Raw genomic sequence first — 49939 nt, 5'->3', positions numbered from 1 at the left:
TCGTTCTCCCCACCCTTTTTGCCGCCCGCATGTTGTCAGCGGGCTGAAGCCGGAGTGAACGCTGCCGCGTGAGCGGAGGCAAGGGAGAAGTTCGTCGAGCCTCTATCCGGCCGCCCGCCGCGGGGTCAGGGTGGCCGCGTTGTCTGCCGGCGGCGCGATCTGCATCAGGATGGTCTGGGTCGCGGACGCGACCTCGATGCCGTTCTGCTGGAAGCGCTGCTTCATGCGGCGGTTGAACTCGCGCTGGACAGGCCAGCGGCCGGCCTCGGTGCAGCGGATCTGGCCGACGATCGACACCATCGCGCCATCGACCTTGTCGACGCCCCAGAGTTCGAGGTCGCCGCGGATCAGCGCGCGGAAGTCACCCTCGCGGCGCATCTCGTCGACGATGTCCTTGAGGATCTGACCGGCGCGGTCGGTGTCCTCCTTGTAGGCCACGTTGACGCTGACGGAGGCGTTGCCGGCACCGCGACTGGCATTGGTGATGGTCGTGACCGCGCTGAACGGCACGATGTGCACGGCGCCGTCGCCCGCGCGCAGGCGGATGGTGCGGATCGAGACGTTCTCGACGACGCCTGAGAGCCCCGACACGCTGACATTGTCGCCCACCTGCACCGTGTTCTCCAGCAGCAGGAACAGGCCGGTGATGAGATCCTGCACCAGTTTTTGCGAACCGAAACCGATGGCGATGCCGACGATGCCGGCACCTGCGAGCAGCGGGGCGACATTGACGCCGATCTCACTGAGCGCCGTGAGGCCGACGACGGCGGCGATCACGCAGAGCAGCGCGGTGCGCAGCATCGGCTGGAAGGTGCGCAGGCGCGCGGCGCGCGCATAGTGCCCGTCCCTGGACAGCGCATTGATCTGGCGATCCAGCAGCGCATTGCTGATTTCCCAGATCGCCGCGGCGATAAACACGGCAATGCCGATCGTCACCACCGCCGAGATCAGCCGGCTGCCGATCTGGCCGCCATAGAACCAGACGATGGCGTCCACGCCCCAGACTTCGAGCACGGCCACGAAGCCGATGAAGGCGATCACGCCAGATACGATCTTGCGCAGCAGCGGCAGATAGCGGTTGGCTCGGATTTCCAGCCCCGGAAAGCGCTGCAGGATCTCCGGCTTGATGCGGAAGCCGCGGTCGATCAGGCCCAGCGTCAGCATGATGGCAATGCGCGTGATCAGCGCCACCACGATGGTTCCGACGAAATATTGCAGCAGCAGCGCATAGCCGTTGCGGATGTTGAGCGCCCACACGGCCCACAGCGCAAGATCGAGCGCGATCGCGAGATAATGCCAGCCACCGGCGATGCGGTTGCGCAGGCGCGCCGCAATCCCCGGCCGCTCGGCGGGCGCGCGAATGGCTTCGGCGACCTGGCGGCGGCATTGCAGGATGATGACGACGATGAAGAGATGCACCACCAGCATCACCATGCGCAGCAGCGCGGCGTAGCCGGCGCGATGCAGACCGAGCAGCAGCGCCACATTGGCGAAAGCGATGCCGGAGACGCCGACGGCGACGATGCGTCGTGCCCAGATCTCGATATAGGCCGCCGTTTCAGCCCGAACCGGAAGCAGGCCGAACGGCCCCACCAGCGCGCGGACCACGCAGATGAGCCCGCGCGAGAACGCATAGGCGTTGCCGACCGCGAGGATCACGAGGCGGACGGTCGTGGGCTCGCCGATCTCCGTTCCGAGCAGCGCGGTGGCGATGCCCACGAAAACGAACACGGGAAGCAATTCGAGCACAAGGCGCCCCAGCACGAAGGGCAGCCGCAGCAGGACTTGCCAGATCCGCATCAGACTGTGGCGACGCTTGTGCAGTTCGGGCGCCGGGGTGACATCGGCCACCGATGACGGCGGATCGGCGACGAGCGTCGCCTGCGCCGGCAGATGCGCGGTCTGGGGCACGCGTCCTTCCAGGAACGCGACCGGACGGCGGATCAGACGAAAGATCACCCATTCGGCGGAGAGGGCGCAGCCGAGCACCAGCGCGAGCTTCCAGGCGATCTCGATCAGCAGATTGTAGGCCGCGGGATCGTTCGCGGTTCGCACGATCCAGTAGTAGAAGGCCGGGAAGTGCGTGAGCGTCCGCGCCGCGCTGGCGATCTCACCCGAGATCTCGCCGATCTGCTCCGATACCGTGAGCAGGAGCTGCGCACCGAGGCCGTCGGCCGAAAGCGGGATCGGCGATTTCTGTTCGGGTGCGGACGACGCAGGCTGCTGCTGACCTGATACATTCGCGATCGCGCGTAGCGTGTCGATCATCTGCGCGCGCTTCTGGTCGTCCTGCAGCGTCTCCAGCGCGCGCCTGGCCTCGTCCGGCGACAGCGTGGCCGCAGCATTGGTCGCCGGCGCACGCTGCTCGGCGTGGGCGCCGGCGAGAGACGAGATGGCGAGGAAGAGCGCTGCGAGGAGCGCCGAGGCAAGCTTATGCGACACGAGGATTCCTTGAAAAATGAATGCGCCCGCGGCGACGGGGCCGTCACCGCCGAAGCACGTGCGTCATGTCGGATGGTTGTTATTCGCCCCGGCGCTGTGTCGGAAGTTGGCCAAGGAGGCGACATTCTCTTGGCATTTGCCGCGATGCAAGAAACAGGAACCCGCTCCCGACACAACGAAATGCCGGCTCGCGGGCGTGCATCGATACAACAACACTCACGCCAAAACCTCTCCCGTCATTCCGGAACGGCTCCGGAACGACGGCGAGGAGGAGGAGGAGGAGAAATCAAGTGTGATGCTGTTCGCTCCGCGCGGCCTCGACAGAATGAATGCGAGAGCGTGCAAAGCACAGCGCCGGGCAGGTAGGGGCCTTGCCTCACTGATGGAGCCCGCTAAACCTTGACCCGGCGTGCCGTTCGCGGTTTCTGCCGCTATGCGATAGTCCGAACGAGCTCCATCGCACTTAACGCGGCTGGATCTGCGGAGGTGGTGTCATAGACCTCCCCTTGCTCATGATGTGGACGTTGCGCGTCGCGTATTCGCGACCACGATCATGCTCCTCCCGTGACATAGAACTGTCAAGCGGGATCACGGGCTTTGAAATCACATTTGAGGCAGCGTTCCCCGTAGTTCCCGCGACAGATTGGCTGCATGCGGCGGCGGAATAAATCCCTTATAGCAGCGTTTGTGTCGAAGAGAATATCCGCGTCTCCCCTCGTTCTTTTCCAGAAAGCCAGAGATGAAAGCATTCATTTGCATCGCCGTTCTCGCGGCCCTCGCGACCGGATCAGCGTTCGCGCAAACCCCGCCGCAGACCTCCACCAGGAAGGTGGACGGCACCGACAACGTCTACATCTTCCGCTATGGCGGCCATCAGTCGATGTTCGTGGTGACGCCGAAGGGCGTGATCGCGACCGACCCGATCTCCTACTTGCGCCCCGCGAAGCCCTATATCGACGCGATCAAGGCGGTCACCGACAAGCCGATCAAATACGTCGTCTACAGCCATCATCACTACGACCACATCGCCGGCGGCCAGCCATTCAAGGAGCTCGGCGCCACCTTCGTCGCACACCGGCGGACCAAGGAGCGTCTGCTCGAGCTGAAGAAGCAGAATGCGCTGCTCGCCGACGTGGTGATGCCGGATCAGGTGGTGGACGACAAGAAGAGCATCACGCTCGGCGGCACCACGCTGGAGCTGAACTATGTCGGCCGCAACCATTCCGACAATTCGCTGGTGATGCGACTGCCGAAGGAGAAGATCGTGTTCGTGGTCGATTTCGCGCCGATCGAGTCCGTCCAGTTCCGCAACATCCCCGACAATGCCTCGCCGCTGGAATATATCGCCTCGCTGAAGAAGCTGGCGTCGCTCGACTGGGAGCGGATGATCCCCGGCCACCCCAATGCCGGCGGGCGGCTCGGCACCAAGAAGGACGTCGAGGACGACATCGCCTACATGGAAGACCTCTCCGCCGAGGTGAAGAAGGCGGCCGACGCCGGCAAATGCTTCGACACCGCGATGAAGGAAGTGAAGCTGCCGAAATACGAGAAGTGGGCGAATTACGAGACCGCCCTGCCCGCCAATGTCGAGCGCTTCTGCTACTGGTGGGGACGCGGGTACTAAGGGACGGCGTACACAGAGCTTCGCTCGCGCTGGGATCGCAGGGTGGGCAAAGGCGCGTCAGCGCCGTGCCCACCACCTCTATCCAGGCGAAGATCGGCGGGCACGCTTCGCTTCGCTTTGTCCATCCTGCGAGATCAGAGATCGCGGCTACGAACTACGGCAGCCACCTCGCTTTTGCCCACCCGGCTCGGACCACGGCGATGGTGGCATCATCGCCCCTGTCTTGCCCGACGAGTCAAACGTGTTTCGTAAAATCAGCAGCGCGCGGGACCCATCGCCAAGCCATTGATTCCGCTGGCACCGGCTACTGTGCATGGGGTTGTTTTCGCGCTTTTTGTCGATGTCCGGCTCGGTGGCCTAGAGAAACATGCCTGCCAGGTCGACCGTCGAGGACTTTCCGATCTGGCCGAAGTTTCGCGCCAACCAGCTTCGCGCCGCCTCGCGGCCCTCGTCGCGCAGGCGACACAACAGGCTCCATTCGGGGTGGAACTGCGTGGCCGTGCCGAGCTGCGACATCAACTGGTCGTTGCCGATCCAGTGCATGTACATGCGGCTATGCCTGTCGCTGTCGAGCTCGCCGTCGTCGATCAGCCGCGTGGCGAACGCGATCGCGCGCATCTCGCGCATCAGGGACGAATTGAAGCTGATCTCGTTGATGCGGTGGAGGACATCGGCTGCACTGGTCGGCAGCTCGTCGCGCCGGATCGCCGTGACCTGCACGATGATGACGTCGTGACTGCCCTTGCGGTAGATCAGCGGATAGATCGCGGGATTGCCGAGATAGCCGCCATCCCAGTAGTGCTCGCCGTCGATCTCGACGGCCTGGAAATAGGGCGGCAGGCAGGCCGAGGCGAGCACGGTTTCCGCCGTGAGAAGCGGGCTCTGGAACACCTTGATCTTGCCGGTGCGGACGTTGGTGGCGTTGAGAAACAGCTGCGGCGCCTCGGGCGAGGAATTGAGCCGGTCGAAATCGACCACGCGCTCAAGCAGCGCGCGAAGCGGATTGAAATGAAAGGGATTGAGCAGGTTCGGCGGCAGCGTGTGCGTCAGCGTGTGGATGACGGCGTGGACCGGATGATATTCCGGCGGCAGCCGCAAGGCCTGGATCCACTGGTTGAGCGGCGAGAGCAGGTCGTACGTCATGTCCATGCGCGACACTTCGTACCAGAATGCATGCAGGCTCTCCCGCGCCGCCTCCCCGCCTCCGTGCGCCATGCCGGAGGCCATCGCGACCGCATTCATCGCGCCGGCGCTGGTAGCGCTGATCGCCTCGATCGCGAGCCTGCCGTCTTCGAGCACCTGGTCGAGCACGCCCCAGACGAAGGCGCCGTGCGCGCCGCCGCCCTGGAGCGCGAAGTTGACGGTCTTGCGGTCCGCGGTCCGGTTGGCTGTCACTTTGCTTGCTTCTTGCCTCCCGTCCCCTCCTTCTCCAGCGCCTTGCGCACCTCCTTGAACTCTTCCAGCGAGGCCTTGTCGGCACGGGGGAAGCGCAAGTCGAGCTTTTCGAGCGCAGCATTGATCACCGAGCCGATCACGACGCGGGCGAACCATTTGTGATCGGCCGGCACCACATACCACGGCGCATGGGAGGTCGCCGTGTGGCGGACGATGTCCTGATAGACGGCCTGGTAGCGCGGCCACAGCGCGCGCTCCTTGATGTCGTCCATCGAGAATTTCCACTGCTTGGCGGGATCCTCCAGCCGGTCGAGAAAGCGCTGACGCTGCTCGTCCTTGGACAGGTTGAGAAAGAACTTCAGCACCACGGTGCCGTTGCGGGAGAGGTAGCGCTCGAAGGCGGAAATGTCCTCGAACCGCTCCTTCCAGATGTTCTTGGTGACGAGCTTCTGCGGCAGCTTCTCCTTGGCGAGGATCTCCGGATGCACGCGCGTCACCAGGCACTCCTCGTAGTGCGAGCGGTTGAAGATGCCGATATGGCCGCGCTCGGGCAGCGCGGTGACATGGCGCCAGAGGAAATCGTGGTCGAGCTCCTTGCTGCTCGGCGCCTTGAAGGCGTGGACATCGCAGCCCTGCGGATTGATGCCCTCGAAGATCGCCTTGATCGCGGAATCCTTGCCGGCCGCGTCCATGGCCTGGAACACGATCAACAGGGACCAGCGGTCCTGGGCGTAGAGTTTCTCCTGGAACTCGACCAGCCGTTTCTTGTTGGCGTCGAGAATTTCCTGCGCCTTCTCCTTGTCGAGATCGCCCTTCTCGTTGGTCTTGTGCGCCTTGAGGTGAAACTTGCCCGAGCCATCGTAGCGGAATGGCGTGATGTAGCGGTCAAGCTCCTGGGCGAGCGATCTGGACGGCTTCTTGTTCATGAGCGCGGGGCCCCTTGCGTTGCGGCTTCAGTCGGTCGAGCACGCTACCAAGGATGCCCTTGGGAAGGAATATGATGAAGAGCACCAGCAGCACGCCGTAGACGAGATTGTCCCAGCCGACCGCCTTGGTGCCGAAGCCGATGCGCAAGGTTTCCGCCAGCAGGATCGTGATGACGGCACCAAAGGTCGGACCGAGCGAGACGAACAGGCCGCCGACGATGGCGGCAAACACCATCTGCAGCGACACCGCGATGCCGCTGACCGTGTCGGGCGTGATGAACATCTGGTACTGGCAGTAGATGGCGCCCGCGAGCGCCGTCATCAGCGCGCTGAGCAGGGTGATCTTCAGCTTCTCGGCGGTGACGTCGACGCCGGCGGCGGCCGCGGCGTCCTCGTCCTCCGAGATCGCCTCCAGCGCGTAGCGGCTCATGCTGCGGTCGACCCAGTGCCAGACCACGATGCCGAAAAGCCAGACCCCGAGCGCGATCAGGTACCAGGTCGTCTTGTCGTCGAATTGCAGCGCCAGCAGCTTGTTGCCCGAGGCCCGGTTCGGCGTGTAGCCGAGCGAGCCGCCGGTATAGTCACGTGTCGCGGTGATGACCTGGAGCACGATGCCTGACAGCGCCAGCGTCACCAGCACGAAATAGTGGCCGGTGATGCGGAAGCGGAAGCAGGGATAGCCGACGATCAGCGCCAAAGCACCCGCCGCAACCATGCTGATGGGAATGCCGATCCAGGGCGACCAGCCCAGATGATTCCAGAGCAGCGCGGTGACATAGGCGCCGATGCCCATGAAGCCGCCATGGCCGAGCGAGACCAGGCCGAACCGCCCCATCATCGACCAGGACGTGTAGGCGAACGACCAGATCAGGATCAGCACCAGGATGTGCAGATGATAGGGATCGCGATAGACGAAGGGCAGCGCGACCAGCGCCGCCAGTCCGACCGCCCACGCCGCAAGCCGCCCCTGCCGCGTCATCGGCGCCTCGCAAGCAGGCCCGCGGGCCGGATGAACATCATGACGATGAAGAAGGCGAAGGCGAGCACATAGCCCCATTCAAGGTCGGAGAACAGCCCGCCGAGCGAGATGATCTCGGCGAACACGAAGGCGGCGATGAAGCCTCCGATGAAATTGCCCAGGCCCCCGAGCACGCAGATCAGGAAGGTGATCGGCCCGAAGGACAGGCCGACGAAGGGGTGCACGTCGTATTGCAGCACCAGCAGGCAGGCGGCGAGGCCTGCGAGCGCGCCGCCGAGCGCCGAGGTGATGAGATACATTCTCTTCGTGTCGACGCCCATCAGCGCCATGATCTGCCGGTCTTGCGAGATGGCGCGGATCGCCGTGCCGGTGAAGGTGCGCGTCATGAACAAATAGACGGCGACCATGCCGACCAGCGCGGCCAGAAAGGACAGCAGCCGCGCGTAGCTGAAATTCATGTCGCCGAAGGCGAGCACCGGCAGGCGGATGCCGAGATTGCGGAAGTCGATGCCGAAGGCGACGGTGGCAAAGCTCTGGAGCACGAACAGCACGCCGCCGGTTGCGAGCAGCTGGTTGATCGGCGGCGCGGTGAGCAGCGGCGCGATCACGAGGTAGTGCAGCGCGGCGCCGAGGATCGCGACGAGCAAAATGGTGAACGGCGCCGCGATGAAGTAGCTGAGGCCGTAATACTGCACGATGAAATACATGGCGTACATGCCGATCATCACGAGCTCGGCGTAGCAGATCCAGGTCACGTCGATGACGCCGAAGATCAGGTTCAGCCCAAGCGCAAGCAGCGCCAGCACGCCGCCGAGCAGGATGCCGTTGATCACGGCCTCCAGAAGGTAGATGTCGAAAATGTCCAGGAATGCCTGCATGCCCCTGCCCGCCCCTCACACCCCGAGATACGCTTCCTTGACCGTGTCGCTCGCGAGCATCTCGGCCGAGGTGCCTGACGCCCGGATCGTGCCCGCCTCGATCAGATAGGCACGATCGACCACCCGCAGCACCTGCTGCACGTTCTGCTCGACGATCAGCACCGTCAGCCCGCGGGCGCGGATCCGCTTCACCAGCTCGAACACCTGCTGCACCACGACCGGCGCCAGGCCCGCGGAGGGCTCGTCGAGCAGCAGCAGTTTCGGATTGGACATCAGCGCGCGCCCGATCGCGCACATCTGCTGTTCACCGCCGGACATGGTGCCGGCCATCTGGTTGCGGCGCTCCTTCAGGCGCGGAAACAGGTCGAACACCACCTCCAGCCGCTCGCCATAGTGGCCGCGCGCCTCCTTCATGAAGGCGCCCATCTTCAGATTGTCGTCGACCGTGAGCTGCGGAAACAGCCGCCGGTTCTCCGGCACATGGGCAATGCCGAGGCTGACGATCTTGTGCGGCGGCGTCGCCACGACGTCGACGCCTTCCATCCTGATCGACCCGCGCGAGGGACGGATCAGGCCGGAGATGACGCGCATCAGGGTGGTCTTGCCGGCGCCGTTGGGGCCGATGACGCCGACGGCCTCGCCCGCCTTCACGTCGAGATCGACGTCGAACAGTGCCTGGAACGTGCCGTAACCGGCGTTGACGGACCGCAGCTCCAGCATCGGCTAGCCTCCCGCGCGGCGGCGCGCTTCGGCGGCCGCGGCCTGCGTGGTCTCGGCATCGGTGCCGAGATAGACCTCGATGACGCGGGGATCGCCTGCGACCGCGCTCGGCAGCCCTTCCGAGATCTTCTCGCCGTGATCGAGCACCATGACGCGATCGACCACCCGCATCAGCACGCCCATGATGTGCTCGACCCAGATGATGGTGATGCCGAGCTCGTCGCGGATGTTGCGCAGCATGTCGGCGGCCTGGTCCATCTCGGTCTCGTCAAGGCCGCCGAGGCTTTCGTCGGCGAGCAGCAGTTTCGGCGCGGTGGCGAGCGCTTTCGCCAGTTCGAGCTTCTTCAACCCGGCAGCGCCGAGGCCATCGACGCTGGCATGGCGGTCGGTCGGCAGGCCGACCATGGCCAGCGACCGCTCGGCCGCTTCCTCGGCCTTGATGCGGCTGTGGCGGCCCTGGCCGTAGAAGCCGGCGAGCGCGACGTTCTCGAACATGGACAGGCGGCGGAAGGGGCGCGGAATCTGGAAGGTGCGGCCGATGCCGCGGTTGATGATCCGGTGCGGCGCGAGGCCCGCGATCTCGTGCCCGGCGAACAGAATCGATCCGGAGGTCGGCGCCAGCGTGCCGGAGAGCATGTTGAAGATCGTGCTCTTGCCCGAGCCGTTGGGGCCGATCAGGCCAAGGATCTCGCCCTGATCGACTTTGAACGACACGTTGTTCACGGCGGTGAAGCCGCCAAACCGCTTCACCAGCCCGCTGACTTCCAACACCAAAGTTCTCCGTTTCCTCGAATGTTGCGCTACTGGTAGCTGTAGGTGGTGCCCTTCGGCAGTGGCAGCACGGCCTCGCGCTGCGCCTGGCTCTTCGGCCACACCACAGAGGATTTGTCGTCGATGTACTGGATCACGACGGGGAACGAGCGCTCGTTCTGCCCGGCCATGGGCGTGCCCTCGCCGTAGAACTTGACGCCGAAGCCGAGCATGGTGCCGCCTTCGGGGATGTCAGTGTCGAGCGCCGCCTTGCGCAGCGCGTCGGGATCGACCCCGCCATATTTTTTGATCGCGCGCGGCAGCACATCGCTCATGAACACATAAGTGTTGGACGCGCCGATGCCGACATGGGCGGAGCGGATGGCGACGCCGGGCCTGATCCTGTCAAACTCCTCACCGACCATCTTGATCACGGGCGCAAGCTTCGGATCCATGGTCTTCTGGTTGGCGAGCCAGATCGAGATCGGGTCGGCGTTGAAGATGTAGGTGGCGTCCGCGCCCATGCCCTCCTTCAGCTTCTCATAGACGCCGTAGCCGGCGCCATGCCCCATCAGCGCGCCGAACTTCAGCCCCTGCTCGCGGGCCTGCCGCAGCAACAGCGTGATGTCGGGGTTGTAGCCGGTGTGGAAGATCACGTCGGGCTTGGCGCGCTTCAGCTTGGTCACGAGCGCGGAGAGATCCGGCGCGGTCGCCGAATAGCCTTCCTTCATCACGACGTTGAAGCCGGCTTTCTTCGCGCCCGCCTCGTTGCCCCTGGAAACGTCGACGCCATAGGCGCCGTCCTCGTGGATGATGGCGACGCGCAGATCCTTCGGCTCCTTGTCGAACTTGGCCTTGGCATTCTGGGCGATGAAATCCATCGTCATCATGCCGAACTGGTCGCCGCTCGCCTGCGGACGGAACACGTATTTGTAGCCCTTCTCGTTGAACACGGCCGACGAGATGCAGGTCGTCATCCACATGAACTTCTTGAGCTGCTCGACACGCGCGGCCACGGGCACGCATTGCGCCGATGAGAAGAAGCCGAGCACCATATCGACCTTCTCCTGCTCGAGCAGGCGGACGGATTCGTTGATGGCGATGTCGGGCTTGCTCTGCGCGTCGGCGTAGACCGCTTCGATCTTGTAGCCTTCGACGCCGGTCTTGGCGAAATGGTCGAGGACGATCTTCGCGCCGACATAGTTGAGCTCGGAGCCGCCGCCCGCAAGGGGCCCGGTCAGGTCGAAAACGACGCCGATCTTGATCTTCTTGTCCTGAGCCTGGACGGAGACCGCCAAGCCCGTCGCTGACATCGCGACCAACAGCCCCCGTACCAAGCGGGCAGCCATGCGCAGGCGCATCAAAACCTCCCTGGACTTTTGTGCATTGCATTCTTCTTGCTTTTGCTTTTTTGCCCATCACATGGGCTGCGCGCAGCGATGTCAAGCCTCGCGCGTCAGCGCGAGGCGAACTGCTGCGCGACGAAGGCCGTGACAAATCGCGGCATGGTCGGCGTGAGGTCATTCATCCCGCGCACGAGATGAATGGCCGACAATTCAGGTTCACTCTCGCGCGCGAGATTGGCTTCGATCCGGGCACGGATCGCCTCGCCCGGCACATCCAGGTTGAGGACCTGAATCATTGCAATCGAATGGCCGCTGACCACGCAGTGCCAGTCCGTTTCCGCGGCGTAGTCGGCCGCGGTCAGGCCGGTCTCCTCGGCGAGCTCGCGGACGACGCTGCCGGGAATATCGAGCACACCGTTCCTGACATCGTCGAGATCGGGCGTGCCGGAGGGGAAATAGATGCGGCCGGCATTGGCGGTATGCTGCGCCATCTCGCCCATCACGAAGGCACCGTCGGAGGCGCGCAGCGCGCCCATGCCGAAGCCGTTGAACACGGCGGCGTCAGGGAAGCCCCAGTCGCGCCAGGCGAGGAAGCTCGCGAAATCGGTCTCGAAATAGGTCGCGGCGAGATGGCCGTCCGTGAACACGGCATCGCGCCCGAGCAGGACGCGGCCGTTCCAGATCTTCGGCCGCTCGCGCTGCTTCTCGGCAAAGTGTGCCGCGATCTCGGCGCGCCGTTCCTCGGCGAACGGCCAGATAATCGGCCGCACGGCGAGATCAAGCGTCGTGACGCGATGAATGACCGGGGATGTCATGACGGGTCGGTTACCACGCCTTCGCGTCAGTTATTTGGCGCTCCCCGTGGTCTTCTTGGCCTGCTCGACATACTTGTTGGTAAAGGTCTTGCTGACGTCGATCTTGGCGTTGGCGACCTCCGGCGAGCCGACGCTGAACACGGCGAGCACGGCGTCCGCGCCCTTCGGGTCCATCTTGCCGGTCTCGGAGAACATCGGGATCGTGTTCTTCAGCGCGGCGAGATAGAGGTCCTTGTTCTTGCCGACCGTCTCTTCCGGCATCTTCGCCATGATTTCCTCGGGCGAGTGCGAGTGAATCCAGGCAAGCGTGGCGAGGATCGCATTGGTGAGCGCCTGCGTCTCCTTCTGGTGGCCGTTGACCCAGGCCGCGGTCGAATACAGCGCGCCGCCCGGATATTCGCCGCCGAATGTCTCGAGCGTGTCCTTCTGGGTGCGGGTGTCGCTGAGGATGCGCAGATCCTTGTGGCTGCCCTGGAGCACGGTGACGGAGGGATCGAGCATCACGGCCGCATCGATCTGCCCCTGCTCCATCGCGGCGACGGCGGTCGCGCCGAGGCCGACGCCGATCACGGCGGTGCCGGCGGGATCGAGGCCATTCTTCTTGAGCATGTATTTGAGGAAGAAGTCGGTGGAGGAGCCGGGTGCGCTGACGCCGACCTTCTTGCCGGCGAGATCCTTGATCGACTTGATTTCGTTCGTGTGCGCGGGCGAAACCACCAGCACGAGGCCGGGATAGCGGTCATAGACGACGAAGGACTGAAGCTCCTGCTTCTTGGCCGCCAGGTTGACGCAATGGTCGAAATAGCCGGAGACCACGTCGGCGCTGCCGCCCAGCACGGCCTTGAGCGCATCCGAACCGCCCTTGAGGTCGACCAGTTCAACATTGAGGCCGGCCTTGTCGTATTCGCCGAGCTGCTTGGCCAGGACCGTCGGCAGATAGCACAGGCAGGAGCCGCCCCCGACCGCGATGGTCACCTTGCTTTGCGCCGCGGCAAGCGAGGTGGTGAGCGTCAGCGCGAGCAGCGCGCCGGCGAGCCTGGCAATCGTGTTCTTCATTGGTTTCCTCCGTTCGGCCGGCGGCACCATAGAGCAGCGGGACCGGCTTGAGAAGCACTGCCTAAGTGCGACTCGCCATCGGCCTTTCGGCGCAATAGCATGCCCAATCAAGAACAATTCCTGATGGGGAGGATCATCCATGAATCGCCTTGCTGCCGGACTGTCGATCGCCGCCGCCTTTGCCGCCGGATGCGGCGCCAACCAGTTGCTCCGGCCGGCGCTGGCCGCCGAGAACATCACCGCGCAGATCATCCACACCGGCGAGATGGAAGGCGACGCCCTCGGGCCCGCCAACAATGTCGGCTATCGCTCAAAAATGTTTGCAAGCGCCGACGGCGCCACCATCTCGATTCAGGTCGGCAATGTGCCCAAGCACCTGCATCCCAACACCAACGAGATCCAGTATATCCTGGACGGGACCGGGACGATCTGGCTCGGCGACAAGGAGGTCACGGTGAAGCCCGGCGACCTCGTCATCATCCCCAAGGGCACGCCGCATGGCGGCACCAAGCCGATCAGCGGCCAGGTCAAGGCGATCGCGATCAAGACGCCGCCGCAGGCGCCCGACGATACCAAGCTGTTGGACTGAGCTTTCACGCTGTCGGGGCTCGCGCCGTCGCGCGGGCCCCCTTTCGGCTAGCCGCGCCCGTCCACGGTCGGCCGCCACACCAACAGCCGCCGCTCGACCAGTGTCACCCCATAATCGATCAGGATGACGAAGGCCGACAGCACGAACATGCCGGCGAACACGCCGGCGACGTCGAACACGCCTTCGGCCTGCTGGATCAGATAGCCGAGGCCGGCCGCCGATCCCAGATACTCGCCGACGACGGCGCCGACCACGGCGAAGCCGACCGAGGTGTGCAGCGAGGAGAACATCCAGGACAGCGCCGACGGCCAATAGACGTGCTGCATCAACTGCCGCTCGCTCATGCCGAGCATGCGGCCATTGTCGAGCACGGTGCGGCTGACCTCCTTGACGCCCTGATAGACGTTGAAGAACACGATGAAGAACACCAGCGTCACGCCGAGCGCGACCTTGGACCAGATGCCGAGGCCGAGCCACAGCGCGAAGATCGGCGCCAGCACCACGCGCGGCAGGGCGTTGACCATTTTCACGTAAGGGTCGAACACCGCGGCGACCAGGGGCTGGCGTGCGAACCAGAAGCCGACCAGGACGCCGCCGAGCGATCCGATCACGAAGGCGAGGATCGATTCCGCGAGCGTGATGCCGAGATGCTTCCAGATCACGCCGGAGGCGAACCACTTCACGATCTGGCTGAACACGTCGAACGGGTTGGAGAAGAAGAAGGGTGGCAGCAGGATCTTGCCGAACACGGGGACGGTCGACAGCACCTGCCACAGCACAATGCAGACCACTGCGACCAGGACTTGCAGCGCAAGCAGTGTCGGGCGCGACATCAGACCGCCTCCGCCGCTTGGGTGGACTGCGCGTAGCCCTTCATCACCTCGTCTTTGAGCACACTCCAGATCTCGCGGTGGAGCGCATGGAACTCCTTGTCCAGCCGCACCTCGAAGATGTCGCGCGGGCGCGGCAAGCTCACCCGCCAGTCGCCGATGATGCGCGAGGACGGCCCCGCCGACATGATCACGACGCGGTCGGCGAGCGCGATCGCCTCTTCGAGGTCATGGGTCACGAACAGCACGGCCTTGCGGTCGGCGTTCCAGAGATCGAGCAGCAGATTGCCCATCACCTGGCGGGTCTGGGCATCGAGCGGCCCGAACGGCTCGTCCATCAGCAGGATCTTGGGATCGCGGATCAGGACCTGCGCCAGCGCCACGCGCTTGCGCTGGCCGCCCGAGAGCATGTGCGGATAGCGATTGGCGAAGGCGCCGAGGCCGACCGAGGTCAGCCATTTCTGCGCCCGCGGCAGCGCCTCGGCCCGCGGCGTGCCCTTGATCTCGAGCCCGATCGAGACGTTGTCGAGCGCGGTCTTCCAGGGGAACAGCGCGTCGGCCTGGAACAGATAGCCGGCATCCCGGTTCAACCCCGCGAGTGGCCGGTCGAAGATCTTGACGCTTCCGGCGGCAGGCCTCAGCAGGCCGGCTGCGATGTTGAGCAGCGTCGATTTCCCGCACCCGGTCGGGCCGACGATGGCGACGAACTCGCCCTGCGCGACCGCAAGATGCGCCTTCTCCACCGCCGTATAGACCCGGCCGTCCCCCAGCCGGAACGCGACCTTGGCATCTTCCAGCGCCACTGCCGTGGGCGTTGTCATGTGTTCCCTCCGAATTTGGTCCGATGCCTTAACCGCTCGCGCGGCCAAGTTCAATCAACCCGCCAAGCGTGCTACGCATAGGTCTTGTCATCCCCTCCCTCCATGGGCGGGTCAGCGAAGTGAGCCCGCCCGATGCCGTCCCGGCCGATGATTGGCTATGCACACGTCACCAAGAGCTTCGGCTCCCTCAGGGCCGTGGACGATGTGTCGCTCGACATCGCCGAGGGCGAGTTTGTGGCCATCGTCGGCGGCTCGGGCTCGGGCAAGACCACGCTGCTGCGGCTCGCCAACCGGCTGATCGAGGCGGATGGCGGCACCATCACGGTCGAGGGCGAGGACGTGCAAAACGTCGATCCGGTCGCGCTGCGGCGCCGGATCGGCTACGTCTTCCAGAGCGGCGGGCTGTTCCCGCACTTGAGCGTCGCCGACAATGTCGGGATCACGCCAAGGCTGCTGGGCGAGCCGGGAGCGGCAATCGCGGCACGCGTCGACGAGCTGCTGGAGCTCGTGCAGCTCGACCGCGCCGCGCATCGCGACCGGTTGCCCGAGGCGCTCTCCGGCGGCCAGCGCCAGCGCGTCGGCGTGGCGCGGGCGCTCGCGGCAAAACCCCGCATCGTGCTGATGGACGAGCCGTTCGGCGCGCTCGATCCCCTCACCCGCGATGCGCTCGGTGACGACTATCGTTCGCTGCATCGCAAGCTCGGCCTGACCACCGTCATGATCACGCATGACATGACTGAGGCGATCCTGCTCGCCGACCGCATCGCGGTGATGCACAGCGGCAAGCTGCTCGCGCAGGGCACGCCCGCGGAGCTCTCGAACAGCACCGACGCCTATGTGCTGGAGCTGCTGCGCACACCGCGCCGTCAGGTCGAACGGCTGAACGCGCTGCTGTCACAGAGCGGTGCGGCATGAGCCTCTTCTCCGATCCGCGCTGGAGCGACGCGCTGTCGCATCTTCCCGACTATCTCGGCAACCACGTGCGGGTGAGCTTGGCCGCGCTGGCGCTCGGCCTCGCCGTCAGCCTGCCGCTGGCGATCCTGACGCGCAACCGCCCGGCGCCGCGCGGCATCCTGCTCGCGCTCGCCAGCATCGTGCAGACCGTGCCCGGACTGGCGCTGCTCGCGCTGTTCTATCCGTTGTTGCTGGCGGCGGCGGCCCTGACGCTCGCCTGGTTCGGAATCTCCTTCTCGGCGTTCGGCTTCCTGCCGGCGATGCTGGCGCTGGCGCTGTATTCGATGCTGCCGGTGCTGCGCAACGGCATCACCGGGCTGAACGGCATCGACCCGGCGCTGATCGAAGCCGCTGAGGGCGTCGGCATGACCGCACGGCAGTCGCTGGTCCTGGTCGAGCTGCCGCTGGCGCTGCCGGTGATCATGGCGGGCATCCGCACCGCCGCGGTCTGGGTGATCGGCACCGCGACGCTCTCGACCCCGATCGGGCAGACCAGCCTCGGCAACTACATCTTTGCGGGGCTCCAGACCCAGAACTGGGTGTTCGTGCTGTTCGGCTGTCTTGCCTCCGCCCTGCTGGCGCTCGCGGTCGATCAGCTGCTCGGCCTGATCGAGGGCGGCCTGCGGCGCCGCAGCCGCCTGCGCACCGGGCTCGGCGCGGTCGGGATCGCGGCACTGGTCGCCGCGACGCTGGTGCCGACGATGGGCCGCTCGTCGCAGGGCTATGTCGTCGGCGCCAAGACCTTCGCCGAGCAATATGTGCTGTCGGCCCTGCTCAGGGATCGCCTCCAGGCGGCCGGCCTGTCGGCCACGGCGCGCTCGGGCCTCGGCTCGAGCGTGATCTTCGGGGCGCTGAAGGCCGGCGACATCGATCTCTACATCGACTATTCCGGCACGCTCTGGGCCAACCAGCTGCATCGCACCGACATCAAGCCGCGCGCCGAGCTGATCGCGGAGCTGAAGACAGCACTCGCGAAGGAGAACATCACCCTGCTGGGCGAGCTCGGCTTCGAGAATGCCTATGCGCTGGTGATCCCGAAAAAGCGCGCCGAGGCGCTTGGCATCCGCACCATCGCCGATCTCGCCGCGCACGCATCGACGCTGTCGATTGCCGGCGACTACGAGTTCTTCTCGCGGCCCGAATGGGCGGCGCTGCAAAAGGCCTACGGCCTTCAATTCCGCGCCCAGCGCCAGATGCAGCCGGACTTCATGTATGCAGCGGTCGCCAGCGGCGAGGTCGATGTCATCGCCGGCTACACCAGCGACGGGCTGATCGCGAAATACGAGCTCGTTGCGCTCGATGATCCCAGGCAGGCGATCCCGCCCTACGATGCGATTCTGCTGCTCGCACCGAAACGCGCAGGCGACACACGGTTGCAGGAGGCGCTGAAACCGTTACTGGGGAAGATCGACATCACCACCATGCGCGAGGCGAATTTGCGCGCGGCCGGTAACGATGCGAATTCGTCGCCGGATGTGGTGGCGAAGTGGCTGTGGGAGAAGGTTGGCAAACCGTAGACCCGGATTTCGTAGGGTGGGCAAAGGCGCGTAAGCGCCGTGCCCACCGTCTCTCGACACGCGCAACGGGATGGTGGGCACGCTTCGCTTTGCCCACCCTACGATCTGGGGAGGCATCGACGCACCAAGGCACCGTCCTCGCAAAATGCGTGAGGCTACAGCCCCCGAATCATCCCCGCATTGATCAGCAGCCGGTTCAGGCGCCGCGCTTCGGCGCCGTCCTTGCAACCGTAGAAGATACCCTTGCAGCGGAGCATGATGTCTTTCTGCTCGGCGAAGGACGGGTCGAGCGGGATGCCGGCGGCTTCCTGGATCACCAGCGGCAGATACGCGCCGTCGATCGTGTCCATCACGGCCTCGCTCTTCACCGGCTCGAAATTGACGGCGTCGATCGCGTAGTAGGTCGCGTAGAGACGCGGATCGTAGGCGTCGAGTTTCTTGCCGAGCGCGCCCTCGTCGAGCCCGGGCTCGAGCAGGTTCGGCGCAAACTCGGGCTGGTGATCGCCATAGCGCACGATCAGGAAAGGCTCGCCGGGAAAGGTCTTCTTGAGGCCGGCGACGAAAGCCTTGTACTGCTCGGCGCTCATCGCCTGCCGGCGCAGATATTCGTCGATGGAAGCCACATTGCCGGGCGCGCGCCAGTTCGGCAGCAAATCGGGACGGAAGCGCGTCTCCCAGGGGAAATGATTGGCGCCGAGATAGACGAAGGTGAACAGCGGCTTGTTCGGCGTCCGCTCGCCCATCAGCCGGAGTGCCTTGTCGTAGAAGAACGAATCCGGTTCGACGTCCTTGGCGCCGAGATCCTTCGAATCGAGGAAGCGCTCGACGCCGGTCGTCATCTGGAAGCTGCGCGCGCCCATGAAGCCGCCATAGGCGGGATAGAGCGACAGGGTGTCGTAGCCGCAGCGGCGCAGCGCCAGCGGCAGGCCGCGCTCGACGCGGCCTGTCGCGATGCGCGTCACGAAATACGCGAAGCGCCCGAACGAGCGCGAGGAGAGGCCGGCGAGCACGTTGTATTCGGTGAACCAGCTCGGCCCGCCATTGCTCTCGGCCATAAACGTGCGCTGCTTGCCGTCCCACGACTTGAAGTGGTTGCCATAACCCTGTGGCACCTTGATGCCCTGCGCGGCGCGGATGTCGAAGCTCGATTCATCATGGATCATGATGATGTTCGGCCGGCGGCCCGCGGGATGGCAGGCGTCAACCAGCGGCATGTTGAGCCGCTCATTGGTCGAGGCGGCCGATTCCATGAAGCCGTACTGCGCGAAGTCGGACACCGCGCTGACGCCGGAGCGGAAGAACTTCGACAGATAGCCGTCGTCGTAATAGCCGCGCCAGGCCTCATCCGGGTGATAGAGCGAATAGCCGACCAGCGCGGCAAGACAAGCGAGCTTGCAGGCGAGCGCCGGCAGGCGGCGGATGCGGAACGGATCGAGCCACCACAGCGCGTACATCAGCGGCAGCGTGACGAGACCGGCCAGGATCACCGACCAGCGCAAATTCGGGAAGATTGTGAACAGGAACGCGACGGTGTCGCGGTCGATCATCATCAGGTCGATGAAGTTCACCGTCATCTGCACGACGTCGTGCTTCAGCCGCGACAGCAGCACCAGCACGACGACCATGGTCAGCGACAGCGCGCCTGACAGCGCCGGCCGGCGCAGCAGCGTGATCCAGAAGAAGTTGAGGATGCCCCAGGCGAGCGCGAAGGAGAGGCGCGAGCCGAAATCGGTCTCGGTCTCGTACATCAGCGCGAGCGCAGCGAGATGCGGCGCGGCGACCGCGAGCAGCCGCCAGATGCCGAGCGCAGCGACGCTCGCCAGCACGGCAGTCGTGGCAGAAGGACCTGGATTAGGCGCGGACGCCATCGACACACGCAACTGCTGGTCCGGCGCGATGATCCTAGCCGTCCGGCCGGCCCGAAGGCGGCTAGGGCATCCGGCGCAGCCGGAAGCCTGCACCGTGTCATAAAACTGTAACGGAACAGTCAAGGACAGGCAACGCGCGCACGCGATCCAACCTTCTTAATCTTAGCGGCGGGCGAATGTGTCGCGCGGCAAGCAACCTTAGGGCTTGGCGATCCCCGCGATGAACAGGTCGATGACCCCTTCCGCCATCCGCTCGATCTCACCCTCCTCCACGCCCCAGCGCGGAAAGTGGCCATCGAGATTCATCCGGGCAAAGCCGTAGACCAGCGCACGGCCGGCGATCTGGATCCGCTTGAGGTCGGCCGGCCGCAGCAGGCCCTGCTCCGCCGCCTCGGCCAGTATTCGCTCCGTCAGGGCAATCAGCTCGGCATTGTCGCGCGTCAGCTCCGCGGAGCTGCCATGGGCGAAATAGCGCCCCGTCGAGATGATCTCGAAATGCGCGGGATTGCGCATGGCCCAGCGCAGATAGGCGAGGCCGAAGGCCCGGAAGCGGCCGAGCGGATCGGCGACCGGAGCCTCGCCCATCGCCCCCTCGATCTCGGCACGAAAGCGCCGCTGAGCCTCGCCGGCCACCGCCGCCATCAGGGCATCGCGGTTGGGGAAGTGCCGGAACGGCGCCCCCGGCGATACCGCGGCCCGGCGCGCGGCCTCGCGCACGGAGACCTCGGCCCCTTCAGCCGCCAGTTGCAGTGCGGCATCGATCAGCACGCGGCGGAGGTCGCCGTGGTGGTACGACCGGGCTTTGGGTGTTTGGCGGGCGCGCGGCCTGGAGGTCTGACGGGCGGGCATTCGGCCTTCTAGCATCACCCGAACGTGAATGTAAGCAGCGATTACACCATTGACGGACAAGTCGACTCCAAATGTAATCGATGATTACATAATGGAGGAGACCACCATGTCACAACGTCAAGGCTGGCTCGAAGGCTGGCGGCTGCTGGCCGCCCTCACCCTCAGCCTGGTCGTCCTCAGCCTGTGGATCGCCTCGATGCGGCAATTCGAGGCTGAGGGCGTGCGGATGGTGATCCGCTTCACGGCGCGCAGCTCGCTCACGCTGTTCTGCCTCGCCTTCAGCGCCGCGGCTCTCGCCCGGCTCTGGCCCAATCCCTGGACGCGCTGGCAGCGTCGCAACCGCCGCTATCTGGGCTTGAGCTTCGCGGCCTCCCACGCGATCCACGCGGTCGCGATCGTCGCGTTTGCCAACATGGATCCGGCCGGCTTTGCGGAGGCGACCTCGGCCGCCTCCTACATCTTCGGCGGCATCGGCTATGCCTTCATCATCGCGATGAGCGCGACCTCCTTCGACCGCACCGCCGCGCTGATCGGGCCGCGCGCCTGGCGCACGCTGCACCTTGTGGGCGGTTACTACCTCTGGTTCCAGTTCATGGTGTCGTTCGGCAAGCGCATCCCGGCGATGCCGCTCTATGCCGCGTTCCTCGTCCCCCTGCTCGCCGTGATGGCGCTGCGGCTGATCGCGATGGCCGCCCATCCGCGCGGACGGACGGCCGTGGCGGGCTGAGCGGCCGGTTCAGCTCTGCGGCAGTAGCCCGAGCCGCTTGGCGATAATGCGGTCGAGCGTCCGTTTCGGCAGCAGGGGGCCGATCAAATGGCGCATTCGGTCGGGCGTGATCTGGTAGCGAACCTTGGGCTTTGCAGCCGTGAGCGCCTCGAAGACGACTTCGGCGATCCGCTCGGCCGGCAGCCCGGTCTCACCGAGCTTCATCATGAACGCCATGGCCTTGTTGAGCGCCGGGAGATAGGGGGAGTTCTGATAGACCGACATATCGAACTGCTCGGCCTTGCTCCAGATCGGCGTCTTCACCGCGCCGGGGGCGACGATGATGACATCGATGCCGAACAGCATCAGCTCGCGGCGCAGGCTTTCTGACAGGCCCTCGATCGCATGCTTGGAGGTGCAATAGGGTGCCGACAGCGGATTGCCGTTCTTGCCTGCGACCGAGCTGATCATCACGATCCGCCCCTTCGGCCCCTTCAGCGACGGATTTGCGCCAAGCAGCGGTCCGAACGCCTGCGTCGAGATCACCGGGCCGATGACGTTGATGTCCATCTGGCGGCGGAAATCATCCGCCGACATTTCGAGCACGGGGCCAGCGACGGCAACGCCGGCATTGTTGACGAGACCCGCCAGCGTCTCGCCGCCCATCGCCTCGCGCACCTGGCGCGCAGCGGCCAGCACCGCGGCCTCGTCGGTGACGTCGAACAGCAGCGGCGTGAAGTTTTGGCCGAACTCACCCTGCAGCCGGTCGGCGTCGGCCTGCTTGCGCACGCTGCCGAACACGCGATAGCCGCGCCCGACCAGGAATTTAGCAATGGCCCAGCCAATGCCCGTGGACGCGCCGGTGACGACGACAGATCGCATGTGTTTCCCCCTCAAGTTCCCGCAATCATGTAGGAGGAAGGGCGCTGGGGCGCAATGCCGCTCAACTCTCAAGCAGGCGCAGCAGGTGTCGATTCTTAAGAAGAAGTGGCACGCGAACGTCGCGCTGCAAGGATCAGCGCGCGATCAGAATGCGGATGAAGAGCCGAATCTTTGGCCCTGAAGGCGCTAGGATTTTGCGGTTTGAACGCTGGAAGAAACGCTGGAGAAACGATGCGAGACCAAGAATGTGCTTTAAGCGTCAATTCTTCGTCTTGAGCGCGGGCTTCAAACATCGAAGAGTTTGAATGAAGCAACAAAGCTTGAGAGGAGATGCAAACGGCGAGACGTCCACCTCATCGCGGTTCGAATATACCGGACGAGCGCTTAATGATTGGTTTGCTTGCGCTAGTGGACAGGCCCCTGCCCCGCCCGCTCGCGGAGCCGGTAGAATTGGAGCGCAGCCTTCGCGGTATTTGGCTTCAACCGGAGGAAGCTCGCAAAGCACTCGTCCAATCGCTCCTTCCCCTCATGGGCCGAACCAGGCTGAAACGTCAAGATCGCCTTCGTCGTGTCCCAGGACAGACCGATGGCCTTCGCGAGAATGAGAATCTGCTCGGGCTCAGAGCGAACCAGCGCGCGCTCGATCGCTCCGATCGGCAGATTGCTCATGAGCGACAGCGCGACGGCGGTCTTGTCGAAGCTTCGCTCGCCGATGAAGCCGAGCACCCGTGCCTCGTCCAGTTGCCCGCTCGAATGCAGGGAGCTCACCTCGGCCAACGCGCGGGCATGCTCGCTCGAGCCTGCCCGCGCCGTCGTCTGAAGCTCATCGGAGCTCTCCGCAATGGCACTCCGGATCAGCGCCGCCTGGCGCGGATCGGCCGCCTCCAGCTTCCGCCTCACCATCTCGGACGCATGGGCGAACAATTTCAGCAAGCTCTCGCGCGGGATATCGGGGCGAGCCCAGATGCACATGGCGAGCGCGCCATTATCCCGGGCCCGGCTGGTGAGCTTGGACATTCCCTGGAGCGAGAACCTGGCCCCACCGTTACCGGCTGTCCGCATCGCAACGTCGCTGTTGCCGCGCTCGACCAGGACGTCGGTGACGGGCTCCGTCAACCGGCTGCGGCCGGCGATGGCCAGCAGGTGACCCTGGCTCTTGGTCCGCGCGTTCTCCGCCAAGCTCGCCTCGTCGAGCTGCGGCGAGTGCTCCAGGACCGGCGCCGCCACCTCTGGCGCGTCGTCAAACGCCAGCAAGCGGATCGTCCTGCGCGGCGCGTCAGGCAATCTGGAAAGCCGGCTCCCGAAGGTCGCCCGGGCGGCGCATTCGATATCCTTGAGGAGCGTGCTCATCACCTCATCGAACAGATCGACCTGCTCGTCGGTGAACTTGCCCGAGCCGAGCACGAAGAGATCGGCGACCTGGCGCAGGAGTTCGGCGCGCTTCGACAGCTCCGGGCTCGCCAGCGCGATCTCGAGTTGATCGATCAGGCCGGTCTCCAAATTCATCTCTCGTGACCTCGTGGGTTGAGTTGACTGTGTTCCGACGGAGGTCATGAGATCACGCGACATTTTGTGCCGGCAACGGCATATCGAAACTGACTTCGGAGTTCGGCACGGGTCGCCCGAACAGATATCCCTGGACGAAGTCCACTCCCGCCGCTCGAAGGGCCTCGAATTGCGCAGGGGTCTCGACCCCCTTGGCGACCGTGGCGACGTCGAGACCGCGCGCCAATGCGACGGCAGAGGCGACGACTGCCGCGCAGTCCTTTCGCGTTGCGCAGCCCTGCGCGATCGTGCGGTCGATCTTGAGCTTGTCGAACGGGAAGCTCTGGAGATAGCTCCCCGCGGAATAACCCACGCCGCAATTGTCGAGGACGACGCCGACGCCAAGGTTCTTCAGTTGCCGGACCGTGAGCAGGTGAGCCGGCAGATTCCCGTCCAGGAGCGCAACGTCCGGTATTTCGAGCTCAAGGCGCTCCGGCGACAACCCCGACTCGACCAGCGCGCACAGGACGACGTCGAGCACGTTGCTCCTGTGGAACTGGGCGGCGCTCACGTTGACGGCGACCCTGATGTGCGCTGGCCAGGCAGCCGCGTCCAGGCAGGCCTGTCGCAATATCCATTCACCGAGCGGCACCATCAGTCCGGCCTGCTCGGCGACATCAAGGAACTGCAAAGGCGCCAGCACGCCCTTCGACGGGTGGTGCCAGCGCACGAAACATTCCAGCCCCGTCATCGTGCGCGTCCTGGCGTCGATCACCGGCTGGTAGTGCAGCTCGAACTCGTTGCGGGCCATCGCTTCCCGCAGTTCGCCTTCCATCGACTTCTGTGTGTCGGCAGCCTGCGTCATTTCGGGCTGGAAGATGCGGAAATCGTTTCGGCCCGCAGATTTCGTCACGTAGAGCGCGACATCCGCCTTCTGCAGCAACGTCTCGGCGTCGGCGCCGTGCTCCGGCGCGAAGGCGATGCCGACGCTGGTGCCGACGCTGATGCGATGGCCGCCAAGATCGAAGGGTTGCTCGATCAGGCCGATGATCCTCAGAGCGAGAGCAATCGCGCCCTCGCTCTGATTTTTTTCGTTCTCCTGGATGATCGCGAATTCGTCGCCGCCGAGCCGCGCCAGCACATCGGTATCCCGCAACGATGAACTCAACCGCCGCGCCACCTCGACGAGCAGCTGGTCGCCCGCGGCGTGACCGAGCGTATCGTTGACGGCCTTGAACCTGTCGAGATCCAGCATCAGCACGGTGAATGTCGTGCCATGACGCTGCGACCGCTTTGCAGCATCGTCGAGCTTTTCGGAGAACACGGCGCGGTTCGCAAGACCCGTGAGCAGATCGTGCTGCGCCAGATAGGCGATACGCTTCTCGTTTCTCGCTCGATCGGTAATATCCTCGTGGGTCGTGAGCCAGCCGCCATCCTGCATCATGTGGCGCGCAATCGCGACCACCCTGCCGTCGGCGAGTTCCCGGATCTCGCTCAGCTGCTTCACGTTCTGGCTGAGATAGACGTCCGGCGCGACGTCGGCAAAATACGTCCCTTTTTCGCGGCGATATTCGAGAATCTGCGCCAGCGAAGTACCTGGCCCGATCTGATCGCCGCCCAGATGATAAATTTCGGCATAGCGCGCGTTTGAGACCACGATCCTCTGGTCCGCATCGAACATGCAGAGCCCCTGGGACATGTTGTTGAGGGCAGCATCGAAGCGCGTATTGATCGCCTCCAGCTCCGCTGCCTTCTGGGCCAGCATCTGCTCGCCGCGTTTTTGCTCGGTGACGTCTTCGTGGGTCGCGACCCAGCCGCCATCCGGCAGCGGCTTGCGCTGGATCAGGATCTGGCGCTGGTCTTTCAACGCGTAGTCCTGCTGCCGCTGGGTCGGCATGAGCTGGACATGCTGGTCGACCGTCAGGGAGCTCGTTTCGCCGCGATCCGCATAATATTGCAATATCCGTTGCAGCGGCGTGCCTGGCCTCACCAGCTCGTCCGGCAGATCGTACATCTGCTGATAGCGGCTGTTGGAGACGACCAGGTTCTTGTCGGCATCAAACAGGCACAGACCCTGATGCATGTTGCTGATTGCGACATCGAACCGGGTGTTGATGAGCTTCAGCTCGGCGGCATTTTCGGCCAGCAGGATCTCGTCTCGCCGCCTCTCGGTGATGTCCTGATGGGTCGCGACCCAGCCGCCGTCGGCCATGGGCGTGCGCAGGATCGAGATGATCCGGCCGTTGCCAAGCGTGAAGATTCGTTGCGCCCGGTGCTTTGCCCCCTCGAGGAATTCCTCCGCATCGAGGTCGGCTCCCGTCGCCTTGTAGTGGCCGACGATGCTGCTGAGAAGCGTTCCAGGTTCGACCTGCGCCTCCGTGAGATCGTACATCTCGCGGTAACGGCTGTTGGCGACCAATAGCCTCTCGTCGGCGTCAAACATGCTGAGCCCATGCGGCATGTTGCTCAACGCGGCATCGAACCGGGCACTCGCAGCAGCAAGCGCATTCGTTTGCCGCCGCAGCAGGAATGTGCCGATCAGAATAATGGTGACGATCGCGGCGGCCAGCGGGCCGAAGGTGTAGAGATGGCGGTACCATGGCTGCAACGCGTAACTGCGCGTGTAGGTCACGACCATGACCAGCGGCAGGCCGGGCACGGCCTTGTAGCCAGCAATGCGCGCGACGCCATCGATGGGGCTCGTGAGCTCGTATGAGCCCACCTCGCAGACCGGCAGATACTTGGTAAACAGCGGGCCGCCGGCGACCGACTTGCCCAGGACATCCTTCTGTTCCGGTACGCGCGCGAGGACCCGTCCGGTGCGATGGAGCAGGACCACCGAGCCGTCCGGGCCCAGGTCGATCTTGCGATAGATCTTCAGCAGAAAGGATTGATCCAGCGGCGCAGTAACGATGCCCGCAAAGCTCCCATCCGGGTTGTTCAACCGGCGTGACGCCGCACTGAACCATTTGTCGCCGCCCGCCGAGCGATAGGGTGGCGCAACGAACAGTCCGGTGCCGGCGCCGTCGCGTTGCGCGATGAAGTGCGACATGTCGGAGATGTTGCTGCGCGGCAGCGCGTGATCATAGGAATGCGCAACGACAGCGCCGGACGCATCGGTCCAGCCGACCGCGACGAGAATCGACGAGCTCCTGACCAGTTGACGTAGCGCGATATTGGCCGCGCCGGGATCGGCGTATTTTCCGGACAAAGCGTCCTTGCGGATCGCCTGCGCCTCAAGCAGCACGCGATCGATGTCTTCGAACGTCACCGCGGCATGCTCGGCCAGAATGGCCGAGAGATTGAGCGCGTCGGTTTTCGCAGATCCGACTGCATCTCGATAGCGGATGCCCAGATCAACGAGGAACAGAGCGACGACAACGAGCGAAAACACGACGCCCAGGATCGTGACGGACGATCCCGGCGATCCGGCCAGCCTTCGCCAAGCGTTCAGCATTGTCCATCTGTGGTACGAGCAATAGCTCACCCTCGCCCGGCCGCGCTAAGATTTGGTTGATCTGCCCATCGCAATTCGATCCCGTAGTCGTACGGAAATCAGGTCAGTAATGGTGTCCTAATACTTGGGGGCGCAAAAAAACAGCCGATGCTGCTGTAAAACCGAAGCCGGTTTGGGCCCGAGCTTCGCGCGACACGGGGGGCGGCGCGCACGATCAGCGAGCTCACACCGGCGCGAGGCGGACATCGCCTCCCCGCGTCATTCCCAGGGCTGGCGTCCGTGCAAACCCGGGAAACTCATGAACAAGGATCGAGGTCCGGGGGCGCGATTTCGTCGCGCCCCCGGAATGACGGTGCTTAGTTCTTGCTCTTGTCGACCAGCGCGCCCTTCTTGATCCAGGGCATCATGTCGCGCAGTTTGGCGCCGACTTCCTCGATCGGATGCTGGGCGAGCTTGGCGCGCGTCGCCTTGAACGAGGTCTGGTTGACCTTGTTCTCGAGCATCCAGTCGCGGGCGAACTTGCCGCCCTGGATGTCGGCGAGAACGCGCTTCATCTCGGCCTTGGTCTCGGCGGTGACGATGCGCGGACCGGTGACGTATTCGCCATACTCGGCGGTGTTGGAGATCGAGTAGTTCATGTTGGCGATGCCGCCTTCATAGATCAGGTCGACGATCAGCTTCACTTCGTGCAGGCACTCGAAATAGGCCATCTCCGGGGCGTAGCCGGCTTCGACCAGCGTCTCGTAGCCGCCCTTGATCAGCTCGACCAGGCCGCCGCAAAGCACGACCTGCTCGCCGAACAGGTCGGTCTCGCACTCTTCCTTGAAGGTGGTCTCGATGATGCCGGCGCGGCCGCCACCGATGGCGGAGGCGTAGGACAGGCCGAGGTCATGGGCGTTGCCCGAGACGTCCTTGGCGATCGCGATCAGGCAGGGCACGCCGCCGCCGCGCTGATACTCCGAGCGCACGGTGTGGCCGGGGCCCTTCGGCGCGATCATCAGCACGTCGAGGTCGGCGCGCGGGTCGAGAAGGTTGAAGTGGACGTTGAGGCCGTGCGCGAAGACGAGGGCGGCGCCCTTCTTCATGTTGTCGTGCAGGTGCTCGCGGTAGATGTCGCCCTGGAGCTCGTCCGGGGTCAGCATCATGACGAGGTCGGCCCATTTGGCGGCTTCGGCGACTTCCATCACCTTGAAGCCGGCGGCTTCCGCCTTCTTCGCCGAGGCCGAGCCCTTGCGCAGCGCAATGGCGACTTCCTTGACGCCGGAATCCTTCAGGTTCAGCGCGTGGGCGTGGCCCTGGCTGCCATAGCCGACGATGACGACCTTCTTGCCCTTGATCAGGTTCAGGTCGGCGTCGCGATCGTAATAAACACGCATAGTCGTTTCCTCATTCAGGGCCAGAATCGGCCAAAGCTCAGTGTCCGAAGGGTGAAATTTGCGGATTTCGGGGGCTGTCTAGAGCATTTTCAGCCCCTAGGGAAACCCGTTTCTGCATGGAAATCCGCGACATCATGCATCCATGAAAACGGGGTAGAGGGAGGCGAGCAGCAGGAGTGCCATCACGACGTTGAAAGCCCGGACCAGCCGCTCGGAGGTCAGGACCGGCCGCAGCGCAGTGCCGAACAGGGCCCAGACCACGGTTGAGACCGTGCCGACGAGCAGGCTGATCAGGGTCTGGATCGCGATGTTGACGGGAAACTGGGCAATCGCCGCATAGGCGGTGATGGTGCCGATCACGATCACCCAGCCCTTGGCGTTGATCCACTGGAACATGGCCGCACCCCAGAAGGTCATCGGGCCGCGGCCGCTCTCGCCGTCCGGCGTGGTCGGGCCGGACATGGCGATCACGGCAGCAAGATAGACGAGGTAGACCGCACCGGCATATTTCAGGATGGTCTGGAGGATCGGATAGGCCAGGAACACGGTCCCTAGCCCGAGGCCCACCGCGGCGACCATGAAGGCAAAGCCGATGACGATGCCGGCGATGTGGGGGATGGTGCGCCGGAAGCCATAGGTCAGGCCCGACGCCAGCAGCATGATGTTGTTCGGCCCGGGGGTGAAGTACATCACCACCATGAAGGCGAGGAAGGCATAGAACAGCGAGTAAGCCATATTCACCTCACGCGATCTTCGGCAGGACTTGCGGGCGCTTCGCCAGCACCATCACCGCGATACCGCCGATCACGGTCAGCATGCCGGCGAGCCTCAGGGGTCCGAAGCGTTCGCCGAACACGATGCTGGAGGCGGCCGAGCCGACGAACGGCACCAGCAGAGCGAACGGCACCACTTGGGCAGCGGGATAGTCACGCAGCAGCCGGCCCCACAGCCAATAGGCGATGCTGGTGGAGATGGCGCCGATCATCAGCAGGCAGACGAGACCGGTCAGCGACATGTGGATCAGGGACTGGAAGGTCGGCGCCGGCCCGTTGACGACGAGCGAGAGGGCGAGCAACGGGACCGCAGTGGCGAGACAAAGCCAGGCAAACAGGTCGAACATCGGCACGCCGCGCGCGCCGCGCAGCAGAATGTTTCCGACGGCAAAGCTGACCGGCGCGATCATCAGCACCGCGAAGGCACCCACGCTGAAATCGTAGCCGACGGTGCCGCAGATCATCAGCAGCCCGGCTGCGGCGATGACGATGCCGAGGGTCTGCATCGGCGTCGGCCGCTCGCCGAAGGCGATCGCGGCAAAGCCGATCGTGAACAGCGCCTGACTCTGCACGACGACGGAGGTCAGCCCCACCGGCACGCCATGGGCGATGCCATAGGCCTGGCTCAGGAACTGGCCGAGAAACAGCGTGAAGCTGATCGCGATCAGCAGCGACCAGGCGACCTTCGGCTTGGGAATGAACAGGCACGGCACCGCGGCAATGGTGAAGCGCATCGCCGTCATCAGCTCCGGCGAAAACTCGTCGAGTGCGATCCGGCTCGCCACGAAGGCAAGCCCCCAGATGATCGCCACCAGGAGGGCGATGAGGATGTCGGCCGGCTTCATTGTTGTTTCCGGTTCTGCCCTGTCGTGCAGCCCTGTTTCTTGTTCTGGTCTAGCCTTGCTCGCCGGCTTTCGGTTTCCGCAGCAGATAAGTGCCGTGCATCGGCGCGTGATAGTCGGCCGAGATCAGCGTGAAGCCGACGTCGGTCAGCATCCGCTCCATCACCCAGCCGAAGGTGGAATATTCGTCGCGCATATGCGTGACCACGCCCTCGCGGGAGAAATCGTGGTTCTTGATCTGGAATTCTGCCCACTGCTCGACGTCGCGCTCGACCGCGTCGGGCATCGAGGCATAAACGATGTCGCGCAGATAGAAGCTCGCCCCCGGCTTCAGCGCGCGAAAGATCCGCGACATCGCCACCACTTTCCAGAAATCAGGCAGATGATGCAGCGTGAACTCGCTGACGATCAGATCGTAGGATTCCGGCCGGTAGGCGAAGCTGAGCAGGCCGGCCGATTGCGTGCGCACGGGCGCCTTGCGGTCGCGCGCATAGATCTCGGCGAGCGCCAGCATCGCGGGCGAAATGTCGATGGCGTCGACCTCGGCGCCCATCAGCGCAGCTTCGGTGGCGAGCACGCCGTTTCCGCAGCCGATGTCGGCGATGCGCCAGCCGCGCTGGACACCGAGCATTTTCAGGGCGGCGCGCGCCCGCAGATCGGCATCGTCGTGGCTGTCGTAGATCGACGCCACCGCGGGCTCGATGCCCATCCGGTTCCGCTCATTGTAGTACCAGTCGCGCGCCAGCATGGTTCACATCCCTTCAGGCCCGCGGCCGATCGCGGCAACGCCCGTGCGCGACACCTCGACAAGGCCGAGCGGGCGCATCAGATCGATATATTGATTGATCTTGTCCGTATTGCCTGTGATCTCGAACACAAAGCTCTCGGTGGTGGCGTCGATCACGCGGGCGCGGAACGCATCCGCCAGCCTGAGCGCCTCGACCCGGTGCTCGCCCTGCCCACGCACCTTCACCATCGCAAGTTCGCGCTCGATCGAGCGCTTCGTCTGGGTCATGTCGACGACGCGGTAGACCGGGATCATGCGGTCGAGCTGGTGCTTGATCTGCTCGATCACCATCGGCGTGCCGGTGGTGACGATGGTGATGCGCGACAGATGCTTCTGCGCCTCGGTCTCCGAGACCGTGAGGCTCTCGATGTTGTAGCCGCGCCCGGAGAACAGGCCGATGACGCGCGCGAGCACGCCGGGCTCGTTCTGCACGAGCACCGAAAGCGTATGCGTCTCGTTGGGATCGTGGCGATCCTCGATGAAATAGGCGGATGCGGGCTGGTTCATTGTCGTCCCCTCTATTCTTTCTTGTCATGCCCCGCGAAGGCGAGGCATCCAGTAGTCACCGGCATAGTGAGTCTCACATCTGCCGCGGCGTACTGGATCGTCCGGTCAAGCCGGACGATACGGTGGTGCAATTGGCGAGCGCTCGCGCAATCATGCGACCACCCATCGCTTGAACAGATCGAAATCGATATTGCCGCCGGACAGCACGAGACCGACGCGCTTGCCTGACAGTTTTGTCTTTTCCTGAAGCGCCGCAGCGAGCGCGGCGGCACCGGCGCCTTCGGCGAGATTGTGCGTGTCGGTCCAGTAGGCGCGGATCGCCGCGGCGACCTCGTCGTCGCTCACCTGCACGATGCGCGAGGCGCCCTTGCGGATCAGGGCCAGCGCGTCCGCGTCGGGAATGCGCGTCGCCATGCCGTCGGCAAGCGTGTTGCTGGTCTCGGTGGTCACGATCTTGCCGGCCGCGAACGACAGCGCATAGGACGGCGCTTCGGTCGACTGCACGCCGACGATCTCGGTCTTCAGGCCCAGGAGGTCGCGTGCCATGATGCAGCCGGAGATTCCGGAGCCCTGCCCGATCGGCACATAGAGAACATCGAGATCTGGCGCCGTCCGGAACAGTTCGAGCGCATAGGTGGCGACGCCGAGCACGAGATCCGGATGGAACGACGGCACCATGTGCAGGCCGGTAAATTGGGCGCGCCGCTGGGCCTCTTCCGCGGCCGCCTGAAAGTCCTCGCCATGCTCGACGAGCTCGGCGCCGAACGCCTTCATGGCGCGGTTCTTCTCGACCGAGTTGCCGCGGGGCACGTAGATCACGGCGGGCACGCCGTGGCGGCTCGCGGCGAACGCGAGGCTCTGGCCGTGATTGCCGCGCGTCGCCGAGATGATGCCCGGCGTCTTCGGCCGCTCACGCTTGAGCCGATCGAGATAGACGAGACCGCCGCGCACCTTGAAGGCCCCGATCGGCGTGTGGTTTTCGTGCTTGACGACAACGCCGGTGCCGAGGCGCTCAGCGAGCAGCGGCCAGGCATGCGCCGGCGTGGCCGGCACCGCCTGCCGCACGATGTCGTGTGCGCGCTCGAGTTCCGTCAGGTCGAACATGACGTCACACCAGCGCCTTGCCGCCCGCGAACGCCTTGGCCGTCGCCTCGTCGTTCGCCTGCTCCGGCAACAGCATCTCGTTGTGCGCCTTGCCGGAGGGGATCATCGGGAAGCAGTTTTCGAGCGCCGCGACGCGGCAGTCGAACAGCACCGGACGCTTGACCGAGATCATCTCCTGGATGGCGCCGTCGAGATCTGAAGGCTTGTGCACCTGGATGCCGACGCCGCCATAGGCTTCCGCGAGCTTGACGAAATCCGGCAGCGCCTCCGAGTAGGAGTGCGACAGGCGGTTGCCGTGCAGCAGCTGCTGCCACTGCCGCACCATACCCATGTACTGGTTGTTGAGGATGAAGATCTTGATCGGCAGTTCGTACTGGACCGCCGTCGACATCTCCTGGATCGTCATCTGCACCGAGGCATCGCCGGCGATGTCGATGACGAGGCTGTCCGGGTGCGCCACCTGCACGCCGACCGCCGCGGGCAGGCCGTAGCCCATGGTGCCGAGCCCGCCTGATGTCATCCAGCGATGCGGTTCCTCGAAGCCGTAGAACTGCGCCGCCCACATCTGGTGCTGGCCGACCTCGGTCGTGATGTAGGTATCCCGGCCCCGCGTCGCCTCGAACAGGCTCTGGATCGCGTGCTGCGGCAGGATGACGTCGTTGCTCTTCCTGTAATAGAGCGAGTTGCGGGCGCGCCACTGCGCGATCTGCTGCCACCACGCCTTGATGTCGGGCTTCTTCGACTCCGCCTTGAACACCTGGAGGATGTCGCCGAGGATGTTGCCGCAATCGCCGATGATCGGCACGTCGACCCGGATGTTCTTGTTGATCGATGACGGGTCGATGTCGATGTGGATCTTCTTCGAGCCCGGCGAGAACGCATCGACACGGCCGGTGATGCGGTCGTCGAAGCGCGCGCCGACGCACAGCATGACGTCGCAATCATGCATCGTCATGTTGGCCTCATAGGTGCCGTGCATGCCGAGCATGCCGAGCCAGTTCTTGCCCGACGCCGGGTACGCGCCGAGGCCCATCAGCGTGGAGGTGATCGGAAAACCGGTGACCTCGACCAGCTCGCGCAGCAGCTTGGTCGCTTCAGGGCCGGAATTGATCACGCCGCCGCCGCTGTAGATCACGGGACGCTTGGCGTTCGCGAGCAGCGAGACGGCCTTGCGGATCTGCGTCGCATCCCCCTTCACGCGCGGCGCGTAGGAGCGGTGCACGTCGGACTTGCGCGGCGGATGATAGGTGCCGGTCGCGAACTGCACGTCCTTGGGCACGTCGACCAGCACCGGGCCCGGACGGCCCGTGGTCGCAACGTAGAACGCTTCGTGCAGCACTTTCGCGAGATCGTTGACGTCGCGCACCAGCCAGTTGTGCTTGGTGCAGGGACGCGTGATGCCGACCGTGTCGCATTCCTGGAACGCGTCGTTGCCGATCAGATGCGTCGGCACCTGGCCGGAGATGCAGACCAGCGGGATCGAGTCCATCAGCGCGTCGGTCAGCGGCGTCACCATGTTGGTGGCGCCGGGACCGGAGGTCACCAGCGCAACGCCCGGCTTGCCGGTCGAGCGCGCATAGCCCTCGGCGGCGTGGCCCGCGCCCTGCTCGTGCCGGACCAGGATGTGCTGGACCTCGCTCTGCTGGAAGATCTCGTCATAGATCGGAAGCACCGCGCCGCCGGGATAGCCGAAAATGTCGGTCACGCCGTGATCGATGAGCGCGCGGACGATCATCGCGGCGCCGGTCATCTGGTTCGGATCGTGGCTCTTGTCGGTCATTGGCTTGCTCCGGATGCGCTGTTGCCAGCGGCTTCGTTCGTGTCGGGTTCAGGAAATAAAAAAGGCCCCGAAGAGGGCCCATGCACACCGCCTGTCATGTGGATGGCAGCTAGCCATCCCCGGCGGTGTGCCTGGGTACGACGGCGATAAGGAGTTTGGTAATAATGTTACGCATGGCAGGCGCCCGGCTTCCCAAAGGTTGCGCGAAACATAGCGGCCAAAGCCTGGATGTCAAGGCAATGCGGCCGTTCCCGCGCGATTTTGGCAGTGTAGCGGTGTTCCCGGGGTTCGGCGAGGGGTAAATTCGGGAACCCGGCACAAAAGCACGTCAGTCGGGGTCCTGCGCCGCGTTCACGGTCGCCGCTAGCCAGCCCCTCGCCTCCTCCAGCTTCACCCATTCGAACTCCGGCAATTGGTGCCGGAACCAGGTGTACTGGCGCTTGGCGTAATGGCGGGTATCGGTGCGGCCGATCGTGGCCGCCTCGTCCAGGCTGAGCTCACCGCGCAAATGCCGGATCAGGGCCGGCACGCCGTGGGCCTTCATCGCCGGTAGCAAGGGATCGAGCTTTCGGGCGGCGAGGCGCTCGACCTCCCTCAAGGCGCCGGCGCCAAGCATGGCGTCGAAGCGGGCATCGATGCGGGCATAGAGCTCCTCGCGCTCGGGAGCGAGGAACACCGCGCGAAAACTGTCCTGCGGCAACAGCGGCGGCTGCCCCTCCTGGTGCCAGTCGAGCAGCGAGCGCCCGGTCGCCTCGACCACTTCGAGCGCGCGTGCGATGCGGGTGCGGTCGCGCAGATTCAATCGCTCGGCCGCACGCGGATCGCGGGCCGCGAGTTCCGCATGCAGCGCCTCGACACCGTTCCGCTCCAGCCGCGCGCGCACGTCTTCGCGCACCTCAGCGGGGATCGGCGGCACCACCGAGAGGCCCGCGGTCAGCGCCTTGAAATAGAGCCCGGTACCGCCGACGAAGATCGGCAGGCGGCCTTCGGCTCTCGCCCCTTCGAGCGCCGTCGCCGCATCGTTCACCCAGGCGCCGGCCGAGAAATTCACGGCGGCATCGACGTGACCGTAGAGGCGATGCGGCACGAGCGCCTCGTCTGCCCGTGTCGGGCGCGCCGTAATGATGCGCAGGTCGCGGTAGACCTGCATGGAATCGGCATTGATGACGACGCCGCCGGTGGCGAGCGCCAGCTCGAGCGCCAGCGCCGACTTGCCGCTGGCGGTCGGGCCTGCGATAAGCACGGCCTTGCCAATAGGCCTTCTGCCGACTTGCCCCTCGCTCACGAAAACCTCAAATGTCCCTCGTCGCCACGCTGATCTGCAATCCCGATAGTCCCGCGCTCGACTCTACCATCGTCGACGGCGCCCGCGCCGTGCTGCCTCAGGCGGCGCCGGCGCACTGGCTGTTCGACGGGGTTGCGGTCGACATTCCCTTCGGCGCCGACAGTAACCTCGAAGGCGACCGTCACGCCATCGAACAGCGGTTGCGCGAGCTTCGCGGCGACCTGCCGATCGACATCGTCGTGCAGCCTGCCGGCGCCCGGCGCAAGAAGCTTTTTCTCGCCGACATGGATTCCACCATGATCGGCCAGGAATGCATCGACGAGCTCGCCGATCTCGTCGGGATGAAGGCCCATGTCGCCGCCATCACCGAGCGCGCGATGCGCGGCGAGATCGAGTTCGAGCCGGCGCTGCGCGAGCGCGTTGCGCTCTTGAAGGACCTGCCCGCCAGTGTCGTCGACGAGGTGCTGAAAAAGCGCATCACGCTGACCCCGGGCGGCCGCGCGCTGGTCGCGACCATGCGGGCGCACGGCGCCTATACCTGCCTCGTCTCCGGCGGCTTCACGCTGTTCACGAGCGCGGTCGCCGCCCGGATCGGCTTCCAGGAGAACCGCGCCAACGAACTGATCGTGCGCGACGGCAAGTTCACCGGCGAGGTCAAGGAGCCGATTTTGGGCCGCGCGGCCAAGCTCGCGACACTGGTGGATCTGATGGAGTCGTTCGATCTCGACGACATCGACTCGGTCGTGGTCGGCGACGGCGCCAACGATCTGGCGATGATCCAGGCGGCGGGACTGGGCGTGGCCTATCACGCCAAGCCGGCGGTGGCGGCCGCCGCCGCGGCACGGATCGACCATGGCGATCTCACCGCGCTGCTCTATGCGCAGGGGTATCGGCGCGAGGAGTTTGTGGAGGCTTAGCCTCCCCTCCGCCGTCATCACCCGCGAAGGCGGGTGATCCAGTATTCCAGAGACGGCGACGTATACGGAGAAGCCGCGGCGTACTGGATGCCCCGCTTTCGCGGGACATGACAGTTGAGCGCGCGGTCGAGAGCGACCGCCCTTACTGCACGCTCAGCGCAACAAACCGCAGCTCGCCGTCGGCGTTGGAGACCAGCAACAGCACCGATTTCTTGCCGTCCTTCTTGAGCTGGTCGACCCGCTTCTGGATGTCGGCGCCGCTGGAGACGGCCTCCTGCGCCACCTCGACGATGACGTCGCCGGCGGACAGGCGCTTCTCGGCAGCATCGGAATTGGCGTCGACATTGGTGACGACCACGCCCTTGACGCTGTCCTTGATCTTGTAGCGCGTGCGCAGGTCCTTGTTCAGCGTGGCAAGATCGAGGCCGAGCGCCTTCTGCGTCACCAGCTTCTCGGGCGGGGGCTCGTCGGTCTTCACCGCGGCCTGTACCTTGTCGGGATCCTGGAGGCGTCCGAGCGTGACCTTCTTGGTCTGCTCCTCGCCCTTGCGGATGATGATGACGTCGACTTCCTTGCCGACCGCCGTGTCGGCGACGACGCGGGAGAGATCCTTCGGATCCTTGACGTCCTTGCCGTCGAACTTGACCACGACGTCGCCGGGCTCGATGCCGGCGGGCTTGGCCGGGCCCTTGTCGTCGACGCCTGCAACCAGCGCGCCGCGCGGCGGCTTGATGTTGAGGCTCTCGGCGATCTCGTCGGTGACGCTCTGGATGCGCACCCCCAGCCAGCCGCGGCGCAGTTCGCCGAACTGGCGGAGCTGGTCGACCACGCCCACGACCGTCTTCGACGGCACGGCGAAGCCGATGCCGATCGAGCCGCCGGAGGGCGAGATGATCAGCGTGTTGACGCCGATGACGTCGCCATCGAGATTGAACAGCGGACCGCCGGAATTGCCGCGGTTGATGGCCGCGTCGGTCTGGATGTAGCTATCATAGGGACCCGAGGAGATGTCGCGGTTCTTGGCCGAGACGATGCCGGCCGTCACCGTGCCCCCTAAGCTAAAGGGGTTGCCGATCGCGACCACCCAGTCGCCGAGCCGCAGCTTGTCGGAGTCGCCGAACTTCACCGCGACCAGCGGCTTCGTCGGCTTGAACTTCAATACGGCGAGGTCGGTCTTCTTGTCGACGCCGACCAGCTCGGCCTTGATCTTGGTGCCGTCGTTGAGGATGACGTTGATCTCGTCGGCGTCCGCAATGACGTGGTTGTTGGTGACGACGACGCCTGACGTGTCGATGATGAAGCCGGAGCCGAGCGAGTTGGTCTTGCGGGGCGGGCCGTTGTCGCCGCCCTTGCCGCCGCCGCCGGGACCACCGGGACCCCTGCGGTTCTTGAAGAAGTCGTCGAAGAACTCCTCGAAGGGCGAGCCGGGTGGCAGTTGCGGCATGGTGTTGCTGCCGCCGCCCTTGGCTTCGACGGTCTGCGAGGTCGAGATATTGACGACCGCGTCGATCACCTTCTCGGCGACGTCGGCGATGCCCTCCGGTCCGCGCGCATGAGCCGGCGTGCCGAACGCGCCGAAAGCACTGACGGCGAGCGCGGCCAGCCCAATTCTCACGCCAAGTCGCGCACGATGGCGCAAGCGGGACGGGGCAATGATGGCAGCGGTCATAGTGATCTCCAGAGAAAGGGATTCGGCGCCAAGACTGCGCTCGAACGGGGGCACGGCGCAAGCGCGGAGCTTCACGGGCCTCAAGACCCGCATAATACGGCGAAAACCGGTTCCTTGCCTTCACTTTGGCGTTGGCGCGAGGTCTAGATCGGGCGCCGCATCACCCAGATCAGGATCAGGCCGGCCACGGCCGAACCGATCCCGACCACCCGCAGGATGTTGTCCGGCGTGGCGATGGCGCTCTTCATGGCCTTGCGCATCCAGTTCGGACTTGCCGCGAACATCAAGCCTTCCAGCACGAACAGGATGCCTAAGCCGATGAGGAAGTCGGCGAACGCAATGGACCTCATCGGATTGGAACCTCCCGTTATGCTGTTCTTCTGGACGAAGGGCGGCCAGATCTGCCGCCCTTGTCAGGCTTACGGCTTTGCCGTCGCGGTCGCCGCCTTGCCGGACGGGTTACCAAAGAACCGGAAGAAATCCGAGTCCGGCCGCAGCAGGAAGCGGGTGTCATTCGACTTCAGCCCGTTCTCGTAGGCCGTCATCGACCGGTAGAAGGCGAAGAAGTCGGCATCCTTGCCGTAGGCTTCCGCGAACAGGCGGTTGCGCTCGGCGTCGCCGACGCCGCGGGTCTGCTCGGCCAGCGACCTGGCTTCCGCCTCGATCACGGTCGCCTCGCGGTCGGCCTTGGAACGGATCTCCTGTGCCTTCTGGCCGCCCTGCGCCCGGAACTCGGCGGCTTCCCGCTCGCGTTCCGTCTTCATGCGCTGGTAGACCGCCTGGCTGTTCTGCTCCGGCAGGTCGGCGCGCCGTATCCGGACGTCGACGACCTGGATACCGTAACCGTCGGCCTCGCGATCGAGCTGGTCGCGGATGCGCAGCATCAGCTTCTCGCGGTCGTCCCGCACCACGTTGATGAAGGTGACCTCGCCGAGCACGCGGCGCAGCGCCGCGTTCAGAAGCGTGGTGAGCTGGATGTTGGCGGCCTGGATTGAACCGACGCTCTGATAGAAGCGCAGCGCATCCTTGATGCGATAGCGCGCGAAGGCGTCCACCACGAGCCGCTTCTGGTCGGATGCGATCGCTTCCTGCGACGGGTTCTCCAGATCGAGGATCCGCTTGTCGATGTTGATCACCGAGTTCCACGGCGCCTTGAAGTGCAGGCCGGGATCGGTGACGACGTCGACGGGCTTGCCGAACTGAAGCACGATGGTCTGCTCGGTCTGCTGCACCGTGAACAGCGACATGTAGCCGACGATCACGACGAGCAGGAGCCCGAGGAGGGTGACGATACCTGTGACCGGAGACCTCATCGGCTGCCTCCGCCCGTTTGCTGACCGGCGGCAGGAGGCCGCTTCGTCGTCAATTCGCCGAGCGGCAGATAGGGCACGACGCCCTGGCCCGAGGGGCCGCCGTCATAGACGAGCTTGTCCGCGCCGCCGAGCACGCGCTCCATCGTCTCCAGGTAGATCCGTTCACGCGTCACGTCGGGCGCCTTCTTGTATTCCTCGTAAACCTTCAGGAAGCGCGAGCTCTGGCCCTTGGCCTCGGCAACCGCCTGCTCCTTGTAGCCTTCGGCGGCCTGCATGATCTGCGCCGCACGTCCGCGCGCCTGCGGCACCACCTGGTTGGCGTAGGTCTGTGCTTCGTTCTGCAGCTGCTCGAGATTGGCGCGCGCCGCCTGCACGTCGCGGAAGGCGTCGATCACCTGCGCCGGCGGATCGACCTTCTGCATCTGCACCTGGCTGATCTGAATGCCGGCGCCGTAGCTGTCCAGAGTCTTCTGGATCAGTTCCTGCACGCCCTGTTCGGTGACGTTGCGTGCGCCGGTGAGGATCGGCTGGATCTGCGAGCGGCCGATCACCTCGCGCATCGCGCTCTCGGCGACTGCCTTCACGGTGCCTTCGGGGTTCTGGATGTTGAAGAGGAAGTCGCCGACCCCGGCGGTGTCGGGCTTGATGCGCCACAGCACGGTGAAATCGACGTCGACGATGTTCTCGTCACCGGTGAGCATCAGGCTCTCTTCCGGCACGTCGCGAATGGAGCGGCCGCGCCGCGCCGGATCGTCGATCAGCGTCATGCCGATGGAGATGGTGTTGACGCGCAGCGCCTTGGGCAGCAGCACTGTCTCGATCGGATAGGGCAGATGATAATTCAGGCCCGGATCCACGGTGCGGACATGCTTGCCGAAGCGCAGCACGACGCCGCGCTCTTCGGACTGCACGCGGAAGAAGCCCGACAGCAGCCAGAACGCGACGATGATCAGGATGATCAGCGTGATGCCGACGCCGGAGAAATAGCCACCCGGCATGATCTGCTGGAGGCGGTCCTGGCCACGCCGCAGAAGGTCTTCCAGATCCGGCGGCCTCGGCCCGACCGGTTGCGGGCCTGAGCCCCATGGTCCCTTTGGACCCGAGCCCCATGGGCCACCGCCCTGATTCTTCCACGGCATTCGACGCTCTCCTCGGCAGGGTCAAATTGCCCCCGCCCGCTTTGTCCGGTCCGGCTTTATAGGGGACAGGCAGGTCCCTTACAACGCAACCCGGGCTGTCTTTGCAGCTAAGCCCGGGGGCGGAAAAGTCAATGTTAACATTGGCGAATGCGGTTAATGGTGCGGCCGCCGACGATATGTCACATAGGAGAAATCGGCGCTGTCGTCCGGTCCGGCAGGATGACGGATGCGCGCCGTCTCCTCCCATTTTGCCGTGTCGATGCCGAAATGCGTGTCGCCTTCGGGGCGCGCATGCACTTCGGTGATTTCGAGGCGATCGGCACGATCCAGCCATTGCCGATAGATCTCGGCGCCGCCGATCACCGCGATCTCGGTGACCGAACGCCGCAGTGCATCTCCGCGCGCAACCGCCTCCGCATCCAAGGCCGATGTCGTGACGACGGCACCGGCGGCGCGATAGGCCGCATCGCGCGTGATCACGATGTTGGTGCGGCCCGGAAGCGGTCGGCGCAGGGATTCGAAGGTCTTGCGGCCCATGATCACGGGCTTGCCGATCGTCAGCGCCTTGAAGCGCGCCATGTCGGATTTCTGCCGCCACGGGATCGCGCCGCCAGCGCCGATGACGCCGTTCTCCGCAATCGCGACGACGAAGACGATCTCCATCAGGTCTCGCTCCCGGCAAGCCGCGTCAGCGCAGGACCGGCGACGCGGCACAGCGTCCAGTCGTCCATCATGACGGCACCGAGCGACTTGTAGAACGCGATCGACGGCGCGTTCCAGTCGAGCACCGCCCATTGCAGGCGCGACCAGCCATTCTCGACGCACTCCTTTGCGAGATAGACCAGCAGCGCCTTGCCGAGACCCTTGCCCCGATGCGACGGCCGCACATACAGATCTTCGAGATAGATGCCGTGACGGCCGCTGAAGGTGGAGAAATTGGCGAACCAGACCGCAAAGCCGACCGCCTCGCCGTTCCACTCGGCGATCGCGCAATAGAGCTGCGGTCTGTCGCCGAACAGCGCGTCCGCGATGTCAGCCTCGGTCGCCTCGACCTCGTGCGAGAGCTTTTCGTATTCGGCGAGCTCGCGGATGAAGGAAAGAACGAGCCCGGCCTCACCCGGACGCACGCGGCGGATGTTGAGCGACATCTGCGTCAGACCGCGACTTCCGCCTTGATGTGCGGATGCGGATCGTAACCGACGAGCTCGAAATCCTCGAAGCGGAAGGAGAAGATGTCCTTCACGTCGGGGTTGATCCGCATCACCGGCAGCGCACGCGGCGCGCGCGTGAGCTGGAGCTTCGCCTGCTCCAGATGGTTGGAATAGAGATGGGTGTCGCCGAACGAATGCACGAAGTCGCCGGGCTTCAGGCCCGTGACCTGCGCCACCATCATGGTCAGCAGCGCATAGGAGGCGATGTTGAAGGGCACGCCGAGGAACACGTCGGCCGAGCGCTGATAGAGCTGGCACGACAGCTTGCCGTTGGCGACATAGAACTGGAACAGGCAGTGGCACGGCGGCAGCGCCATCTTGTCCACCTCGGCCGGATTCCAGGCCGAGACGATCAGGCGCCGCGAATCCGGATTGCGCTTGATCATATCGACGACGTTGGCGATCTGGTCGATGCTGCGTCCGTCCGGCGCCGGCCACGAGCGCCACTGATGACCATAGACCGGGCCGAGATCGCCATTGGCGTCCGCCCACTCGTCCCAGATGGTGACGCCGTTGTCGCGCAGATATTTGATGTTGGTGTCGCCCTTCAGGAACCACAACAGCTCGTGCACGATCGCCTTCAGCGGCAGCCGCTTGGTGGTCAGCATCGGGAAGCCGGCCGACAGATTGAAGCGCATCTGATGGCCGAACACCGAGAGCGTGCCGGTGCCGGTCCGGTCGGTCTTCTCGGCGCCGTCTGAAAGAATCCGCTCGAGCAGGTCCTGATACTGGTGCATGTGCCATACAGCCTTTGGGGAGGCGGCGAACTTAGCGGCCACTCCCGCGCTGCGACAGCGGCGATTCGCTGCCTGCACCGATTATACCCGGAAAAAGTGAGCGTTTCCGGTGCAAACGGCAAGGGGCGGAACCCACGTCCCGCCCCTCCTCTATCGGCTTGAAAGTGCTGCCTAACTTGCCGGCTTGAGCACCGGGGTCCACTTCGCGATCTCGTTCTTGACGAGGGTGGCGAGCGCCTCCGGCGTCCGGTCCGCAGGACCGGGGATGACGCTGCCGAGCTCGAGCAGCCGCTTGCGCACGGTCCCGTCGTCGAGCGCCTTGACGGCGGCGGCGTTCAGGCTCGCCACGACCGCCGGCGAAGTTCCCTTCGGGGCGAACATCGCGTTCCAGGCCTGGGCCTGGAACGCAGGCAGGCCGGCTTCCGTCGTCGTCGGCACGTTCGGCAGCGACGGATTGCGCTCGACCGTTGCGATCGCATAGGCCTTGATGGTGCCGGCGTTGATCTGCGGCACGGCGTTGACGATCTGGTCGCACATGTAATCGACCTGCCCCGCCACCAGCGCGTTCATCGCGGGGCCGGTGCCGTTGAAGGGCACGCCGACCGGCTTGATGTCGAGGATGGAGTGCAAGAGCTCGCAGGACACGTGCGAGACCGAGCCGACGCCGGCATGCGCTGCGTTCACCTTCTCGGCATTGGCCTTCACGTAGGCGACGAACTCTTTCAGGTCCTTCGGCGGAAAATCCTTGCGCGCGAGGATCAGGATCGGCGTGCCCGCGAGCAGCGCGATCGGCTCGAAGTCTTTCTCCGGATGATAGGCAAGCTTCGGATAGAGCGGCACGGATGCGGCATGAGTGCCCATATGCCCCGTGATCAGCGTATAGCCGTCATTGGCCGCGCGCGCGGCCCGCGCGGTCGCGGTGGTGCCGCCGGCGCCGACCACGTTCTCGATGACGATGCTCTGCCCCAGCGTCTGCGCCATGTGCGCGGTGACGATGCGCGAGATCACGTCGGTCGGGCCGCCGGCCGCGAACGGCACGATCATGGTGATGCCGCGCGTCGGATAGGTCTGCGCCTGAGACGGTGCGACAAACGCGCACAGCGATGCGAGCGCGACGGCACATGCGCCCGTAGCGAGCGCGCGAATAGAAGTCATGTCGTTTCCCCGGGACGCAAACAAAAATGCCGGCCACAAGGGCCGGCATTTTCATGTCACGAAGTCATCACACAAGTCGATTCGACTTCCGAATGCGGCGCGCGGACGCAGGCGCGATCAGTTCTCGGATTCGGTGAACACCTCGTCGCGCTTGGCGCGCAGCGCAGGCAGCACCGTGAGGATCAACAGGCTCGCCGCGATCGCCAGCAGCACTGCTGACAGCGGACGCGTCAGGAACACGCTCCAGTCACCGCGCGAGATCAGCAGTGCGCGGCGCAGGTTCTCTTCCATCAGCGGTCCGAGCACCATGCCGAGCAGCAGCGGGGCCGGCTCGAAATCGTGCTTGATCAGCCAGTAGCCGACGAGACCGAACACGCCGGCGAGGATGACGTCGACCGGCGCGTTGTTCACCGAGTAGATGCCGATCGCGCAGAAGATCACGATCGATGGGAACATCAACCGGTAAGGCACGCGCAGCAGGCGGACCCAGATTCCGACCAGCGGCAGGTTGATGATGATCAGCATCAGGTTGCCGATCCACATCGAGGCGATCATGCCCCAGACGAGATCCGGCTGCTTCTGCATCACTTGCGGACCCGGCACGATGCCATGGATGGTCATCGCGCCCACCATCAGCGCCATCACCGCGTTCGGCGGAATGCCGAGGGTGAGCAGCGGGATGAAGGAGGTCTGCGCCGCCGCGTTGTTGGCGCTCTCCGGCGCCGCCACGCCCTCGATCGCACCGCGGCCGAACCGCGACGGGTTCTTGGCGATCTTCTTCTCGAGCGTATAGGCCGCAAAGGACGCGATCACGGCGCCGCCGCCCGGCAGGATGCCGAGGATCGAGCCGAGCACGGTGCCGCGCAGGATCGCGGGTGCGGAGTCGCGCAGATCCTTCCTGGTCGGCATCAGGCCGGTGATCTTCTGCTGCACGAGGTCGCGGTTCATCTCGGCGCCGGCGTCGAGGTTGCGGATGATCTCGGCAAAGCCGAACACGCCCATCGCTACCGTCGCAAAGCCGAGACCGTCGGCGAGCTCCGGAATGTTGAAGGCCATGCGCGAGGCGCCGGTCTCGATGTCCGAGCCGACCATCGACATGAGCAGGCCGAGCACGATCATCGCGATCGCCTTCAGCACCGAGCCCTTGGCCAGCACGACCGCGAAGATCAGGCCGAGCACCATCAGCGAGAAATACTCGGCCGGGCCGAAGGCCAACGCGAGCTTGGTCAGCGGCGCGCCGAGCACGGCGATGAGCACGGTCGCGACGCAGCCGGCGAAGAACGACCCGATCGCCGCGATCGCCAGCGCCGGGCCGGCACGGCCCTGCTTGGCCATCTGGTGACCGTCGATGGCGGTGACGACCGATGTCGCCTCGCCGGGTATGTTGACCAGGATCGACGTGGTCGAGCCGCCATATTGCGCGCCGTAATAGATGCCGGCGAGCATGATCAGCGCGCCGACCGGCGGCAGTCCGAAGGTGATCGGCAGCAGCATCGCCACGGTTGCGATGGTGCCGATACCAGGGAGAACGCCGACCAGCGTGCCGACGAGGGCGCCGATGAGGCACATCAGGAGGTTGATCGGAGAAAGCGCGACGGCGAAGCCGTGGGCGAGGTTGGCAAAAATATCCATCACGCCCTCACTGGATCAGGAAACGCGGAAACATCGGCATCGGTAACCCGAGCACGTAGGGGAAGAGCAGCGCGCAGCCGAGCGTCAGGCAGGCGCCGACGATGGCAGCCTCCAGCCAGCGCGTCTCGTGCGAACCCATCGCCGCGATCATGAAACTGACGAAGGCGGAGACCACGAGGCCGAGCGGCCGGATCGCCAGGGCGAAGAACACGATCGAGGCCATCACGAACAGCGGCCCGCGCCAGGAATAATGGGCCATCGCCGGCCCGTCGGTCAGAAGGCCGGTCAAGGCGATGCCGGCGGACAAGGCGACCAGCAGCCCGCCGAACATGCGCGGCGCGGTCCCCGCACCGAAGGAGAAGCCGCGCATGCCCTGCAAATCGCTCGAGGCCCACAGCGCGAACAGCGCGAGCGCCATCAGAATGACGCCACCGACATAATCCTGTGCCGACCGGATGGCCATGAACAGGGAGACGATGGCTACCGCAAGGATCGGGTAGGAATAGATCAGCGCCAGCAGAACGTCGGATGACGCCTTCTTGGTCTCACCGCCGACCGATCCGATCAGTACCGCGGGAGCACCCGCGACCAGCGCGGTGGCGTGGCTGATCAGAACGGTGGCCGGACCGCGTCCCGCGCCCCAGCCAAAAATCGTCCCGATCGACCAGATGAATTCGAATATCTGCGGCGCAATGGCCAGCAGACAAAAGCCGAGCGCCACCGAGGTGTTTCGGGTGGCTGTCGCTGAGTGGCCCATCGTATCGGCCATGCATGTCTCCTCCGCGACCCGTAAGTCACGCGCAGTGTTGTTCTAATCGGCTGGAAATGGATCCCTCGCCCGGATCACTGCCTAGCGATTTTCATTACACAATGCCAGCAAAACCCATCAAGCCGCCGGCGAGCAGGAGCCATAGTGGATTGATGCGCGAGACCGCTGCGAGCACCGCAACCATCGCGGTCAGAAGCACCGCAGCAATCGTGCGATCGGTCGCTTGGGCCAGGATCAGGGCACTCGCCGCCATCAATCCGATCGAGAGCGGAACCAATGCAGCCTGGATCAGGCCGGGCCAGCGCGATTGGCTCGGCCGGTTCAAGAGCCGGCCGACATAATAGGCAACCAGCGCGGTCGGCAGGCACATCGCCAGCGTCGCTGCCAGCGCGCCGGGGATGCCGGCGACCGCATAGCCGATTAACGTCACGATAAGCACGTTCGGACCTGGCGAGAGCTGCGCGATCGCATAGGCATCCGTGAACTGCTTGTCGGTCATCCAGTGATGCACATCGACCGCGATGCGGTGCATCTCGGGCACCGCGGCCGCAGCGCCGCCGACCGCGAACAGCGACATCAGGGCAAAGGTGGAGATCAGCGCCCAGATCGGGTTCTCGGCGTTCACGCTGCTACCTTCCGCCGCAGGAAGAAGGTGGCGCCGACACTCACGGGGATCGCTACCAGCAGCACCGCCTGGAGCGGCAGGCGAAGCACGCCGATGGCGAGGAACACGCCGAGCATCAGGATGAGCGCAACCGCGTCCATCCGCTTGAGCAGCGGCGTCATCATGCGGAAGACCACCGCGATCAGCAGGCCGACCGCCGCACAGGAGATGCCCGCGAGGATGCGGCGAAGCACCTCCACATCGCCGAACCGGGCGTAGACGATCGCAAGCACGGTCATGATCAGCGTCGGCGGCAGCAGCAGCCCGGCAAAGGCGGCAATGCCGCCCGCAATTCCGCGCAGCCGCGCGCCGAAGACCATCGACAGATTGACGATGTTGGGGCCGGGCAGGAAATGGCAGAGCGCGAAGGTTTCGTTGAACTCGTCCGCCGTCATCCAGCGGTGCTGCTCGACGATCGCCCGCCGGGCAAACACCAGGACCCCGCCGAAACCGGCCAGGGACATCCGGGCGAAGGCCACGAACAGCGCGGCCAGGCTGGGCGGAGGGCCGCCGGCTGCGGCACGATCCGGCTCTTGGGCGGCCGGTGCTGAATCCGTGGACATGTCAGAAGCTTAGAACGCGGGCCGCCGCGTGGCCAAGACCGTCCGGAACCTATCCAAAGGGAACCGCGCCATGCCCGCCCCAAACCCCTGTCTTTCTAAACCTTTGCCCCCTATATTGGGGGTGCCGGTTCGCCGGCTATGGAAATAAACGGTCGTCGTAATAAACCATTCGGACCCGGGGGCGGTACCCGGCGCCTCCACCAAAGCCCACCCACGGGCGAGCCCTAGAAGCGGGTTTTGGCGGGGGCGAAATAGGATCGACGAGGGCGTAAAGGGCGTGCTTTTTCCCGGTATTGTTCCGCCGTTATCGGGCTACTGCAATAGTTGCCAACGACAACTTTGCTCCGGTTGCTCAGGCTGCGTAACGCAGTTTGAAAGACCATCTTAAAGTCCTAACGGGTTAAGCTCCGTTAGGCGGGGTTCGGAGGCACCTGGCAACAGAAGCCTCCACTTACCTTTGATTTCCTCCCCGGCGGGGACTCCTGCTGACCCGTCAGGCGCGGTACTATTGCGACTTGGCGAGTCGGGCCGGCAGGGCCCAACTCCTGGAATGCAACAGGACCACCATGGCGACCGATCATATCCGATACGATGTGCTGGCCCGCGACGCGCTGCGCGGCGTGCTGCGGAAGGTGCTGACCGACGCCGCGTCCCATGGACTGCCGGGCGAGCATCATTTCTTCATCACCTTCGTGTCGAAGGCCGAGGGCGTAAAGCTGTCGTCGCGCCTGTTGGCGCAATATCCGGAAGAGATGACGATCATCCTGCAGCACCAGTTCTGGGATCTGACCGTGCTCGAGGACCGCTTCGAGGTCGGCCTGTCGTTCGGCGGCATTCCGGAGCGGCTGATCGTGCCGTTCAGCGCCATCAAGAGCTTCCTCGATCCGTCCGTGAAGTTCGGCCTCCAGTTCGACACGTCCGACGTCGCCGAGGTCGTGCCGGAGACGTTGCCCGCGGCCCCTGCCCCTTCGGCCGTGTCGGTGCCCGCGCCCGCCCTGGAAAAGGCGGAGACCGCGGAAGAGCCGACCCCGCCGAGCCAGGGCGGCGCCGAAGTCGTGCGGCTCGATCGTTTCCGCAAGAAATGATCTAGGCTGCCGCGCGAGACCTCGCGCCCGGCCAGACTGCCTATATAGAAGAGCACATGAAGAGGCCGCGCGGCATTTCGCGCGGCGGAATGGATGTGCTCATGGCCAAAGCTGCCCGCTCGAAGACCGCCCGCCCCGCGACCCGCATCGAGACCGACAGTTTCGGTCCCATCGAGGTCCCCTCCGATCGCTATTGGGGGGCACAGACCGAGCGCTCGCGGCAGAATTTCCGCATCGGCACGGATCGCATGCCGATTTCGCTCGTGCATGCGCTCGGCATCGTCAAGCTCGCCGCGGCGCAGTCCAACCGCGAACTCGGCCTGCTCGACCAGCGCCGGGCCAACGCCATCATCCGCGCCGCGCGCGAGGTGATCGACGGCGGCCTCGACGATCATTTTCCGCTCGTCGTGTGGCAGACCGGCTCGGGCACGCAGACCAACATGAACCTCAACGAGGTGATCGCCAACCGCGCCAATGAGCTGCTCGGCGGCGAGCTCGGCGCCAAGAAGCCGGTGCATCCCAACGATCACGTCAACATGAGCCAGTCCTCGAACGACTCGTTCCCCACCGCAATGCACATCGCGGCCGCAAGCCGCATCACCGCCGATCTCGTTCCCGCCCTTGGCGAGCTGCTCCGCGCGCTGCGCAAGAAGGAGAAGGAGTTTTCCAGGATCGTGAAGATCGGCCGTACTCATACGCAGGACGCGACGCCCCTGACGCTCGGCCAGGAATTTTCCGGCTATGCCGCGCAGGTCGAAAGCGGCATCGCCCGGCTCAAGGTCGCGGTGAAGGAGCTCTATCCGCTGGCGCAGGGCGGCACTGCCGTCGGCACCGGCCTCAACTCGAAGCCGCGCTTTGCAAGACTGTTCGCAAGGCACGTCGCCGGGATCACCAAACTGCCCTTCACCAGCGCCGCCAACAAATTCGAGGCGCTGGCCTCGAACGACGCCTATGTGCTGGCGCACGGCGCCATCAATTCGGTCGCGACAGGGCTGTTCAAGATCGCCAACGACATCCGCCTGCTCGGATCGGGCCCGCGCTCGGGCCTCGGCGAGCTGATCCTGCCGGAGAACGAGCCGGGCTCCTCGATCATGCCGGGCAAGGTCAATCCGACGCAATGCGAGGCGATGACCATGGTGTGCTGCCAGGTGTTCGGCAATCACACCGCGATCACGGTCGCCGGCAGCCAGGGTCATTTCGAGCTCAACGTCTACAAGCCCGTGCTGGCCTACAACATGCTGCACTCCATCCGCCTGATGGCCGACGCCGCACGCTCCTTCACCGAACATTGCGTCAGCGGCATCCGCGCCGACGAAAAGCGCATAAGTGAGCTGATGCAGCGCTCGCTCATGCTGGTGACCGCGCTTGCCCCGAAAATCGGCTACGACAACGCCGCCAAGGTGGCCAAGACGGCCCATGCCAACGGCACCACGCTGAAGGAGGAGGCGCTGCGGCTCGGCTTCGTCTCGGCCGACGAATTCGACCGTCTGGTGCGCCCGGAGAAGATGACCAGCCCCGGATAGGATTCCGAATTCCGATAGTCATCCGTAGTGATACGGGCGCTCAACCGGCAGAATTATGCGGCTTTGGGGACGGGATTTGATTACCGTCAATGTTGCGGCGGAACGCCGTGTTACGCAGCTCTTCTGCCCTAGACAGGGCGAAATTCATTGTTTGATGGCCCGAAGGGCCGATTGACGAGGGCAAGCGAATGACGATCAAGTCTTGTCGGGTGCGATGCG

45 protein-coding genes and 1 other RNA gene are annotated in these 49939 nt (G+C 64.8%); 9 read left to right on the top strand and 37 right to left on the bottom strand.

Features of this window, described 5'->3' with window-relative positions; all coding sequences use genetic code 11:
* Nucleotides 1–102: 102 nt before the first annotated feature.
* Complete coding sequence (locus E4K65_RS21965) at nucleotides 103–2442, bottom strand: mechanosensitive ion channel domain-containing protein (RefSeq protein ID WP_135175949.1); 2340 nt, start codon at nucleotides 2440–2442, stop codon at nucleotides 103–105.
* Nucleotides 2443–3181: 739 nt separating this feature from the next.
* Here E4K65_RS21965 and E4K65_RS21960 point away from each other — a divergent pair.
* The gene (locus tag E4K65_RS21960) at nucleotides 3182–4066 is read left to right on the top strand and encodes an MBL fold metallo-hydrolase (RefSeq protein ID WP_135175948.1); all 885 of its coding nucleotides are present in this window, start codon (nucleotides 3182–3184) and stop codon (nucleotides 4064–4066) included.
* A gap of 357 nt (nucleotides 4067–4423) precedes the next feature.
* On the opposite strand, the gene E4K65_RS21955 is transcribed toward E4K65_RS21960, so the two are convergent.
* From E4K65_RS21955 to E4K65_RS21915, 9 genes are all read right to left on the bottom strand, one after another.
* A complete protein-coding gene (locus E4K65_RS21955) occupies nucleotides 4424–5461 on the bottom strand; it encodes a patatin-like phospholipase family protein (RefSeq protein WP_135175947.1) in 1038 nt (345 codons plus the stop codon).
* Nucleotides 5458–6387, bottom strand: coding sequence for a polyphosphate kinase 2 family protein (locus E4K65_RS21950; RefSeq protein ID WP_135175946.1), 930 nt, complete (start codon nucleotides 6385–6387; stop codon nucleotides 5458–5460). The genes E4K65_RS21955 and E4K65_RS21950 overlap by 4 nt, the downstream gene beginning before the upstream one ends.
* Nucleotides 6347–7366 carry a branched-chain amino acid ABC transporter permease gene (locus tag E4K65_RS21945; RefSeq protein ID WP_135175945.1) on the bottom strand — a complete coding sequence of 340 codons (1020 nt, stop codon included), beginning with the start codon at nucleotides 7364–7366 and terminating at the stop codon, nucleotides 6347–6349. Before E4K65_RS21945 ends, E4K65_RS21950 begins: the two co-directional genes overlap by 41 nt.
* Nucleotides 7363–8244, bottom strand: coding sequence for a branched-chain amino acid ABC transporter permease (locus E4K65_RS21940; protein ID WP_027547894.1), 882 nt, complete (start codon nucleotides 8242–8244; stop codon nucleotides 7363–7365). The genes E4K65_RS21945 and E4K65_RS21940 overlap by 4 nt, the downstream gene beginning before the upstream one ends.
* A 15-nt stretch (nucleotides 8245–8259) precedes the next feature.
* Nucleotides 8260–8964, bottom strand: coding sequence for an ABC transporter ATP-binding protein (locus E4K65_RS21935; protein WP_135175944.1), 705 nt, complete (start codon nucleotides 8962–8964; stop codon nucleotides 8260–8262).
* Nucleotides 8965–8967: 3 nt separating this feature from the next.
* A complete protein-coding gene (locus E4K65_RS21930; RefSeq protein WP_027547896.1) occupies nucleotides 8968–9735 on the bottom strand; it encodes an ABC transporter ATP-binding protein in 768 nt (255 codons plus the stop codon).
* 29 nt (nucleotides 9736–9764) lie between these two features.
* Entirely contained in the window at nucleotides 9765–11075 is a 1311-nt protein-coding gene (locus E4K65_RS21925; protein WP_135175942.1) for an ABC transporter substrate-binding protein, read from the bottom strand.
* Between the two features lie 95 nt (nucleotides 11076–11170).
* Nucleotides 11171–11875, bottom strand: a complete 705-nt coding sequence (locus E4K65_RS21920) for an NUDIX hydrolase (protein WP_135175941.1) — start codon at nucleotides 11873–11875, stop codon at nucleotides 11171–11173.
* 30 nt (nucleotides 11876–11905) lie between these two features.
* Nucleotides 11906–12931: an ABC transporter substrate-binding protein gene (locus E4K65_RS21915; protein ID WP_027547899.1), complete on the bottom strand. Its 1026-nt coding sequence runs from the start codon at nucleotides 12929–12931 to the stop codon at nucleotides 11906–11908.
* A gap of 139 nt (nucleotides 12932–13070) precedes the next feature.
* Between E4K65_RS21915 and E4K65_RS21910 the strand changes: the two genes are divergently transcribed.
* Nucleotides 13071–13520 (top strand): cupin domain-containing protein, encoded by a 450-nt coding sequence (locus E4K65_RS21910; RefSeq protein ID WP_135175940.1) that lies wholly within the window; start codon nucleotides 13071–13073, stop codon nucleotides 13518–13520.
* A 47-nt stretch (nucleotides 13521–13567) separates the two neighbouring features.
* On the opposite strand, the gene E4K65_RS21905 is transcribed toward E4K65_RS21910, so the two are convergent.
* On the bottom strand, nucleotides 13568–14353 hold the full coding sequence (locus E4K65_RS21905; RefSeq protein WP_135175939.1) for an ABC transporter permease: 786 nt from the start codon (nucleotides 14351–14353) through the stop codon (nucleotides 13568–13570).
* A complete protein-coding gene (locus E4K65_RS21900) occupies nucleotides 14353–15171 on the bottom strand; it encodes an ABC transporter ATP-binding protein (protein WP_135175938.1) in 819 nt (272 codons plus the stop codon). The genes E4K65_RS21905 and E4K65_RS21900 overlap by 1 nt, the downstream gene beginning before the upstream one ends.
* 132 nt (nucleotides 15172–15303) lie before the next feature.
* On the opposite strand from E4K65_RS21900, the gene E4K65_RS21895 reads away from it, so the two are divergent.
* Complete coding sequence (locus E4K65_RS21895; protein WP_135175937.1) at nucleotides 15304–16086, top strand: ATP-binding cassette domain-containing protein; 783 nt, start codon at nucleotides 15304–15306, stop codon at nucleotides 16084–16086.
* Nucleotides 16083–17642 carry a glycine betaine ABC transporter substrate-binding protein gene (locus tag E4K65_RS21890; protein ID WP_135175936.1) on the top strand — a complete coding sequence of 520 codons (1560 nt, stop codon included), beginning with the start codon at nucleotides 16083–16085 and terminating at the stop codon, nucleotides 17640–17642. The genes E4K65_RS21895 and E4K65_RS21890 overlap by 4 nt, the downstream gene beginning before the upstream one ends.
* 155 nt (nucleotides 17643–17797) lie before the next feature.
* On the opposite strand, the gene E4K65_RS21885 is transcribed toward E4K65_RS21890, so the two are convergent.
* Together E4K65_RS21885 and E4K65_RS21880 are read right to left on the bottom strand one after the other, a co-directional pair.
* Nucleotides 17798–19510, bottom strand: a complete 1713-nt coding sequence (locus tag E4K65_RS21885) for a sulfatase-like hydrolase/transferase (RefSeq protein WP_135175935.1) — start codon at nucleotides 19508–19510, stop codon at nucleotides 17798–17800.
* Between the two features lie 198 nt (nucleotides 19511–19708).
* Nucleotides 19709–20359 (bottom strand): TetR/AcrR family transcriptional regulator, encoded by a 651-nt coding sequence (locus E4K65_RS21880; RefSeq protein ID WP_049823428.1) that lies wholly within the window; start codon nucleotides 20357–20359, stop codon nucleotides 19709–19711.
* A 106-nt stretch (nucleotides 20360–20465) separates the two neighbouring features.
* Here E4K65_RS21880 and E4K65_RS21875 point away from each other — a divergent pair, with 106 nt between their 5' ends.
* On the top strand, nucleotides 20466–21086 hold the full coding sequence (locus E4K65_RS21875) for a hypothetical protein (RefSeq protein WP_167771019.1): 621 nt from the start codon (nucleotides 20466–20468) through the stop codon (nucleotides 21084–21086).
* A 9-nt stretch (nucleotides 21087–21095) separates the two neighbouring features.
* Here the strand turns inward: E4K65_RS21875 and E4K65_RS21870 are convergent, their stop codons facing one another.
* From E4K65_RS21870 to miaA, 11 genes are all read right to left on the bottom strand, one after another.
* On the bottom strand, nucleotides 21096–21947 hold the full coding sequence (locus E4K65_RS21870; RefSeq protein ID WP_135175933.1) for an SDR family oxidoreductase: 852 nt from the start codon (nucleotides 21945–21947) through the stop codon (nucleotides 21096–21098).
* Between the two features lie 405 nt (nucleotides 21948–22352).
* A complete protein-coding gene (locus E4K65_RS21865) occupies nucleotides 22353–23453 on the bottom strand; it encodes a DUF2336 domain-containing protein (protein ID WP_135175932.1) in 1101 nt (366 codons plus the stop codon).
* 52 nt (nucleotides 23454–23505) lie between these two features.
* Nucleotides 23506–26889 (bottom strand): bifunctional diguanylate cyclase/phosphodiesterase, encoded by a 3384-nt coding sequence (locus E4K65_RS21860; RefSeq protein ID WP_235885696.1) that lies wholly within the window; start codon nucleotides 26887–26889, stop codon nucleotides 23506–23508.
* A gap of 356 nt (nucleotides 26890–27245) precedes the next feature.
* Nucleotides 27246–28265 (bottom strand): ketol-acid reductoisomerase, encoded by a 1020-nt coding sequence (gene ilvC, locus E4K65_RS21855; RefSeq protein WP_027544763.1) that lies wholly within the window; start codon nucleotides 28263–28265, stop codon nucleotides 27246–27248.
* A 132-nt stretch (nucleotides 28266–28397) separates the two neighbouring features.
* Entirely contained in the window at nucleotides 28398–29000 is a 603-nt protein-coding gene (locus tag E4K65_RS21850; protein WP_167771018.1) for a LysE family translocator, read from the bottom strand.
* Between the two features lie 7 nt (nucleotides 29001–29007).
* On the bottom strand, nucleotides 29008–29883 hold the full coding sequence (locus E4K65_RS21845; protein ID WP_135175929.1) for an EamA family transporter: 876 nt from the start codon (nucleotides 29881–29883) through the stop codon (nucleotides 29008–29010).
* Between the two features lie 49 nt (nucleotides 29884–29932).
* A complete protein-coding gene (locus E4K65_RS21840; RefSeq protein ID WP_135175928.1) occupies nucleotides 29933–30628 on the bottom strand; it encodes a class I SAM-dependent methyltransferase in 696 nt (231 codons plus the stop codon).
* A 3-nt stretch (nucleotides 30629–30631) separates the two neighbouring features.
* Entirely contained in the window at nucleotides 30632–31174 is a 543-nt protein-coding gene (gene ilvN, locus E4K65_RS21835) for an acetolactate synthase small subunit (protein WP_011089241.1), read from the bottom strand.
* Nucleotides 31175–31324: 150 nt separating this feature from the next.
* The gene (locus E4K65_RS21830) at nucleotides 31325–32278 is read right to left on the bottom strand and encodes a threonine dehydratase (RefSeq protein ID WP_135175927.1); all 954 of its coding nucleotides are present in this window, start codon (nucleotides 32276–32278) and stop codon (nucleotides 31325–31327) included.
* Nucleotides 32279–32282: 4 nt separating this feature from the next.
* Entirely contained in the window at nucleotides 32283–34058 is a 1776-nt protein-coding gene (locus E4K65_RS21825) for an acetolactate synthase 3 large subunit (RefSeq protein WP_135175926.1), read from the bottom strand.
* 328 nt (nucleotides 34059–34386) lie between these two features.
* Nucleotides 34387–35343, bottom strand: a complete 957-nt coding sequence (miaA, locus tag E4K65_RS21820; RefSeq protein ID WP_135175925.1) for a tRNA (adenosine(37)-N6)-dimethylallyltransferase MiaA — start codon at nucleotides 35341–35343, stop codon at nucleotides 34387–34389.
* Nucleotides 35344–35354: 11 nt separating this feature from the next.
* On the opposite strand from miaA, the gene serB reads away from it, so the two are divergent.
* The gene (gene serB, locus E4K65_RS21815; RefSeq protein ID WP_135175924.1) at nucleotides 35355–36260 is read left to right on the top strand and encodes a phosphoserine phosphatase SerB; all 906 of its coding nucleotides are present in this window, start codon (nucleotides 35355–35357) and stop codon (nucleotides 36258–36260) included.
* Nucleotides 36261–36402: 142 nt separating this feature from the next.
* On the opposite strand, the gene E4K65_RS21810 is transcribed toward serB, so the two are convergent.
* The 12 genes from E4K65_RS21810 to E4K65_RS21755 form a co-directional block, all read right to left on the bottom strand.
* Entirely contained in the window at nucleotides 36403–37929 is a 1527-nt protein-coding gene (locus tag E4K65_RS21810; RefSeq protein WP_135175923.1) for a Do family serine endopeptidase, read from the bottom strand.
* 143 nt (nucleotides 37930–38072) lie between these two features.
* Nucleotides 38073–38279 (bottom strand): DUF2065 domain-containing protein, encoded by a 207-nt coding sequence (locus tag E4K65_RS21805; RefSeq protein ID WP_027529575.1) that lies wholly within the window; start codon nucleotides 38277–38279, stop codon nucleotides 38073–38075.
* 69 nt (nucleotides 38280–38348) lie between these two features.
* Nucleotides 38349–39242, bottom strand: coding sequence for a protease modulator HflC (gene hflC / locus E4K65_RS21800; protein WP_135175922.1), 894 nt, complete (start codon nucleotides 39240–39242; stop codon nucleotides 38349–38351).
* Nucleotides 39239–40381 (bottom strand): FtsH protease activity modulator HflK, encoded by a 1143-nt coding sequence (gene hflK / locus E4K65_RS21795; RefSeq protein ID WP_135175921.1) that lies wholly within the window; start codon nucleotides 40379–40381, stop codon nucleotides 39239–39241. Before hflK ends, hflC begins: the two co-directional genes overlap by 4 nt.
* A 153-nt stretch (nucleotides 40382–40534) precedes the next feature.
* Nucleotides 40535–41044 (bottom strand): dihydrofolate reductase, encoded by a 510-nt coding sequence (locus E4K65_RS21790; RefSeq protein WP_135175920.1) that lies wholly within the window; start codon nucleotides 41042–41044, stop codon nucleotides 40535–40537.
* Nucleotides 41044–41529 (bottom strand): GNAT family N-acetyltransferase, encoded by a 486-nt coding sequence (locus E4K65_RS21785; protein ID WP_135175919.1) that lies wholly within the window; start codon nucleotides 41527–41529, stop codon nucleotides 41044–41046. The genes E4K65_RS21790 and E4K65_RS21785 overlap by 1 nt, the downstream gene beginning before the upstream one ends.
* 5 nt (nucleotides 41530–41534) lie before the next feature.
* Nucleotides 41535–42329: a thymidylate synthase gene (locus E4K65_RS21780; RefSeq protein WP_011089252.1), complete on the bottom strand. Its 795-nt coding sequence runs from the start codon at nucleotides 42327–42329 to the stop codon at nucleotides 41535–41537.
* Nucleotides 42330–42500: 171 nt separating this feature from the next.
* Entirely contained in the window at nucleotides 42501–43484 is a 984-nt protein-coding gene (locus E4K65_RS21775) for a tripartite tricarboxylate transporter substrate binding protein BugD (protein WP_135175918.1), read from the bottom strand.
* 117 nt (nucleotides 43485–43601) lie between these two features.
* Complete coding sequence (locus tag E4K65_RS21770) at nucleotides 43602–45116, bottom strand: tripartite tricarboxylate transporter permease (RefSeq protein WP_027544749.1); 1515 nt, start codon at nucleotides 45114–45116, stop codon at nucleotides 43602–43604.
* 7 nt (nucleotides 45117–45123) lie between these two features.
* A complete protein-coding gene (locus E4K65_RS21765; RefSeq protein ID WP_135175917.1) occupies nucleotides 45124–45885 on the bottom strand; it encodes a tripartite tricarboxylate transporter TctB family protein in 762 nt (253 codons plus the stop codon).
* Between the two features lie 94 nt (nucleotides 45886–45979).
* A complete protein-coding gene (locus E4K65_RS21760; RefSeq protein ID WP_135175916.1) occupies nucleotides 45980–46510 on the bottom strand; it encodes a chromate transporter in 531 nt (176 codons plus the stop codon).
* A complete protein-coding gene (locus E4K65_RS21755; RefSeq protein ID WP_135175915.1) occupies nucleotides 46507–47112 on the bottom strand; it encodes a chromate transporter in 606 nt (201 codons plus the stop codon). The genes E4K65_RS21760 and E4K65_RS21755 overlap by 4 nt, the downstream gene beginning before the upstream one ends.
* Nucleotides 47113–47196: 84 nt before the next feature.
* Here E4K65_RS21755 and ssrA point away from each other — a divergent pair.
* The 3 genes from ssrA (at nucleotide 47197) to fumC (ending at nucleotide 49720) form a co-directional block, all read left to right on the top strand.
* Nucleotides 47197–47564, top strand: a transfer-messenger RNA (tmRNA) gene (ssrA, locus tag E4K65_RS21750).
* Between the two features lie 114 nt (nucleotides 47565–47678).
* On the top strand, nucleotides 47679–48197 hold the full coding sequence (locus tag E4K65_RS21745; RefSeq protein WP_027544745.1) for an SspB family protein: 519 nt from the start codon (nucleotides 47679–47681) through the stop codon (nucleotides 48195–48197).
* An 89-nt stretch (nucleotides 48198–48286) separates the two neighbouring features.
* Complete coding sequence (gene fumC, locus E4K65_RS21740) at nucleotides 48287–49720, top strand: class II fumarate hydratase (RefSeq protein ID WP_135175957.1); 1434 nt, start codon at nucleotides 48287–48289, stop codon at nucleotides 49718–49720.
* The last annotated feature ends 219 nt before the right edge of the window (nucleotides 49721–49939 follow it).

This window comes from Bradyrhizobium niftali (assembly GCF_004571025.1).
Lineage (GTDB): Bacteria > Pseudomonadota > Alphaproteobacteria > Rhizobiales > Xanthobacteraceae > Bradyrhizobium > Bradyrhizobium niftali.
The sequence above is the reverse complement of the archived record's forward strand: the minus strand, read 5'-3'. Positions and strand labels throughout refer to the sequence as shown.

Excerpts from the sequence above, each read along its gene's own strand:
- E4K65_RS21960 (WP_135175948.1), top strand. The coding sequence starts at position 3,182 with ATGAAAGCATTCATTTGCATCGCCGTTCTCGCGGCCCTCGCGACCGGA.
- E4K65_RS21950 (WP_135175946.1), bottom strand. The coding sequence starts at position 6,387 with ATGAACAAGAAGCCGTCCAGATCGCTCGCCCAGGAGCTTGACCGCTAC.
- E4K65_RS21945 (WP_135175945.1), bottom strand. The coding sequence starts at position 7,366 with ATGACGCGGCAGGGGCGGCTTGCGGCGTGGGCGGTCGGACTGGCGGCG.
- E4K65_RS21940 (WP_027547894.1), bottom strand. The coding sequence starts at position 8,244 with ATGCAGGCATTCCTGGACATTTTCGACATCTACCTTCTGGAGGCCGTG.
- E4K65_RS21935 (WP_135175944.1), bottom strand. The coding sequence starts at position 8,964 with ATGCTGGAGCTGCGGTCCGTCAACGCCGGTTACGGCACGTTCCAGGCA.
- E4K65_RS21925 (WP_135175942.1), bottom strand. The coding sequence starts at position 11,075 with ATGCGCCTGCGCATGGCTGCCCGCTTGGTACGGGGGCTGTTGGTCGCG.
- E4K65_RS21920 (WP_135175941.1), bottom strand. The coding sequence starts at position 11,875 with ATGACATCCCCGGTCATTCATCGCGTCACGACGCTTGATCTCGCCGTG.
- E4K65_RS21915 (WP_027547899.1), bottom strand. The coding sequence starts at position 12,931 with ATGAAGAACACGATTGCCAGGCTCGCCGGCGCGCTGCTCGCGCTGACG.
- E4K65_RS21910 (WP_135175940.1), top strand. The coding sequence starts at position 13,071 with ATGAATCGCCTTGCTGCCGGACTGTCGATCGCCGCCGCCTTTGCCGCC.
- E4K65_RS21905 (WP_135175939.1), bottom strand. The coding sequence starts at position 14,353 with ATGTCGCGCCCGACACTGCTTGCGCTGCAAGTCCTGGTCGCAGTGGTC.
- E4K65_RS21900 (WP_135175938.1), bottom strand. The coding sequence starts at position 15,171 with ATGACAACGCCCACGGCAGTGGCGCTGGAAGATGCCAAGGTCGCGTTC.
- E4K65_RS21895 (WP_135175937.1), top strand. The coding sequence starts at position 15,304 with ATGCCGTCCCGGCCGATGATTGGCTATGCACACGTCACCAAGAGCTTC.
- E4K65_RS21890 (WP_135175936.1), top strand. The coding sequence starts at position 16,083 with ATGAGCCTCTTCTCCGATCCGCGCTGGAGCGACGCGCTGTCGCATCTT.
- E4K65_RS21885 (WP_135175935.1), bottom strand. The coding sequence starts at position 19,510 with ATGGCGTCCGCGCCTAATCCAGGTCCTTCTGCCACGACTGCCGTGCTG.
- E4K65_RS21880 (WP_049823428.1), bottom strand. The coding sequence starts at position 20,359 with ATGCCCGCCCGTCAGACCTCCAGGCCGCGCGCCCGCCAAACACCCAAA.
- E4K65_RS21875 (WP_167771019.1), top strand. The coding sequence starts at position 20,466 with ATGTCACAACGTCAAGGCTGGCTCGAAGGCTGGCGGCTGCTGGCCGCC.
- E4K65_RS21870 (WP_135175933.1), bottom strand. The coding sequence starts at position 21,947 with ATGCGATCTGTCGTCGTCACCGGCGCGTCCACGGGCATTGGCTGGGCC.
- E4K65_RS21865 (WP_135175932.1), bottom strand. The coding sequence starts at position 23,453 with ATGAATTTGGAGACCGGCCTGATCGATCAACTCGAGATCGCGCTGGCG.
- E4K65_RS21860 (WP_235885696.1), bottom strand. The coding sequence starts at position 26,889 with ATGCTGAACGCTTGGCGAAGGCTGGCCGGATCGCCGGGATCGTCCGTC.
- ilvC (WP_027544763.1), bottom strand. The coding sequence starts at position 28,265 with ATGCGTGTTTATTACGATCGCGACGCCGACCTGAACCTGATCAAGGGC.
- E4K65_RS21850 (WP_167771018.1), bottom strand. The coding sequence starts at position 29,000 with ATGGCTTACTCGCTGTTCTATGCCTTCCTCGCCTTCATGGTGGTGATG.
- E4K65_RS21845 (WP_135175929.1), bottom strand. The coding sequence starts at position 29,883 with ATGAAGCCGGCCGACATCCTCATCGCCCTCCTGGTGGCGATCATCTGG.
- E4K65_RS21840 (WP_135175928.1), bottom strand. The coding sequence starts at position 30,628 with ATGCTGGCGCGCGACTGGTACTACAATGAGCGGAACCGGATGGGCATC.
- ilvN (WP_011089241.1), bottom strand. The coding sequence starts at position 31,174 with ATGAACCAGCCCGCATCCGCCTATTTCATCGAGGATCGCCACGATCCC.
- E4K65_RS21830 (WP_135175927.1), bottom strand. The coding sequence starts at position 32,278 with ATGTTCGACCTGACGGAACTCGAGCGCGCACACGACATCGTGCGGCAG.
- E4K65_RS21825 (WP_135175926.1), bottom strand. The coding sequence starts at position 34,058 with ATGACCGACAAGAGCCACGATCCGAACCAGATGACCGGCGCCGCGATG.
- serB (WP_135175924.1), top strand. The coding sequence starts at position 35,355 with ATGTCCCTCGTCGCCACGCTGATCTGCAATCCCGATAGTCCCGCGCTC.
- E4K65_RS21810 (WP_135175923.1), bottom strand. The coding sequence starts at position 37,929 with ATGACCGCTGCCATCATTGCCCCGTCCCGCTTGCGCCATCGTGCGCGA.
- E4K65_RS21805 (WP_027529575.1), bottom strand. The coding sequence starts at position 38,279 with ATGAGGTCCATTGCGTTCGCCGACTTCCTCATCGGCTTAGGCATCCTG.
- hflC (WP_135175922.1), bottom strand. The coding sequence starts at position 39,242 with ATGAGGTCTCCGGTCACAGGTATCGTCACCCTCCTCGGGCTCCTGCTC.
- hflK (WP_135175921.1), bottom strand. The coding sequence starts at position 40,381 with ATGCCGTGGAAGAATCAGGGCGGTGGCCCATGGGGCTCGGGTCCAAAG.
- E4K65_RS21790 (WP_135175920.1), bottom strand. The coding sequence starts at position 41,044 with ATGGAGATCGTCTTCGTCGTCGCGATTGCGGAGAACGGCGTCATCGGC.
- E4K65_RS21785 (WP_135175919.1), bottom strand. The coding sequence starts at position 41,529 with ATGTCGCTCAACATCCGCCGCGTGCGTCCGGGTGAGGCCGGGCTCGTT.
- E4K65_RS21780 (WP_011089252.1), bottom strand. The coding sequence starts at position 42,329 with ATGCACCAGTATCAGGACCTGCTCGAGCGGATTCTTTCAGACGGCGCC.
- E4K65_RS21775 (WP_135175918.1), bottom strand. The coding sequence starts at position 43,484 with ATGACTTCTATTCGCGCGCTCGCTACGGGCGCATGTGCCGTCGCGCTC.
- E4K65_RS21770 (WP_027544749.1), bottom strand. The coding sequence starts at position 45,116 with ATGGATATTTTTGCCAACCTCGCCCACGGCTTCGCCGTCGCGCTTTCT.
- E4K65_RS21765 (WP_135175917.1), bottom strand. The coding sequence starts at position 45,885 with ATGGCCGATACGATGGGCCACTCAGCGACAGCCACCCGAAACACCTCG.
- E4K65_RS21755 (WP_135175915.1), bottom strand. The coding sequence starts at position 47,112 with ATGTCCACGGATTCAGCACCGGCCGCCCAAGAGCCGGATCGTGCCGCA.
- E4K65_RS21745 (WP_027544745.1), top strand. The coding sequence starts at position 47,679 with ATGGCGACCGATCATATCCGATACGATGTGCTGGCCCGCGACGCGCTG.
- fumC (WP_135175957.1), top strand. The coding sequence starts at position 48,287 with ATGGATGTGCTCATGGCCAAAGCTGCCCGCTCGAAGACCGCCCGCCCC.